Annotated in this window: 39 protein-coding genes; 24 read left to right on the top strand and 15 right to left on the bottom strand. The window is 67.4% G+C overall.

Annotated features, from left to right (window positions below; translation table 11 throughout):
* Positions 1 to 621, top strand: a 621-nt coding sequence (tolA, locus tag ACCC97_RS20650) for a cell envelope integrity protein TolA (protein WP_413334764.1), incomplete at its 5' end; no start/stop codon positions are given.
* Between the two features lie 103 nt (positions 622 to 724).
* A complete protein-coding gene (locus ACCC97_RS20645; RefSeq protein WP_007837966.1) occupies positions 725 to 2455 on the top strand; it encodes a peptidoglycan D,D-transpeptidase FtsI family protein in 1731 nt (576 codons plus the stop codon).
* A gap of 27 nt (positions 2456 to 2482) precedes the next feature.
* Here ACCC97_RS20645 and dnaE read toward each other — a convergent pair whose 3' ends face one another.
* On the bottom strand, positions 2483 to 6001 hold the full coding sequence (dnaE, locus tag ACCC97_RS20640) for a DNA polymerase III subunit alpha (protein ID WP_007837965.1): 3519 nt from the start codon (positions 5999 to 6001) through the stop codon (positions 2483 to 2485).
* A 123-nt stretch (positions 6002 to 6124) separates the two neighbouring features.
* Here dnaE and ACCC97_RS20635 point away from each other — a divergent pair, with 123 nt between their 5' ends.
* The 5 genes from ACCC97_RS20635 (at position 6125) to ACCC97_RS20615 (ending at position 11433) form a co-directional block, all read left to right on the top strand.
* Positions 6125 to 6910, top strand: coding sequence for a sulfurtransferase (locus tag ACCC97_RS20635; protein WP_042674241.1), 786 nt, complete (start codon positions 6125 to 6127; stop codon positions 6908 to 6910).
* A 12-nt stretch (positions 6911 to 6922) separates the two neighbouring features.
* Complete coding sequence (locus tag ACCC97_RS20630; protein WP_007837962.1) at positions 6923 to 7642, top strand: response regulator; 720 nt, start codon at positions 6923 to 6925, stop codon at positions 7640 to 7642.
* The gene (locus ACCC97_RS20625) at positions 7590 to 9185 is read left to right on the top strand and encodes a sensor histidine kinase (protein ID WP_007837960.1); all 1596 of its coding nucleotides are present in this window, start codon (positions 7590 to 7592) and stop codon (positions 9183 to 9185) included. The genes ACCC97_RS20630 and ACCC97_RS20625 overlap by 53 nt, the downstream gene beginning before the upstream one ends.
* Positions 9186 to 9329: 144 nt before the next feature.
* Positions 9330 to 9860, top strand: coding sequence for a tripartite tricarboxylate transporter TctB family protein (locus tag ACCC97_RS20620; protein ID WP_007837950.1), 531 nt, complete (start codon positions 9330 to 9332; stop codon positions 9858 to 9860).
* A gap of 4 nt (positions 9861 to 9864) precedes the next feature.
* Positions 9865 to 11433, top strand: a complete 1569-nt coding sequence (locus ACCC97_RS20615; RefSeq protein WP_007837948.1) for a tripartite tricarboxylate transporter permease — start codon at positions 9865 to 9867, stop codon at positions 11431 to 11433.
* A 112-nt stretch (positions 11434 to 11545) separates the two neighbouring features.
* Here ACCC97_RS20615 and ACCC97_RS20610 read toward each other — a convergent pair whose 3' ends face one another.
* The 4 genes from ACCC97_RS20610 to ACCC97_RS20595 all read right to left on the bottom strand — a co-directional run bounded on the left by ACCC97_RS20610 (position 11546) and on the right by ACCC97_RS20595 (position 14574).
* A complete protein-coding gene (locus tag ACCC97_RS20610) occupies positions 11546 to 12469 on the bottom strand; it encodes a pirin family protein (protein ID WP_413334761.1) in 924 nt (307 codons plus the stop codon).
* Between the two features lie 23 nt (positions 12470 to 12492).
* Positions 12493 to 13044: a flavodoxin family protein gene (locus ACCC97_RS20605; RefSeq protein ID WP_007837945.1), complete on the bottom strand. Its 552-nt coding sequence runs from the start codon at positions 13042 to 13044 to the stop codon at positions 12493 to 12495.
* 331 nt (positions 13045 to 13375) lie between these two features.
* Complete coding sequence (locus ACCC97_RS20600; protein WP_272943565.1) at positions 13376 to 13852, bottom strand: DoxX family protein; 477 nt, start codon at positions 13850 to 13852, stop codon at positions 13376 to 13378.
* Positions 13853 to 13872: 20 nt separating this feature from the next.
* Positions 13873 to 14574 (bottom strand): pirin family protein, encoded by a 702-nt coding sequence (locus ACCC97_RS20595; RefSeq protein WP_007834897.1) that lies wholly within the window; start codon positions 14572 to 14574, stop codon positions 13873 to 13875.
* A 160-nt stretch (positions 14575 to 14734) separates the two neighbouring features.
* Between ACCC97_RS20595 and ACCC97_RS20590 the strand changes: the two genes are divergently transcribed.
* The 7 genes from ACCC97_RS20590 (at position 14735) to ACCC97_RS20560 (ending at position 20854) form a co-directional block, all read left to right on the top strand.
* Positions 14735 to 15688 carry a LysR family transcriptional regulator gene (locus tag ACCC97_RS20590; protein ID WP_413334759.1) on the top strand — a complete coding sequence of 318 codons (954 nt, stop codon included), beginning with the start codon at positions 14735 to 14737 and terminating at the stop codon, positions 15686 to 15688.
* Between the two features lie 119 nt (positions 15689 to 15807).
* Complete coding sequence (locus ACCC97_RS20585) at positions 15808 to 16890, top strand: NAD(P)/FAD-dependent oxidoreductase (RefSeq protein ID WP_007834900.1); 1083 nt, start codon at positions 15808 to 15810, stop codon at positions 16888 to 16890.
* Between the two features lie 10 nt (positions 16891 to 16900).
* On the top strand, positions 16901 to 17866 hold the full coding sequence (gene gluQRS / locus ACCC97_RS20580) for a tRNA glutamyl-Q(34) synthetase GluQRS (RefSeq protein WP_413334766.1): 966 nt from the start codon (positions 16901 to 16903) through the stop codon (positions 17864 to 17866).
* The gene (gene trmB / locus ACCC97_RS20575) at positions 17866 to 18639 is read left to right on the top strand and encodes a tRNA (guanosine(46)-N7)-methyltransferase TrmB (protein ID WP_413334757.1); all 774 of its coding nucleotides are present in this window, start codon (positions 17866 to 17868) and stop codon (positions 18637 to 18639) included. Before gluQRS ends, trmB begins: the two co-directional genes overlap by 1 nt.
* 55 nt (positions 18640 to 18694) lie before the next feature.
* Entirely contained in the window at positions 18695 to 19153 is a 459-nt protein-coding gene (locus tag ACCC97_RS20570; protein WP_007834906.1) for a helix-turn-helix transcriptional regulator, read from the top strand.
* Positions 19154 to 19178: 25 nt separating this feature from the next.
* Positions 19179 to 19589, top strand: a complete 411-nt coding sequence (locus ACCC97_RS20565; protein ID WP_413334756.1) for a VOC family protein — start codon at positions 19179 to 19181, stop codon at positions 19587 to 19589.
* A gap of 95 nt (positions 19590 to 19684) precedes the next feature.
* Positions 19685 to 20854, top strand: coding sequence for an ABC transporter substrate-binding protein (locus tag ACCC97_RS20560; RefSeq protein WP_413334754.1), 1170 nt, complete (start codon positions 19685 to 19687; stop codon positions 20852 to 20854).
* A gap of 15 nt (positions 20855 to 20869) precedes the next feature.
* Here ACCC97_RS20560 and ACCC97_RS20555 read toward each other — a convergent pair whose 3' ends face one another.
* Positions 20870 to 21592 (bottom strand): Crp/Fnr family transcriptional regulator, encoded by a 723-nt coding sequence (locus ACCC97_RS20555; protein ID WP_007834912.1) that lies wholly within the window; start codon positions 21590 to 21592, stop codon positions 20870 to 20872.
* A 103-nt stretch (positions 21593 to 21695) separates the two neighbouring features.
* On the opposite strand from ACCC97_RS20555, the gene ACCC97_RS20550 reads away from it, so the two are divergent.
* The 7 genes from ACCC97_RS20550 to bglX all read left to right on the top strand — a co-directional run bounded on the left by ACCC97_RS20550 (position 21696) and on the right by bglX (position 30200).
* Positions 21696 to 22289 carry an HD domain-containing protein gene (locus ACCC97_RS20550; RefSeq protein ID WP_007834914.1) on the top strand — a complete coding sequence of 198 codons (594 nt, stop codon included), beginning with the start codon at positions 21696 to 21698 and terminating at the stop codon, positions 22287 to 22289.
* 35 nt (positions 22290 to 22324) lie between these two features.
* Entirely contained in the window at positions 22325 to 23092 is a 768-nt protein-coding gene (locus ACCC97_RS20545; protein WP_007834916.1) for a class II aldolase/adducin family protein, read from the top strand.
* A 55-nt stretch (positions 23093 to 23147) separates the two neighbouring features.
* Complete coding sequence (locus tag ACCC97_RS20540) at positions 23148 to 24074, top strand: LysR family transcriptional regulator (protein WP_007834918.1); 927 nt, start codon at positions 23148 to 23150, stop codon at positions 24072 to 24074.
* 77 nt (positions 24075 to 24151) lie between these two features.
* Positions 24152 to 25579 carry an FAD-dependent tricarballylate dehydrogenase TcuA gene (tcuA, locus tag ACCC97_RS20535; protein WP_413334751.1) on the top strand — a complete coding sequence of 476 codons (1428 nt, stop codon included), beginning with the start codon at positions 24152 to 24154 and terminating at the stop codon, positions 25577 to 25579.
* Positions 25563 to 26795: a tricarballylate utilization 4Fe-4S protein TcuB gene (tcuB, locus tag ACCC97_RS20530; RefSeq protein ID WP_413334750.1), complete on the top strand. Its 1233-nt coding sequence runs from the start codon at positions 25563 to 25565 to the stop codon at positions 26793 to 26795. Before tcuA ends, tcuB begins: the two co-directional genes overlap by 17 nt.
* 47 nt (positions 26796 to 26842) lie before the next feature.
* Positions 26843 to 27811: a Bug family tripartite tricarboxylate transporter substrate binding protein gene (locus ACCC97_RS20525; RefSeq protein WP_007834925.1), complete on the top strand. Its 969-nt coding sequence runs from the start codon at positions 26843 to 26845 to the stop codon at positions 27809 to 27811.
* An 85-nt stretch (positions 27812 to 27896) separates the two neighbouring features.
* The gene (gene bglX / locus ACCC97_RS20520) at positions 27897 to 30200 is read left to right on the top strand and encodes a beta-glucosidase BglX (RefSeq protein ID WP_413334748.1); all 2304 of its coding nucleotides are present in this window, start codon (positions 27897 to 27899) and stop codon (positions 30198 to 30200) included.
* Between the two features lie 42 nt (positions 30201 to 30242).
* Here the strand turns inward: bglX and ACCC97_RS20515 are convergent, their stop codons facing one another.
* Together ACCC97_RS20515 and ACCC97_RS20510 are read right to left on the bottom strand one after the other, a co-directional pair.
* On the bottom strand, positions 30243 to 31538 hold the full coding sequence (locus tag ACCC97_RS20515; RefSeq protein ID WP_007834929.1) for an aspartate carbamoyltransferase: 1296 nt from the start codon (positions 31536 to 31538) through the stop codon (positions 30243 to 30245).
* A gap of 63 nt (positions 31539 to 31601) precedes the next feature.
* Complete coding sequence (locus ACCC97_RS20510; RefSeq protein WP_413334745.1) at positions 31602 to 32606, bottom strand: LysR family transcriptional regulator; 1005 nt, start codon at positions 32604 to 32606, stop codon at positions 31602 to 31604.
* A 102-nt stretch (positions 32607 to 32708) separates the two neighbouring features.
* Between ACCC97_RS20510 and ACCC97_RS20505 the strand changes: the two genes are divergently transcribed.
* The 3 genes from ACCC97_RS20505 to ACCC97_RS20495 are packed head-to-tail and all read left to right on the top strand — an operon-like array spanning position 32709 to position 35622.
* Positions 32709 to 33938: a pyridoxal phosphate-dependent aminotransferase gene (locus ACCC97_RS20505; protein WP_413334743.1), complete on the top strand. Its 1230-nt coding sequence runs from the start codon at positions 32709 to 32711 to the stop codon at positions 33936 to 33938.
* The gene (locus ACCC97_RS20500) at positions 33935 to 34921 is read left to right on the top strand and encodes a Bug family tripartite tricarboxylate transporter substrate binding protein (RefSeq protein WP_413334741.1); all 987 of its coding nucleotides are present in this window, start codon (positions 33935 to 33937) and stop codon (positions 34919 to 34921) included. The genes ACCC97_RS20505 and ACCC97_RS20500 overlap by 4 nt, the downstream gene beginning before the upstream one ends.
* Before the next feature lie 14 nt (positions 34922 to 34935).
* Positions 34936 to 35622, top strand: coding sequence for an RraA family protein (locus ACCC97_RS20495; protein WP_413334739.1), 687 nt, complete (start codon positions 34936 to 34938; stop codon positions 35620 to 35622).
* Between the two features lie 88 nt (positions 35623 to 35710).
* On the opposite strand, the gene ACCC97_RS20490 is transcribed toward ACCC97_RS20495, so the two are convergent.
* From ACCC97_RS20490 to urtB, 7 genes are all read right to left on the bottom strand, one after another.
* Positions 35711 to 36061: a hypothetical protein gene (locus ACCC97_RS20490; RefSeq protein WP_007834947.1), complete on the bottom strand. Its 351-nt coding sequence runs from the start codon at positions 36059 to 36061 to the stop codon at positions 35711 to 35713.
* A 128-nt stretch (positions 36062 to 36189) separates the two neighbouring features.
* Complete coding sequence (locus ACCC97_RS20485; RefSeq protein ID WP_007834949.1) at positions 36190 to 36531, bottom strand: zinc ribbon domain-containing protein; 342 nt, start codon at positions 36529 to 36531, stop codon at positions 36190 to 36192.
* Positions 36532 to 36539: 8 nt separating this feature from the next.
* A complete protein-coding gene (fmdA, locus tag ACCC97_RS20480) occupies positions 36540 to 37772 on the bottom strand; it encodes a formamidase (protein WP_413312031.1) in 1233 nt (410 codons plus the stop codon).
* 36 nt (positions 37773 to 37808) lie between these two features.
* Positions 37809 to 38510, bottom strand: a complete 702-nt coding sequence (gene urtE / locus ACCC97_RS20475) for an urea ABC transporter ATP-binding subunit UrtE (protein WP_413334737.1) — start codon at positions 38508 to 38510, stop codon at positions 37809 to 37811.
* 1 nt (position 38511) lies between these two features.
* Entirely contained in the window at positions 38512 to 39255 is a 744-nt protein-coding gene (gene urtD / locus ACCC97_RS20470; RefSeq protein ID WP_007834954.1) for an urea ABC transporter ATP-binding protein UrtD, read from the bottom strand.
* Between the two features lie 18 nt (positions 39256 to 39273).
* Complete coding sequence (urtC, locus tag ACCC97_RS20465; protein ID WP_413334736.1) at positions 39274 to 40464, bottom strand: urea ABC transporter permease subunit UrtC; 1191 nt, start codon at positions 40462 to 40464, stop codon at positions 39274 to 39276.
* A 29-nt stretch (positions 40465 to 40493) separates the two neighbouring features.
* A complete protein-coding gene (urtB, locus tag ACCC97_RS20460) occupies positions 40494 to 41408 on the bottom strand; it encodes an urea ABC transporter permease subunit UrtB (RefSeq protein ID WP_413334734.1) in 915 nt (304 codons plus the stop codon).
* Positions 41409 to 41502: the final 94 nt, after the last annotated feature.

The raw sequence follows: 41502 nt of genomic DNA, 5'->3' as shown, positions 1-41502 counted from the left end.
CCCGCACCCAAGGCCCCCGACATTGCCCTGGAGCGCGAGAAGAAGCTCAAGGAGCAGAAGGAACAAAAAGAGCGCGAGCTGGAGCAACAGCAGCAGAAGAAAAAAGAGCTCGAAGCCAGGCAGCGCGCCGAGGACGAAGCCGAGCGCAAGAAGGAACAGCAGAAGAAGCTGGCCGAGCAGAAGAAGCAGCAGGAAGCCGAGGCCAAGCAGGCCGAAGCCAAGAAGGCCGAGGCCGCCACGAAGCAGGCCGCCGCCGACCGTGCCGCAGCGCTCAAGCGCATGCAGGGCCTGGCCGGTGCGAGCGGCAGCGACGATTCGAAGGGCACGGCCCAACGCTCTTCGGGGCCTTCGAGTGGCTATGCCGGCCGCATCGCCGCTGCCGTGCGCCCGAACATCACCTTCCCTGATGCCGAAACCGTGAACGGCAACCCGGCGGCCGAGTTCGAAGTGAGCCTCGCGCCCGACGGCACCATCGTCGGCGTCAAGCTGAGCAAATCAAGCGGCCTGCCTGGCTGGGACGACGCGGCCGAGCGCGGCCTGCGCAAGACCGACAAGCTGCCGCGCGACACCGACGGGCGCATCTTCCCATCGCTGATCGTGTCACTGCGGCCCAAGCGCTGATTCCTGCCGGTTCCGGGCGATCTTCTCCAAGGCCGCCCGGAACTCCTCGGTTACCGCGCTGTCTACCCGCGCACAACAACAGCCGGGTCCACGCCCGCACAAGATGAACCCCAACGGCCGCATCCGCTACGGCAGCAGTCCACTGCTCGCCAGCCCCACACCCGTGTGGCGCAGCAAGTTCATCGTGGCCAGCATCGCCTTCGGCTTCGTGCTGCTGGCAAGCCGTGCCGCCTACGTCCAGATCTTCAACAACGATTTCTTCCAGCACCAGGGCGAGGTGCGCTACCAGCGCACGCTGGAGCTGCCGGCCAACCGCGGCCGCATCCTCGACCGCAACGGACTGATCCTGGCCTCCGACATTCCGGCGCCCAGCATCTGGGCCATTCCCGAGGACATCGAGCGCGACGACCCCGAGGTGCAGGCCAAGCTCAGGCAGGCCGCCAAGCTGCTCGGCATGCCGCAGAAGGATTTCGACAAGAAGCTCGAGGACGAGGACAAGACCTTCGTCTGGATCAAGCGCCAGGTCGATCAACCGGTCGCCAAGGCGGTCGCCGCGCTCGACATCAAGGGCATCTACCTGCGCCGCGACTATCGCCGCCAGTACCCAGAAGGCGAAGCGGCGGCGCACCTGGCCGGCTTCACCAATGTGGAGGACATCGGGCAGGAAGGCGTGGAACTCGCGTTCAACCAGGAGCTGGCGGGCAAATCGGGCTCGCGCCACGTACTCAAGGACCGGCTGGGCCACATCGTCGAGGACACGGAGGACCAGGTGCCGCCGACCGACGGCCATGACATCCAGCTGAGCATCGACGACCGCGTGCAGTTCGTGGCCTACGAGAAGCTTCGCGACGCGGTCGTCGCCAACAAGGCCAGGGCGGGCAGCGTGGTGGTGGTCGATGCGCGCACGGGCGAGCTGCTGGCCATGGCCAACTACCCGAGCTACGACCCCAACGACCGCCGCAAACTCACGGGCGAACAGCTGCGCAACCGCGCGATGACCGACGTGTTCGAGCCCGGTTCGACGATGAAGCCGATCACCGTCGCCACCGCGCTGCAGTTGGGCCGCGTGACGCCCAAGACCATCATCGACACCAACCCGGGGCGCATCACCGTGTCGGGCGCGACCATCCACGACGACGAGAACTTCGGCGTGCTGACGGTCGAGGGCGTGATCCAGAAATCGAGCAACGTCGGTGCCACCAAGATCTCGCAGCGCATGACGGCGCAGGAGATGTGGAACTCGTTCACCGCCGTGGGCCTGGGCCAGAAGCCGCAGACGCCCTTCCCCGGCGCGGTCAGCGGGCGCCTGCGGCCCTGGAAGTCGTGGCGGCCGATCGAGCAGGCCACCATGTCGTATGGCTACGGCCTTTCGGCGTCGCTCTTCCAGATCGCGCATGCGTACACCGCGTTCGCGCACGGCGGCGAGGTCATTCCCGTGAGCCTCCTGAAAAGCACCGGCACCGAGCCGCCCGGTGTGCAGGTGTTCTCGCCGCAGGTGGCGAGCGAGGTGCGCCAGATGATGCACTTGGCGGCCGCGCCTGGCGGCACCGCCCCGCTGGCGCAGACCGAGGGCTACTCGGTCGGCGGCAAGACCGGCACCGCGCACAAGCAGGTCGGCAAGGGCTACGCGAGCAACAAGTACCGCGCCTGGTACACCGGCATGTCGCCCATCGACAAGCCACGCATCATCGTCGCGGTGATGATCGACGAACCCGGCGCGGGCAAATATTTCGGCGGGTTGGTTGCGGCGCCGGTGTTCAGCCAGATCGTGCAGCAGACGCTGCGCGTCATGAACGTGGTGCCGGACCTCGCGGTGGCGCCGATGGCGCACTGACGACGCGCCCTTCGCCCCCGCTCGGGCTCAGTCGTAAACGATCTGCGCCTTGCCGGCTTCCGCCTGCGCAGTCCAGCTGGCCAGCGCCGCATCGGTCGGGAAGAACTTGGCGCGCTCGCCCAGCTGCAGCTCGACCTGCGCACCGCCACGCGCCATCGAAAGCCGCACCGGCAGGCCCTGGATCAGGTCGCCGACCTCGGACTGCTCGGTGCGCGGCGGAAAGTCTTTCAGCAGGCGCGCGATGTCCGGTGCCTTGCCGTTCACCGCCACGCGCAGGAACTTGCCGAAGCGGCAGCGCGCGGTGGCCAGGTCCCACACCTGCTGCACCTGGAAGCGCGCCTCGAAACCGCCGCGCGCGGGCTGCAACCGGCCGCTGACGATGACCAGCTCGTCGTCCTTCAGCGTGTTGCGGTTGGCGTTGATGAGTGCCTCGTCGGCCGTGGCGTCGATCGAGTCCGACTTGTCGTCGAGCTTGAAGATCGCCAGCCGGCCGCGCTGGCCGTTGATCACGCGGAAGTCGCTCACGATGCCGGCAATGACCTGCTGGTCGCGGCTGTCGAGCAGGTCGCCGATCTCGCGCTTGCAAAAGCGCCGCACCTCGTGCGAGACCTCGTCGAACAGGTGGCCTGACAGGTAGAAGCCCACGGCCGTCTTCTCGAGCGTCAGCCGCTCCTTCACGCCCCAGGGCGTGGCGTCGACGAGGTCGGGCTCGGCGGTGGCCGAGCCGTGCTCCGCGTCGCCGAAGATGTCGACCTGCGCCGCATTGGCCGCCGTGGCGTTGGCGAATTCGAAGGCGCGATCGACCGAGGCGATCAGCGACGCGCGGTTCTGCTGGATCGCGTCGAACGCGCCGGCCTTGATGAGCGCCTCGACCGTGCGCTTGTTGATGCGCTGGCGGTCGATGCGCACGCAGAAGTCGAACAGGCTCTTGAACGGCCCGCCCTCTTCGCGCGCGCGCACCACGGCCTCGACCGCGAGCTGGCCCGTGCCCTTCACCGCGCCCAGGCCGTAGCGGATGATCTTGTTGGTGACCGGCTCGAAGCGGTAGTTGCCGCGGTTCACGTCCGGCGGCTCGAAGGTGATGCCGAAGTTCTTCTGGGCGTCCTCGAACAGCAGCTTGAGTTTGTCCGTGTCGTCCATTTCCACGGTCATATTCGCGCAGAAGAACTCGGCCGTGTAGTGGACCTTGAGCCAGCCCGTGTGGTACGCCAGCAGCGAGTAGGCGGCGGCGTGCGACTTGTTGAAGCCGTAGCCCGCGAACTTCTCCATCAAGTCGAAAATTTCATCGGCCTTGTCCTGGACGATGCCGTGCGTTGCCAGTGCGCCCGCGCGGAATTTCTCGCGGTGCTCGGCCATCTCCTCGAGCTTCTTCTTGCCCATCGCGCGGCGCAGCAGGTCGGCACCGCCGAGCGAGTAGCCGCCCAGGATCTGCGCGGTCTGCATCACCTGCTCCTGGTAGACCATGATCCCATAGGTCTCCGACAGCATCTCGGCCACGGCCGGGTGCGGGTACTCCACCTCTTCGCGGCCGTGCTTGCGCGCCACGAAGCTGGGAATCAGGTCCATCGGGCCCGGACGGTACAGCGCGTTCAGCGCGATCAGGTCTTCGAGCCGTGTCGGCCGCGCGTCCTTCAGCATGCCCTGCATGCCGCGGCTTTCAAACTGGAACACGGCCTCGGTCTTGCCGTCGGAGAAGAGCCGGTAGGTGGCCGCGTCGTTCAGCGGGATGTTCTCGAACGCGAAGTTCTCCTGGCCCTTGTGGCGCTTCATGATGAACTCGCGCGCGATCTCCAGGATGGTGAGCGTCGCCAGTCCCAAGAAGTCGAACTTCACGAGGCCGATCGCTTCGACGTCGTCCTTGTCGTACTGGCTCACGGCCGACTCGCTGCCGGGCTGCTGGTAGAGCGGGCAGAAGTCGGTGAGCTTGCCCGGCGCGATGAGCACGCCGCCCGCGTGCATGCCGATGTTGCGGGTCATGCCTTCGAGCTTCTGCGCGAGCTCGACCAGCATCTTGACTTCTTCTTCCTTCTCGATGCGCTCCGCGAGCTGCGGCTCCATCTCGATGGCGTAGTTGTTCTTGTCGCCTTCGATCTTCTTCTCGGGCGGGTACTGCAGCGTGACCGACATGCCCGGCTTGTTCGGAATCAGCTTGCTGATGCCGTCGCAGAACATGTAGCTCATGTCGAGCACGCGGCCCACGTCGCGGATGGCCGCGCGCGCGGCCATGGTGCCGAAGGTGGCGATCTGGCTCACGGCGTTGCGGCCGTACTTGTCCTTCACGTAGTCGATCACGCGGTCGCGGTTGCCCTGGCAGAAGTCGATGTCGAAGTCGGGCATCGAGACGCGCTCGGGGTTCAGGAAACGTTCGAACAGCAGCTTGTATTCGAGCGGATCGAGGTCGGTGATCTTCAGTGCGTAGGCCACCAGCGAACCCGCACCCGAGCCCCGGCCCGGGCCCACCGGGCAGCCGTTGTTCTTGGCCCACTGGATGAAGTCGCCCACGATCAGGAAGTAGCCCGGGAACCCCATGTTCAGGATCGTGTTGATCTCGAACTCCAGCCGCTCGACGTAGCGCGGGCGTTCGGCCTCGCGCCTGGCCTCGTCGGGAAAGAGATGCTTCAGGCGCTGCTCCAGCCCGTCGAACGATTCCTGGCGGAAGAAGTCGTCGATCGGCATGCGCACGCCTTCGCTGATGAAAGGCGTCGGGAAGTCCGGCAGCTGCGGCTTGCCCAGCACCAGCGTCAGGTTGCAGCGCTTGGCGATCTCGACCGTGTTGGCCAGCGCGCTCGGCACGTCGGCGAACAGTGCCTGCATCTCGGCTGTCGACTTGAAGTACTGCTCTTCGGTGAACCGGCGCACCCGGCGCGGGTTGCCAAGAATTTCGCCTTCGGAAATGCACACGCGCGCCTCGTGCGCCTCGTAGTCTTCGCGGGCAGCGAACTGCACGGGGTGCGTGGCGACCACCGGCAGGTGCAGCCGGGCCGCCAGCTGCACCGCGGCGATCACGTGCGGTTCGTCTTCAGGCCGGCCCGCGCGCTGCAGCTCGATGTAGAAGCGATGCGGGAAGATGCCCGCCAGCCGCAGTGCCAGCTCGGCCGCGCGCTCGCCCTGCCCCTGCAGCAGCGGCTGCCCCAGCGGCCCGGCCTGGGCGCCGGAGAGTGCGATCAGCCCGCCCGCCAGCTCCTCGACCCATTCCATCTTGCAGGCCGCCTGCGACTGGCCCCGGCCCACGTTCTGCGTCCAGGCCCGCGCCAGCAGCTCGGACAGGTTCAGGTAGCCTTCCATGTTCTGCACCAGCAGCACGATGCGGGTGAGCACGCCGGGCTCCTTGCCCAGCCCTTCCACGAACACTTCCGCGCCGATGATGGGCTTGACGCCCTTGCCACGGCCCTGCTTGTAGAACTTGACCGCGCCGAACAGGTTGTTCAGGTCGGTGATGGCCAGCGCGGGCTGCTTGTCGGCAGCGGCGGCCTTGATGACTTCGTCGATTCGGTTGGTGCCGTCGACGACGGAAAACTCGGTGTGCAGGCGCAGGTGAACAAACATCCTTTCATTGTAGAAAGCGCCGCCTCCACGATGTGGGTTGGCAATCCCTGAAATCGCCGCCGGCCTGCCGGACAGAGGCCCCGAGCCCGGCGGGCACCGCGGCGACACCTAGAATCCCGCCCCGTGCAAGAGATTTTGAATATCGCGGCCTACAAGTTCGTGGCCATCGACGACAGCCCCGTGCTGCGCGAAGACCTGCGCGCCCGCGCGCAGGCCCTGGGACTCATGGGCACCATCCTGCTGGCACCCGAGGGCATCAACCTGTTCCTGGCCGGTCCCACCGACGGGGTGCGGGCTTTTCTGGCCCATTTGCGCGCCGATGCGCGCTTTGCCGACCTCGAGGCCAAGGAAAGCTGGTCCGCCGCGCAGCCCTTCCGCCGCATGCTGGTGAAGCTCAAGCGCGAGATCATCCGCATGGACCACCCGGCCATCCAGCCCGCCGCGGGCCGGGCGCCCGGCGTGGACGCCCCTACGCTCAAGCGCTGGCTCGACCAGGGCCATGACGACGAGGGCCGGGAGATCGCCCTGCTCGACACGCGCAATGCCTTCGAAGTCGATTACGGCAGCTTCGAAGGCGCCATCGACTGGCGCATCGGCAAGTTCACCGAGTTCCCGCCCGCCCTCAAGGCGCATCGCGAGGAGTTCAAGGGCAAGACGGTCGTGAGCTTCTGCACCGGCGGCATCCGCTGCGAGAAGGCCGCGATCCTGATGCGCGAGGAAGGCGTGGAACATGTGCTCCAGCTCGAAGGCGGCATCCTCAAGTACTTCGAGGAAGTCGGCAGCGCGCACTACCAGGGCGACTGCTTCGTGTTCGACGGCCGCGAGGCCCTGGCGCCCGACCTGAGCGCGCGCTCGGCCCGCGCCAGTGCCCGCGCATCCGAAGATCCGGACCTCGGCATCAAGAAGTAACAGGGGCGCCGGATGCGGATCCTCCTGGTGGAAGACGAACTGGACATGGCCTCGTGGCTGGTCCGCGCTTTGACCCAGAGCGGCTTCGTGGCCGACCATGCGCCCGATGCGCGCACCGCCGAGGGCTTCATGGCCGGCACCGAATACGACGCCATCGTGCTCGACCTGCGCCTGCCCGACAAGCACGGCCTGAGCGTGCTGGCCGACATGCGCAATGCCGACGACCGCACGCCGGTGCTGATCCTCACCGCGCAGGGTGCCTTGCAGGATCGCGTGCGCGGCCTGAACCTGGGTGCCGACGACTTTCTCACCAAGCCTTTCGAGCTGGCCGAACTCGAAGCGCGCCTGTCGGCCCTGGTGCGCCGCAGCCGCGGCAAGCAGCACCCGCGCCTGCAGTGCGCCTCGCTGTCGTACGACAGCCAGAGCCACGCCTTCACGCTGCGCGGCACGCTGCTGTCGCTCACGCCGCGCGAGCAGGCCGCGCTCACCGCCCTGCTGATGCGCAGCGGCGCGCCGGTCGGCAAGTCGCAGCTCTTTGCCAAGGTGTTCACCAACGACAGCACCGCCGGCCCCGACGCCATCGAGGTGGTGCTGCACCGGCTGCGGCGCAAGCTCGCGGACAGCGACGTGCGCATCGTCACCGTGCGTGGCCTGGGCTACATGCTGGAAAGCATTGCCGATGGATCCTCAGCCCCAGCACTCCACCCCGAACGCCCCGGCGAAGACGACTGAGCCGGCGCCGCAGCAAGTGCGGCGCTTCGGCATCCGCGCGCGGCTGCTCGCGCTGCTGCTGCCCGGCATCGTCGCACTGCTGGCGCTCGACAGCTGGAGCGACTATCAGGCGCTGACCGATTCGCTGGTGGTCGCCTACGACCAGAGCCTGCTCGAACCCGTGCAGGCGCTGGCCAACGGCATCGTGGTGGCCGGCGACGGCAGCGTGCGCGTGCAGGAGCCGTTCTCGATCCAGGCAATGTTCGAGTCCACGCACCTGCGCTACAAGTACCTGCACGTCGGCGTGCAGCGCATTCCCAAAGGCGAGACGCTGGACGTGAACTCGCCCGAGACCACGCTGATGGGCGTGCCTGGCCTGCCCCGCCCGGCGCAGCGTCCGACCGACGGCACGCCGGTCTTCTACGACGCGGTGCACGAGCAGCATCCGGTGCGCGTGGCCGCGCTGCGGCAGACGGTGTACGACGACGCCCACCCCGGCGTTGCCTACAGCGTGCTGATCCAGGCAGCCGAGGGCATCGGCCCGCGCACCGAGGCCCAGGCCGAGACACTGCGCCAGGAACTGCTGCGCGACACGCGCATGGTGCTGGTGATGGCGCTGCTGGTGTGGCTCGGCGTGGCCTGGTCGCTGCGCCCGCTGGAGCGCCTGCGCCGCTCGCTGCGCGAACGCTCGCGCGACGACCTGAAGCCGCTCGACGCCAGCGGCGTGCCGCAGGAAGTCGTGCCGCTGGTCGACGCGGTGAACCACCACATCGCGGGCCATCGGCGCATGGTGGCCGAGCAATCGCAGTTCCTGGCCGATGCCTCGCACCAGTTGCGCACGCCGCTAAGCATCCTGTCGATCCAGGCGGGCTACGCGGTGCGCGAGACCGATCCGGCGCGCATGCGCGAGTCGCTGCACGCCATCGTCGCGCAGCTCGCGCGCACGCGCCGCCTGAGCGAACAGTTGCTGGCACTGGCCCACGCCACCGCCGAAGACGAGACCGCCCCGGCCGAGCCCGCGGTGGCCGACCTCAACGCCATCGCGCGCGCCGTGGTGCTGCAGTACCTGCCGCTGGCGCGCGAGAACGATCAGGACCTGGGCTGGGTCGATGCGCGCGGCGACACTGCGAACGGCGTGGCGGACATCGACGGCACCGACGAGGCCGGCGAGGAAGACGACCCGCCCGTGCTGCCCGTCGCGGCCAATGCCGCCGAGCTGCACGAGGCGCTCGCCAACCTCGTGCACAACGCCATCAAGTACACGCCGCGCGGCGGCAACATCACCGTGACCGTGCGGCGCGAGGCTTCGTACGCCCTGGCCGAGGTGTGCGACAGCGGACCGGGCATTGCGCCCGAACGGCGCGAGCAGGTGTTCGAGCGTTTCCATCGCGACCCTTCCGCAGGCGCCGGTGCGGCGCACGGCGCGGGCCTTGGCCTGACCATTGCGCGCAGCTATGCGCGGCGCAACGGCGGCGAGATCGAACTCGACAATGCCGACATGCCGGAGAGCGCCAACGGCGGCGGACTGCGCGCCATCCTGAGGCTGCCGCTGTGCGCCTTTTGAGGTCCTTTTTGCAAGGGTTTTACCGCATATGCCGGTACGTGAATACACGTATTTTGCGGGCCGCCGGGCCGTTTGGACGTGATCCGAAAGGCGATTGAAAGTCTCGATTCCTAGACTCCGCTCCTTCCAAACGAAGGAGTCTCAATGCATCACCAGCTCGGTGAAGATCCGGCCTCGCACGCGCCCCGGCCCGCTTCAAAATTCAAAAAAGATTACTACGGCGGCGCCCTGCTGATCGTCATCGGACTGGCCGCGGTATACGCCGGCATCGGCTACCGCGTGGGCGAGCTGGCGCACATGGGACCGGGCTTCTTTCCGGTTGCGCTCGGCGGGTTGCTGGCGCTCACTGGCCTGCTCATTGCCATCTCGGCGCGCGCCGAGGAGCCCGCGAGCGTCGCCAGTGAAGAGGCTGCGTCGCACGGCCATCCGGGCGGCATGCCCGACATGCGCGGTTGCATCTGCATCATCCTCGGCATCCTCGCGTTCCTGCTGTTCGGCGAGTACGGCGGCCTCCTGCCAGCCACCTTCGCGATCGTGTTCATCTCGGCGCTCGGCGACCGCGACAACACGCTGACCGAAGCCTTGCTGCTCTCGCTCGCGATGTCGTTCGTCGCGGTGGTCGTCTTCTGGTGGGCGCTGAAGCTGCAGCTGCCCCTGTTCCAATGGGGAGGCTGAGATCATGATCGGTCAATCGCTTCACGACCTCTGGTTCGGCTTCGGCGTTGCGTTCCAGGGCTCCAACCTGCTGTGGTCGTTCTTCGGCGTGCTGGTGGGCAACCTGATCGGTGTGCTGCCGGGCATGGGCGCGCTGCAGGCCATCTCCATCCTGCTGCCACTCACCTACGCGATGCATCCGGTGCCCGCCATCCTGATGCTGGCCGGCATCTTCTACGGCTCGCAGTACGGCGGCGCCATCGGTGCCATCCTGATGAACATGCCGTCGCACCCGCCGCACGCGGTGACCTGTCTGGACGGGTACCCGATGACCAAGCAGGGCAAGGGTGGCGTCGCGCTCGGGGTGACGATGATCGCCTCGTTCTTCGCGGCGTCCGTCGGCATCATCGTGATGATCTTCGCCTCGCCGCTGCTGGTGCAGATCGCGTTCAAGTTCGGCCCGACCGAGATCTTCTCGATCATGCTGCTGGGCCTGCTCGCCGGCTCCACCATGTCGCGCGGCTCACCGCTCAAGGGCGTGGCGATGACGCTGTTCGGCCTGCTGTGCGGCGTGGTCGGCACCGACGTGAACAGCGGCAGCTTCCGCTTCGCGTTCGGCCTGCCCGAACTGAGCGACGGCCTCGAACTCGTGGCGATCTCGATGGGCCTGTTCGGCGTGGCCGACTTCCTGCTCAACGTGAACCGCATGAAGGCCATCGGCGACACCGGTACGCTCAAGCTCAGCGACATGCGCCCGAGCAAGGAAGAGCTCAAGCGCGCCTTCCCCGCCATGCTGCGCGGCACGCTGGTGGGCACGGTGTTCGGCGCAATGCCCGGCACGGGCCCGACCATCACCACCTTCATCGCCTATGCGCTGGAGCGCAAGGTGTCGAAGACGCCGAACAAGTTCGGCACCGGCATGATCGAAGGCGTGGCCGGCCCCGAGGCCTCTGCCCACTCGAAGACGCAGGTCGACTTCATCCCGACGATGAGCCTGGGCATTCCGGGCGACGCGGTGATGGCGCTGATCCTGGGTGCGCTGCTGATCCAGGGCATCCAGCCCGGCCCGCAGCTCATCACCGAGCATCCGGACATCTTCTGGGGCCTGATCGCCTCGTTCTGGATCGGCAACGTGATCCTCGTGATCCTGAACGTGCCGATGATTGGCGTGTGGGTGAAGCTGCTGAAGGTGCCCTACAAGTACCTGTTCCCGGCCGCGATGTTCTTCATTGCGACGGGCGTGTACAGCACGCAGAACAGCCTGTTCCAGATCTGGGAGGTGCTGGTGTTCGGCATCGTCGGCGCCGTGCTGATGACGCTCGAATTCTCGGTCGCGCCGATCCTGCTGGGCTTCGTGCTCGGGCCAATGGTGGAAGAGAACTTCCGCCGCGCACTGCTGCTCTCGCGCGGCGACATGTCGGTGTTCGTGACGCGTCCGATCAGCGGCACTTTCATCGGCCTGTGCGCGCTGCTGCTGGCGGGAGTGGGCTACTCGGCGTGGCGCGCTCGTGGCGGCCGCAAGGCCATGGTCGAGCTGCCGAAGGCGCCGGAAGGCTCGCCACCGGCCGAGGCGGTGTCCCTCAGCGGCGAATGACCCGCGCGCTTCGCCAATGCAGAGGGCCCGTTGAACGGGCCCTTTTTCATGGCACTTGTTGATCGAGCGAAACAACGCCTGCGCACGCGCCCCGGACAACGGGCACTCGAGATCAGACCGGCGTAGTGCCCACATCAGGCTCGCGCACGCCAAAAGGCTTGCCGGGCAGCGGAATGAACTCGGTCTCGCCGGGCACATGGCCCATGCGCTGGGCGGCCCAGTCGGAGCCCGCTTCGAGGATGCGCTCGCGCCGGCTGGAGACGAAGTTCCAGGTGATGTAGCGCGGACCGTCGAGCGGTTCGCCACCGATCACCATCAGGCGCGCGGCGGTGTCGGAAGCCAGCACCACGCCCTGGCCGTCGGGCAGCACGGCCATGGTGTGCACGGAAACAGGCTCGCCGTTCACGCTGACATCGGCATCGACCGCATAGATGGCCAGCTCGGGCGCCAGCGCGGGCAGCACGAAGCGCCCGCCTGCCGGCAGCGCGATGTCGAGGTACACGGTCTGCGAGAGCGTCTTGACCGGCGAGCGCGCACCGAAGGCCTCGCCCACCAGCACGCGCACGCCGGCGTCCTGCTCTTTCAACTCGGGGATCGCGTCGGCCGGCGTGTGCTCGAAGCTGGGCTCGATCTCTTCATGCGCCTGCGGCAATGCGGCCCACAGTTGCAGGCCGTGGTTCACGTAGGTGTCGGCCTTGAGGCGCTCGGGCTTGCGCTCGGAGTGCACGATGCCGCGCCCCGCGGTCATCCAGTTGATGGCGCCGGGCAGGATCTCCTGCACGCTGCCGAGGCTGTCGCGATGCATCATCGCGCCCTTGAAGAGATACGTGACCGTCGAGAGGCCGATGTGCGGATGCGGCCGCACGTCGTGCTCCGTGCCCGGCTGCTCGGTGGCCGGGCCGAAATGGTCGAAGAACACAAACGGGCCGACCGATCGGCGCTGCGCCGCGGGCAGCAGGCGCCGCACCTTGAAGCCACCGCCGAGGTCCTTGTCGTGCGGGTTGAGCAATTGGGTCTCGGGGTTGGTGTCGGCCATCGTGTTCTCCGTGGGGTTGCCGGTTATTCGCGCGATCTTGCCACTGTGCCGATGCGCTCGCCGAACGCGCGGGCGGTGTCGAAGTCGCCTTTCGGCATTTCGGCCGGGCTGGCGTCGGACGGCGACTGCGTCAGCAGGCCGCCGTAGCCGCCCACGTAGTTCATCGAGTCGCGCGTGGCGGCCTTGCTGTTGGCCGGCAGGATGCCCATGCTGACCCAGATGCCGCCGTGCTGCATCGCGAGCGTCCAGAGGTAGGTCATGGTGGTGACCTTGTCGCCGTTCATGGTCGCGCTGTTGGTGAAGCCGGCGAAGAGCTTGTCCTTCCAGCCCTGCGTGTACCAGACCTTCGACGACGCGTCGGCGAATTTCTTGAACTGCCAGCTCACGCCGCCCATGTAGGTTGGCGAGCCGAAGATGATCGCGTCGGCCGCGGCGAGCAGTTCCCAGCCGCCTTCGGGCAGGTTGCCGTCCGCGTCGATGGCGAGCAATTGGGCGTCAGCGCCATCGGCCACGGCTTGCGCCACGCGCTGGGTGTGGCCGTAGCCGGAATGGAAGACGACGACGATGTTTGCCATGGGATGTTTTCTCCAGTGACTGTGGGTTGTTCGGGGTGCTTTTGTTCGGGGTGCGTGCACAGGACACCGGGTACTCCCCTCCGCGAATGTCCCTCGCCTTCGGCTCCTCCTTTATTTCGCTGCGGGGCGCACCCGGTGCCCTGTGCACGAAGGGCGCTCTGCTCATGCCGGCAGTTCAACCGCCCTGCTGAACGATCACGCCGATGGGGTGCCTTGCGCAGCGAAATAAAGGAGGAGGCCGCAGGCCGGGGGACATTCGCGGAGCAAGGCACCCCGTCGGCGTGAGCGCACCCCGAAACGACACGAAGTGCGCGAAGCCTCCAGGAAGAGCTTACTTTCTATCGATGCTGAACCGACCAGCGCCGAAAGCAGCGATCGCAAGCAGGCCACCGGCAATCGCGATGTTCTTGTTGAAGTTGATCTGCTGCATCATTTTCATGGCGTCGGGCGCGGACCAGTACTTGTGGAAGAACAGCGCCGTGACCACAGAGAAGATCGCCATCACGATGGCGGTCCAGCGGGTCTTGAAGCCCAGCAGCAGCGCAATGCCGAGGCCCAGTTCGATGAGGATCGCGATGGCCGCCGCTACTTCGGGTAGCGGCAGGCTGGCCGAGGTGATGTAGCCGACCGTGCCGCCGAAGCCCATGAGCTTGCCGATGCCGGCGGGAATGAACAGGTAGGCGACCAGGATGCGGCCGATCAGAGCGAGCGTGTCTTGTGTGGAATTGGTGGTGGTTGCGGTTGCCATGGTTGAAAACTCCTCGGTTGTTGAAAAAGAAAAAAGAGAAAAGAAAAGAACCGGGCGCACCACGCGCCCGGCAAGGGGGATCAGGCGGCCAGGTCGAACACCAGCACTTCGGCGTCCTTGCCGGCGCCCAGCGTCAGTTGCGATTCGCCTTGCAGCATCGCGGCGTCGCCGCCGACGAGCTTCTGGCCGTTCACTTCGAGCTCGCCGCGCACCAGGTGCACATAGCTCTTGCGCTGCGGGTCGAGCGCCAGGCCGGCCTTTTCCTCGCCGTCGAGCAGGCCGGCGTACAGGCGGGCATCGGCATGCACCGTCACCGAGCCGTCGCTGCCGTCGGGCGAGGCCACGAGGCGCAGCTTGCCGCGCTTCTCGGCGTCGGTGAACTGCTTCTGTTCGTAGCCCGGCGCAATGCCGCGCACATTCGGCTCGATCCAGATCTGCAGGAAGTGCGTGGTCTCGTCGGCCTTGTGGTTGAACTCGCTGTGCATCACGCCGCGGCCCGCGCTCATGCGCTGCACGTCGCCCGGCGGAATGCTTTCCACGTTGCCCATGCTGTCCTTGTGCGCCAGTTCGCCCGAGAGCACGTAGCTGATGATCTCCATGTCCTTGTGGCCGTGGGTGCCGAAACCGGCGCCCGCCGCCACGCGGTCTTCGTTGATCACCCGCAGGTTGCCGAAACCCATGTAGGCAGGGTCGTAGTAACCGGCGAAGGAAAAGCTGTGGAACGAGCGCAGCCAGCCATGGTCGGCATAACCGCGTTCCTGAGATTTACGGACTTGCAACATCGTCGAACTCCTTTGGCCCTGCCCCGTTGGGGTGTGCGGGCCTTTTTCGTATGCCGCGCCGGATGCGCAGCGGATGTGAAGAACTTTAGGTCCGCACCCCATTCGGAAAGACGCCTCGGTTTGATGGCACCATTCAAATAATTTGATCAATGGAGCCCCTATGCCCAGCCCCCGAGACGTGCTGACCCCCGACGCCCTCGCCATGCTCCAGACCGTGGCCGGCACCGGCAGCTTTGCTGCCGCCGCCCGCTCGCTGAACCTCGTGCCGAGCGCGTTGAGCTACCGCGTGCGCCAGATCGAGGACGCGCTCGACGTGCTGCTGTTCGACCGCAGCGCCCGCCAGGCGCGGCTGACCGAGGCCGGCGCCGAACTGCTGCGCGAGGCCGACCGGCTGCTGGCCGAGATCGATGCGGTGGCCAACCGGGTGAAGCGCGTGGCCACGGGCTGGGAGCCGATGCTGACCATCGCGGTCGACAGCGTGATCGCGCGCGACCCGCTGCTCGACCTGGCCACCGCCTTCTTCGCCCTCGAGCCGCCGACGAGGCTCAAGCTGCGCGACGAGACGCTGCTGGGCACCATCGAGGCGCTGACCACCGGCGAGGCCGACCTGGCCATCGGCGCGGTGCTCGATGCGGCGAGCCTGACGTTCACCGCCACCGGCATCCGCAGCCGGCTGATCGGCGAGCTGCGTTTCGTCTACGCCGTGGCGCCGCAACATCCGCTGGCGCGCGTGTCCGAGCCGCTGAGCGACGCGGTGATGCGGCAGCACCGCGCGGTGGCCGCAGCCGATTCGGCGCGGCACGGCCCCAGCATGACGGTGAACCTCGTGAGCGGGCAGGACGTGCTCACCGTGCCGAGCATGCAGGCCAAGATCGCGGCGCAGCTGCACGGGCTGGGCGGCGGCTTCCTGCCGGAGCCGATGGCGCGGCCGTACATCGAGGCCGGGCACCTGGTCGAGCTGAAGACGGAGCGCAAGCCGCCACTTGGAACGATGCATTGCGCATGGCGCATGCGCAGCGCGGGCAAGCCGGGGAAGGCACTCGAATGGTGGCTGGCGCAGTTCGAGCATGAAGGCACGCGGCGCGCGTTGCTCGATCGGCATCGGGGCCGATAAGTATTGCCGAGGATCGCGCGGCTTCGCTAAGGGTGTGCCCTCAGGCGAAGCTCCTCTCGGACCGATGTAGAGTGCAGACACATCCAACCGCATTCCCACCCAGAAGAAAAGAGTCTGCAATGAGCACTCGCGCAACTGCCAAGCCCTCCGTCCGCCACCGAACCCCAGCCACCCCGCGCCATTACGCCGTCGTCGGCGCTGGCATTGCCGGGGTGGCCTGTGCGCGAACGCTGGTGCAAGCCGGCCACAAGGTCACGCTGTTCGAACGCGAGGCCACGGCCGGCGGACGCATGGCGAGCATCGACACCGCCTTCGGCCGCTTCGACAGCGGCGCGCAGTACTTCACCGTGCGCGACCCGCGCTTTGCGCTGGCGCTGGCAAGCACGCCCGGCCTGTGCAAGCGCTGGAGCGCCAACCTCGTGCGCGTGCTCGACGCCCACGGCCGCGTAGCCGAGGCGGCCCTGCCCTCGCTCGAGCCACACTGGGTGGCGCAGCCCGGCATGGATGCGCTGGTGGCCCATTGGGCCAAGCCGCTCGGCGACAGCCTCGTCGCCGGCACGCAGGTCACGCAGATCGAGCCCGATGCACTTGCCCCCCAGCGCTGGCAGCTGCGCACCACGGGCACCGACGACTCCCGGCACGTGTATTCGGGCTTCGACGCCGTGCTGCTCGCCGTGCCGCCTTCGCGCGCCCGCGCGCTGCTGGGCGACGGCAAGCTCTCGGCCACGCTCAGCCGCAAGATCGAACCCGTGCGCATCGCGCCCTGCTGGACGCTGATGATTGCCTACCCCCAGGCCAACCAGCCCACCATGTCGCACCTCGGCCCGCAGTGGAATGCGGCGCGCAGCACCCACCACCGCGTGGCATGGCTGGCGCGCGAATCCTCCAAACCCGGCCGCGAGCCCGTCGAACGCTGGACGCTGCAGGCCAGCGCCGCGTGGTCGCAGGAACACGTGCGCGACACGCCCACGCGCGTCGAGGCTAAGCTGCTGCGCGCCTTCGCCGAGATCACCGGCGTCCATGCCACCCCCGCGCACGCCCAGGCGCTGTGCTGGAGCGAAGCGCAGACGCAGGTGCCGATGGGCACCACCCACCTCTGGGACGCCAAGGCACGCATCGGCGTGGCTGGCGACTGGTGCACCGGCCACCGCGTGGAAGACGCGTTCCTCTCCGGCCTGTCGCTCGCACTCGAAGTCATCTGACCGGGAGATGATGAGGGAGACCGGCCGCTTCGCGCCCTCGCCCACCGGCCCGCTGCATGCGGGCTCTCTGGTGGCAGCGCTGGCAAGCTGGCTCGACGTGCGCGCCCGCGGTCCGCAGGCGCGCTGGCTGGTCCGTATCGAAGACGCCGATACCGAGCGCTGCCTGCCCGGCATGGGCGAGCACATCCTCCAGCAGTTGGCCGATTGCAGCCTTCTGCCCGACGAAGCCCCCGTGTGGCAGACCCAGCGCACCGCGCGCTACGAAGCCGCACTGGCCAGGCTGCAGGCCTGCGACCTGGCCTACCCCTGCGGCTGCTCGCGCAAGGACATCAACCAGGCGCTCGCGCGCCTCGGCCTGCGGCACGAGCGCCACGGCGAGCGGGTCTATCCCGGCACCTGCCGCAACGGACTGCACGGCAAGCCGGCGCGCGCCTGGCGCTTCGCCACCGCGAAGTTCGAAGCCGACCGGCCGCCCACGCCGGGCGTGCCCTGGGAGGAAGAAGACGCCGACGCCCCGGATGCCGGCAGCGAACTCTGCTGGACCGACCGCCGCCTCGGCCGCCAGTGCCAGAACGTGAGCCGCGAAGTCGGCGACTTCGTGCTGCGCCGCGCCGATGGCCCGTGGGCCTATCAGCTCGCCGTGGTGGTCGACGATGCCGAACAGGGCGTGACCGACGTGGTCCGCGGCGAGGACCTCACCGACAACACGGCGCGCCAGATCCTGCTGCAGCGCGCGCTCGGTTTTCCCACACCCAGCTACCTGCACACACCGCTGGTGCGCGGCGCCGATGGCGACAAGTTGTCGAAGCAGAACGGCGCCACCTCGATCGACACGGGCACGCCCGAAGCTGCCTTGGCCGCACTGGACAGCGCCGCGCGCGTGCTCGGCCTGCGACCCGCCACGGCCACCGGCTGTGCGGACGCCCTGGCCGGCTGGGTGCCCGAATGGCGCGCTCTCTACAATTCGCAGCCGTAATGAATTCTCCCGACACCGTGTCCAACGACCTCCCGCGCAGCGACGATGCGCCCTCTTCCGAAGGCAGAGACGATGACGCGGCCAAGCCGCACCCGCTGCATCGCCGCCTCAAGAGCTTCGTGAAGCGCGCCGGCCGCACCACCGACGGCCAGGCACGCGCCTTTTCCGAACTGGGACCGCTGTTCCTGCTGCCCTACAAGCCCGAACCGCTCGACCTGACTGCCGCCTTCGGCGGCCGCGCCGGCCCTACGGTGCTGGAGATCGGCTTCGGCATGGGCGAGGCCACTGCGCACATCGCCACCGTGCTGCCCGAGACCAACTTCCTCTGCTGCGAAGTGCACGAGCCCGGCGTGGGCGCGCTGCTCAAGCGCATCGGCGAGCAGTCGCTGTCGAATATCCGCATCTGCGCCCACGACGCGGTCGACGTGCTCGACCACATGCTGCAGCCCGGCACCCTGGCCGGCGTGCACGTGTTCTTCCCCGACCCGTGGCACAAGAAGCGCCACAACAAGCGCCGCCTGATCCAGCCCGAGTTCGTGACCAAGCTCGCGCGGCACCTGCGCCCTGGCGGCTACATCCATTGCGCCACCGACTGGCAGCCCTATGCCGAGCAGATGCTCGAAGTGCTGTCGGCCGAGCCGCTGCTGCGCAACACGGCCGAAGGCTACGCACCCAAGCCCGGCTACCGCCCTCTCACCAAGTTCGAGAACCGCGGCATCAAGCTGGGGCATGGCGTGTGGGACCTGGTGTTCGAGCGGGTCGCATCGACCTGAGCACGCGCCGTCAGCGGGCTTGAGCGCCCCGGTGCGGCATGGCACGATCCCGCGGATGACCAGCAAACCCGAAGCGGCGCAGCATCTGCGCGACCTCGCACGGCTGCGCCGCGTTCGCGACCGCATCGACCGGGAATACGCACAGCCGCTGGACGTCGAGGCGCTCGCCTATGGCGTGCACATGTCGGCCGGACACCTCAGCCGCCAGTTCCGGCTCGCCTACGGCGAGTCGCCCTATTCCTATCTGATGACCCGGCGCATCGAACGCGCGATGGCACTGCTGCGCCGCGGCGACCTCAACGTCACCGAGGTCTGCTTCGAGGTCGGCTGCTCGTCGCTGGGCACCTTCAGCACGCGCTTCGCCGAACTGGTCGGCGTGCCGCCCAGCACCTACCGGCGCCAAGCCGCGCATGCGGCCGCGGGAATGCCGGCGTGCGTGGCGAAACAGGTCACCAGACCGATCAGGAATCGAGAAGCGCCACTCGAAGGTCCGAATCTAGACTGGCCGGCCTGACAACACCTGGACCTGACCGAGCACCATGAACATCACCATTCACGCGAGTTTTCTCCCCCACAACGACCCCGAGGCTTCCCTGGCCTTCTACCGCGACCTCCTCGGCTTCGAGGTCCGCAACGACGTCGGATATGGCGGCATGCGCTGGATCACGGTCGGCCCCGCCGGCCAGCCCGGCACGTCCATCGTGCTGGCACCCCCGGCCGCCTACCCCGGCATCACCGACGACGAGCGCCGCACCATCGCCGAGATGATGGCCAAGGGCACCTACGCCGCCATCCTGCTGGCCACCCCCGATCTCGAGGGCACCTTCGCACGGCTGCAGGCCAGCGACACCGAGATCGTCCAGGAGCCGACCGACCAACCGTACGGCGTTCGCGACTGCGCCGTCCGCGATCCTGCAGGCAGCCTGATCCGCATCCAGCAGCTGCCCTGAGCCGGCCCCTCGCGACCAGGAGGCCGAGCTAACCCGCCTTCCCCCTTGGCCCCGAAATTGCTACACTTTTTTACTAATGTGAAAGAAGGTGTCCAATGAACGGATCACGCAGAGAGTGGTTGGGCAAGGCATGGGGCGCGGTGATGCTAGGCAGCAGCATCGGCATTGCCCACCCCGCCATGGTGCAGTCCGCGCGCGCGGCGGCCGGCGCACCGCGTGTCGTACTGCTCGGGCAATCGGTGCCGCTCACGGGCAGTGCCAACGAGATCGGCACCGCCTTCGCCGCCGGCAGCCGCCTCGCGGTGAGCGACTTCAACGAACGCAACGCCGCCAGCGGCCTGCAGCTGAAGCTGCTGCAGCTCGACGACGGCTACGACGCGGCCCGCGCCGCCGTCAACGCGCGCACCCTGCTCACCACCCAGAAGGCCGACATGCTCTTCGGCTTCGTCGGCACGGCCAGCAGCGAGGCCGGCGCCAACGTTGCGACGCAGCAGGGCAGCCTGCTGTTCGCGCCCTTCGCGGCCTCCGACACGCTGCGCGGCGCCGACCATCCCAACGTGTTCCACGTGCGGCCCGGCATGATCGACGAGGCCCTGAAGATCGTGAAGCAGTGCGCCACCGTGGGGCAGACCCGCGTGGCGCTGGTGGGCGACGACGACGCGATGGGCCGCGCCGGCCTCGCGGCCGTCGAGCAGGCCATCAGCGAACTCAAGCTCACGCCGCTGGTCGCAACCGCGCTGGTGCCGCCGACCGGCGACAAGCTCGACGCAGCCTTGAAGACGGTGCAGCAGCAGTCGCCCCAGGCCATTGTGCTGGTGTCGCTCTCGGGCACCACGGCCAACGCCATCCGCAAGCTGCGCAAGAGCGGCTATGCGGGCAACTTCATGGCCTTCTCCATCGTCGGCATCGACCCGCTCTACGCCACGCTCGGCAAGGACATCGGCGGCATCGTGATCTCCCAGGTGGTGCCCTCGCCGCGGCCATCGGCCATTCCCATCGTCAAGGAATACCTTGCGGCCGTCGACAACTCCGACCAGACCGCGTCGTACGAAGGCCTCGAAGGCTTCATCGCGGCCAAGGCGGCCGGCGAGGCCGTGCGCCGCGCGGGCCGCGGCTTCAACACGGCGAGCCTGCTGCGTGTGATGTCCGGCATGACCGACTACGACGTAGGCGGCTTCCGCATCAACCTGCGCCCGGGCCTGCGCGACAGCGTGCGCAGCATCGACCTCATCAGCATCTCCGCCGACGGCCGCGTATTGCGCTGACGCCGGCGCGCGGGCTCAACCCGTGCTCACCAGCGCCTGCAGCGCATCGATCGACCGCAGCTCGATGCGCCCGTAGCCCAGTGCGACGACGCCCTCGCCTGCCAGCGCATTGAGCTCCTTCGACAGCGTCTGCCGCGTCACGCCCAGCATCATGGCAAGCGCCTCCTGCGGCAGCTGCAGTTGGTGCCGCAGGTGCACCGATTGCGTGGCATCGCCGCGCGCCAGCACCAGCAGCCGGTGCGCCACGCGGGCGCGAAGGCTGCGCAGCATGGCATCTTCCGTCAGGCCGTAGAGCATGCGCACGCGCGCCGCCAGCATCGCGGCGATGGCGTTGGAGAAGACCACGTCGCGCATCAGCTGCACAAAGGCCGCGGGCGGCACCGCGAGCAGGTCGAGCGCCTCCAGCGCGGTGGCGTCGTGCGTGCGCGGCGAGCCGTCGATCAGCGTGATCTCGCCGAACCAGTTGCCGGGCTCCAGCACGGCGAGGATGGCCTCGCGCCCGTCCTGCCGCAGGGACGAGATCTTGATGGTGCCCGCCACCAACCCATAGAAGCCGCCGCCGGCCGCGTGAATGGGATCGCCCTGGCGAAACACCATCGCGCCGCGCCGTGCATGGATGAGCTCGGCCGCGCCGAGCAGCGCCTCCCGCTGCGCGCGCGGAATGCTGGTGAACCATGGATTGCCCTCGAGGGCGCCGCGATGCGCGGCGGAGAGGCGGGGTTTGGACGAAGCGGCCATGCGGGCGGGGGTTTACCAGAACCCTGCATTGTCAAATTCTTGACAGTTCCAGGTCAAGCGCAGGCATACAGTGACCGGCACCCACAAGAACGGAGACCTCACGATGAGCAACGCACGCGCAAGTTTCAGGAGCATGCAGGAAAGCACGCGCGAAGACTGGCAACTGATCGGCGGCGAGTTCATGCAGTTCGCGGGCGGCCTGCCCGCACGCGTGATCAAGCACCTGCAGATCCTCGAAGGCGACTACGGCGGCTTTCCGGTCGACCGCTACACGCACTCGCTGCAGACCGCCACCCGCGCACTGCGCGATGGCCGCGACGAGGAGTACGTGGTGTGCGCGCTGCTGCACGACATCGGCGACACGCTCGGCAGCTTCAACCACCCCGACATCGCCGCCGCCATCCTCAAGCCCTTCGTGAGCGAAGCCAACCACTGGATGGTGCAGCACCACGGCATCTTCCAGGGCCACTACTTCTTCCATCACATCGGGCTGGACCGCGACATGCGCGACAACTTCAAGGACCATCCGCACTACGAGCGCACGGCCGAGTTCTGCGCGCTCTACGACAACCCCGCTTTCGACCCCAAGGCCGAGACCCTGCCGATCGGGGAATTCGAACCCATGCTGCGCCGCCTGATGGCACAGCCGAAGCAAAGCATCTACAAGGCGGCCTTGCAAGAGCCGGCTGCGGCCTGATGCCGAACTCCATAACCACCAAAGGACACCACGCCATGAACGCCACCACCCAACCCGAAATCCAGAAGCTCGTCTCCGCCGAGGAGTGGCAACTGCGCGTCGACCTTGCCGCCTGCTATCGCCTCGTGGCGCTGTACGGCTGGAGCGACCTGGTGTTCACGCACATCAGCGCACGCATCCCCGGCCCGGAGCACCACTTCCTGATCAACCCCTACGGCCTGATGTTCGACGAGATCACCGCGTCGAGCCTGGTGAAGGTCGACCAGCAGTGCAACAAGATCATCGACTCGCCCTACCCTGTGAACCCGGCCGGCTTCGTGATCCACAGCGCCGTGCATGCCGCGCGCGAAGACATCCAGTGCGTGCTGCACACCCACACCAAGGCCGGCATTGCCGTCAGCGCGCAGAAAAACGGCGTGCTGCCCATCAGCCAGCAGTCGACCTTCGTGCTGGCCTCGCTGGCCTACCACGACTACGAAGGCGTGGCCTTCCGCGACGACGAGAAGCCGCGCCTGCAGGCCGACATGGGGAGCGCCAACTTCCTCATGCTGCGCAACCACGGCCTGCTCACCTGCGGCAAGACCATCGCCGACGCCTTCCTCTCGATGTACACCTTCGAGAACACCTGCCAGATCCAGATTGCGGCGCAGTCGGGCGGCAGTGAACTCACGCAGGTGAACCCCAAGATCGTCGAGGGCGTGGGCCAGGCAATGAAGGTGCAGACCGGCGGCATGGGCGGCCAGTTCGTCTGGCCTTCGCTGATCCGCAAGCTCGACCGCATCGACGACAGCTACAAACAATAAGACACGCGCCGCCCGCTGTTTTCGCGGCCGACGGCGCCTGCGCGATGATCGGGCGATGGAACTCCGGCAACTGCGCTACTTCGTCAAGGTCTGCGAGCTTCGCAGCATGGGCCGCGCGGCCGTGGAGTTGGGGGTGGTCACCTCGGCGCTGAGCCAGCAGATCAGCCGGCTCGAAAGCGAACTCTCGACGCGGCTGCTGCGCCGCCATTCGACCGGCGTCATGCCCACCGACGCGGGCCTGGCCTTCCTGCACCAGGCGCAGCTCACGTTGCGCCACGCCGACGACGCCGTGCGCGCCGCCCAGCAGGCGCGCCTGTCGGGCCATGTGAGCGTGGGCCTGGCTCCCACCACCGCCACCGTGCTGGGTGTGCCGCTGATGCAGGCCATGCAGGCGCGTTACCCCGAAGTGCGCCTGCACATGGTCGAGGCGCTGTCAGGTCACCTCACGACGATGCTGCACGCGCGCCAGCTCGACCTGGCCGTGCTGTTCCAGACCGACACGCCGCGGCGCTGGAGCGTGGCGCCGCTGCTGGCCGAAAAGCTCTTCGTGATCGCCTCGCCCACGCTGTCACCGCGCCCCACCGGTGCGAAGGTGCGGCTGTCGCAGCTGGCCGAAGTGCCGCTGATCCTGCCCAGCGGCAGCCACGGCCTGCGAGCCACGCTGATGGCCGCCTTTGCGCGGGCACGCGTGGCGCCGCGCATCGTGGCCGAGGTCGATGGCCTGGCATTGCTGATGGACGCGGTGCGCGCCGGCCACGGTGCGACCATCCAGCCCGGCGCCGCCACGGCGCGGCACGACCGCGACGACCTCGTGCTCACGCAGATTTCCGACGCGCACGTGGGCCGGCGCAACCTGCTCGTGAGCCTGTCGGACGACGAGCTCTCGCCCGCCGCGCTGGCCGCGCGCGTGGTGGTGGCCGAGACCGCGCGCACGCTGGTGCGCGAAGGCCGCTGGGCCGGCGCAAGTCTTCTCGATCACTGAACACCTGTTGCTTCTTTTGGCCTTTCGCGTGAAGGCTTCACTCCCTAAAGTCTCCTGCATTCCAAGGAGACCCACGAGTGATAGACGTACTGGTTGTCGGTGGCGGCAATGCCGCGCTGTGCGCCGCGCTGATGGCGCGCGAGGCCGGCGCTTCGGTGCTGCTGCTGGAGGCTTCGCCCAAAGAATGGCGTGGCGGCAATTCGCAGCACACCCGCAACCTGCGCTGCATGCACGACGCGCCGCAGGATGTGCTGGTCGATGCCTACCCTGAAGAGGAGTACTGGCACGACCTGCTGAAAGTGACGGGAGGCCTCACCGACGAGCACCTCGCGCGGCTGGTGATCCGCGCCTCGTCGAACTGCCGCGACTGGATGCGCAGCCACGGCGTGCACTTCCAGCCGCCGCTGTCGGGCGCGCTGCACGTGGCGCGCACCAATGCCTTCTTCATGGGCGGCGGCAAGGCGCTCGTCAACGCCTACTACCGCAGCGCCGAAAGGCTGGGCGTGCAGATCCGCTACGACTCGCCCGTGGCCTCGGTCGAACTCGACGGCGACCGCTTCGTTGCCGTGCACACCGAAGCCGGCGGGCGCATCGCGGCAAAAAGCTGCGTGCTGGCCTCGGGCGGTTTCGAGTCGAACCGCGAGTGGCTGCGCGAAGCGTGGGGCCGAAACGAACGCGGCGAATGGCCGGCCGACAACTTCCTGATCCGCGGCACGCGCTTCAACCAGGGCGTGCTGCTCAAGCACATGATCGATGCGGGCGCCGACAGCATCGGCGATCCGTCGCAGGGCCACATGGTGGCCATCGACGCGCGCGCACCGCTGTACGACGGCGGCATCTGCACGCGCATCGACTGCGTGTCGCTCGGCGTGGTAGTCAACCGCGACGCGCAGCGCTTCTACGACGAGGGCGAAGACTTCTGGCCCAAGCGCTACGCGATCTGGGGCCGGCTCGTGGCCCAGCAGCCGGGGCAGATCGCCTGGTCGGTCATCGATCAGCAAGCGGTCGGGCGCTTCATGCCGCCGGTGTTCCCCGGCACGCAAGCCAACACGCTCGGCGAACTCGCGCAGAAGATCGGCCTGGACGAAGCCACCTTCGTGCGCACCGTGCAGGACTACAACGCCGCCTGCCGCGTCGGCCGCTTCGACCACACGGCGCTGGACGACTGCCACACCGAAGGCCTCGCGCCCGCCAAGACGCACTGGGCGCGGCCGATCGACACCGCGCCCTTCTACGGCTACCCCCTGCGCCCCGGCATCACCTTCACGTATCTCGGCCTGAAGGTGGACGAGACCGCCGCCGTGCGCTTCGGCGGCCGGCCGAGCCCCAACCTCTTCGTGGCCGGCGAAATGATGGCCGGCAACGTGCTGGGCAAGGGCTACACGGCCGGCGTGGGCATGAGCATCGGCACGGCCTTCGGGCGCATCGCCGGCACGCAAGCGGCGAACGCAGCAAAGAACGTCTCAAAGCAATCTCCGGAGGCCGCCCTTGCAGCAGCTCACTGACCTCGTCGCGCGCGCCCGTGCCGATGCCGACGGCATCGGCGGCAATCCCACGTCGCGCGTGATCCCGATCCAGCCCGCCCTGCCGCTGACCGCGCCTGAAGGCGAAGTCGCACGCATCCTGCAGATCTGCAACGCCTGCCGCTACTGCGAAGGCTTCTGTGCCGTGTTCCCCGCGATGACGCGACGGCTCGAATTCGGCAAGGCCGATACGCATTACCTCGCAAACCTCTGCCACAACTGCGGTTCGTGCCTGCATGCCTGCCAGTACGCACCGCCGCACGAGTTCGCGGTGAACGTGCCACAAGCGATGGCGCAAGTGCGCCTGCAGACCTACCACGACTACGCATGGCCGCCCGTGATGGGCGCGCTCTACAAAAAGGCCGGGCTCACCGTCGCGCTCGCACTGGCGGGCGGGCTCGCGCTGTTCCTCGTGCTGGCCGTGACGATGTCGGGCGCGCTGCTGCACGAACCGCTTGCGGGCAACTTCTACGCGATCTTTCCGCACAACTTCCTCGCCCTGGTGTTCGGCGCGGTGTTCCTGTTCGTGATGTTCGCGCTGGCGATGGGCACGCGCCGCTTCTGGCGCGAGGTGTCGCCCGCGAACGATCCAGGCAACGCCCCCGACCTGCCGGGCGTGCGCCGCGCGGCCGGCGCCGAAGCCGCGCACGACGCGCTGCGCCTGAAGTACCTCGACGGCGGCCACGGGGAGGGATGCAACAACGACGACGACCGCTTCACCCTCTGGCGTCGGCGCTTCCATCACTTCACCTTCTACGGCTTCATGCTGTGCTTCGCCTCGACCTGCGTGGCGACGCTCTATCACTACCTGTTCGACCTGCACGCGCCCTACGCGCTCACGAGCCTGCCGGTGCTGCTGGGCGCTGCAGGCGGCATCGGCCTCGCGATCGGTCCCGTCGGTCTGCTCTGGCTGAACCTGCGTCGCCACGCCGCGCACGGCGACGCGGCGCAGCGGCCGATGGACCGCGGCTTCATCGCGCTGCTGCTGCTCACCAGCCTCACCGGCCTGGCGCTGCTGGCCTGGCGCGACACCCGCTTCATGGCGCTGCTGCTCGCGGTGCACCTGGGCGTGGTGATGGCGCTCTTTCTCACGCTGCCCTACGGCAAGTTCGCGCACGGCATCTTCCGCTGCGCGGCGCTGCTGAAGTTCGCCATCGAGAAGCGCCTGCCGAGCCGGCTGCGGCTGGGCGCGGACTGAATGCGCGAGACCCTTCACCTCCACAACAACACCGAGACCTCAAGACCATGAACCGACACACCTTCCTTCGCACCACCATCGCCGCACTGATGCTCGCCAGCGGCGCGGCATCCGCCGCCGAATGGCCGACGAAACCCATCACGCTCGTCGTCCCCTTCGTGGCCGGCGGCACCACCGACATCGTCGCGCGCACCATCGGCCAGAAGCTCTCCGAATCGCTCAAACAGCCGGTGATCGTCGACAACCGCGGCGGGGCAGGCGGCACCGTGGGCGCGACCATCGCGTCGAAGGCGCCGGCCGATGGCTACACCCTGTTCCTCGCCACCATCGCACACGCGATCGCGCCGGGCCTCTACAAGAAGCTCGCCTATGACTTCCAGCGCGACTTCGATCCCGTCGCGCTCGCGGCTTCCACGCCCAACGTGCTGATCGTCAACGAGAAGGTGCCTGCACGGACGGTGGCCGAACTCGTCGCGTACATCAAGGCCAACCCCGGCAAGGTCAACTTCGGCTCGGCCGGCAACGGCAGCACCGAGCACATCTCGGGCGAACTGTTCCGCTCGATGACGAAGACCGACATCGTGCACGTGCCCTACAAGGGCGGCGCGCCGATGATGGCCGACCTGATGGGCGGGCAGATCCAGATGGCCATCGAGACCAGCCCCTCGGCCTCGCCGCACATCAAGGCCGGCAAGGTGCATGCGCTGGCCGTGACCACGAAGGCGCGCTCGCCCGCCTATCCTGGTGTGCCGACGCTCGACGAAGCCGGCCTCAAGGGCTACGACATGACGACATGGTTCGCGCTCATGGCGCCGCACGGCACGCCGCCCGAGATCGTGCAGCGCCTGAACACCGAACTCGCCCGCGCGGTACAACAGCCCGATGTGATCAAACGTTTCGAGGAACAGGGTGTAACGGCCGGGAACATGAAACCCACGGAACTGGCCAACTTCATCGGCACCGAGACGACCAAGTGGGTCAAAGTGGCGAAGGAAGCCGGCGCCACCGCCGAATAAGCGGGCCGGCTCGGACAAGCCCCTACGGCCAGGGCGGAAACCCGCTGGCCGGGGCCGGCGTGCATTGTCTGCAGAATAGAGGTCCATGCACGTTCGAAAAGCCGCGGTTCCCGCCCTCGTCCTCCTCCTTTCCGCACTCTCCTTCCCCGCCCTGCTTCCTCCCGCCACCGCGGCGTCCGTTTCCAAGGACCTTCACCCCTCCCGCTCGCCCGACGCCGCCGAGGCCCGCATCGAATCGCTCATCGCCCGCATGACGGTGCAGGAGAAGGCCGGCCAGCTGAGCCTCTACGGCCCGGCCGATATCGACACCCCCAACAACCCGCAGGCCGGCTCGCGCAACGTGCAGCAGGAAACCGCCGACGTGCGCGCCGGCCGCCTCACCGGCCTGTTCAACAACGCGGGCCTCGAAGGCAAGCGGCGGCTGCAGCAGATGGCGGTGAACGAGTCGCGCCTGGGCATTCCGCTGATCTTCGGTGCGGACGTGATCCATGGCTTTCGCACCATGTTCCCGATGCCGCTGGCCGAGGCGTCGAGCTGGGAGCCCGCGCTCGCCGAGCGCACCGCGCGCGCCGCGGCGATCGAAGCCACGGCCGACGGCTTCCGCTGGACCTTCGCGCCGATGGTCGACGTCGCGCGCGACGCGCGCTGGGGCCGCGGCCTCGAAGGCGCGGGCGAAGACGCGTACCTCTCCAGGCAGTTCGCCGCCGCGCGCGTGCGCGGCTTCCAGGGCCCCGACCTCTCGCGGCCCGACGCCATGCTGGCCACGCCCAAGCACTTCGCGGCCTATGGCGCGGCCGAGGGCGGACTCGACTACAGCGTGAGCGACATCTCCGAGCGCACGCTGCGCGAGGTGTACCTGCCGCCCTTCCGCGCGGCACTGGACGCGGGCGCGCTGTCGATCATGAGCGCCTTCAACGAGATCGGCGGCGTGCCCTCCACCGCCAATCCCGCGCTGCTCACGGGCGTGCTGCGCGACGAGTGGAAGTTCAAGGGCTTCGTGGTGTCCGACTACACGGCCGACGAGGAACTGGTGGAGCACGGCTACGCCGCCAACCCGCGCGAAGCGGCCAGGCAGGCCTTCATGGCCGGCACCGACGTGAGCATGCAGAGCGGCCTGTACGCGCGCTACCTGCCCGACCTGGTAGCGTCGGGCGAAGTGCCGATGGCGCGGCTCGACGACGCGGTGCGACGCGTGCTGCGCGTAAAGCAGAAGCTCGGCCTGTTCGACGACCCCATGCGCGGCCTCGACGGCCCGCCTGCCGCGCAACGCACAGAGAACCCCGAGTTCATCGCGCTGGCCCGCGAGAGCGCGCGCCGCTCCATCGTGATGCTGAAGAACGAGCGCGCGCTGCTGCCGCTGTCCAAGGCCGGCACGAAGATCGCGCTGATCGGCCCCTTCGCCGAGGGCACTGTCGACCTGATGGGCGCCTGGAGCCTGTCCCCGGGCCAGTCGGCGCCGGTGGGCGTCGACCAGGGCCTGCACGCGGCACTGGGGGCCGATTCGTCGGTGAACGTCGTGCGCGGCTCGGGCATCGAGTCGGCGTTGCCCGGTGGCATCGACGCCGCGGTGGCCGCCGCGCGCGATGCGGACGTGGTGCTGCTGGCCATCGGCGAGAGCCAGAAGATGTCGGGCGAGGCGCGCTCGCGCACCGACATCGGCCTGCCGCAGGCGCAGCAGGACCTGGCCGAAGCCGTGGCCGCCACCGGCAAGCCGGTGGTCGTGCTGCTGAGCAACGGCCGCGCGATGGCGCTCAAGGGTGCGGTGCGCGACGCGCGCGCCATCCTCGTCACGTGGTTCCTGGGCGTGCAGACCGGCAACGCCATCGCCGACGTGGTGTTCGGCGACTTCAATCCGTCGGGCCGCCTGCCCGTGAGCTTTCCGCAGACGGCAGGACAGGTGCCCTACTACTACGGCCACAAGCGCACCGGCCGCCCCTCGCCCGAGAACGCACCGGGCACGGCCTTCAGGACCCGCTACCTGGACGCGACCAACGAGGCGCTCTACCCCTTCGGCTTCGGCATCGGCTATGCACCGGTGCACTACGACGGCGTGGAGCTGAGTTCGGAGCGCCTGCCGCTGTCGGGCACGCTGCGCGTGCGCGCCACCGTCAGCAACACCGGCCAGCGCGAGGCCGAGGAAGTGGTGCAGCTCTACATCGCCCAGCGCGCCGCCAGCGTGACCCGGCCCGTGCGCGAGCTCAAGGAATTCCGCAAGGTCGACATTGCGCCCGGCGCATCGACGGTCGTCGAGTTCGCGCTCACGGCCAACGACCTGGCGTTCGTCGGCCGCGACATGAAGCCGGCCGTGGAGCCCGGCGATTTCGATCTCTGGGTGGGGCCTTCGGCTGCGGGCGGCATTCGCAAGCAGTTCGCTCTCACGCGGGAATGAAGCCGTCGACGCCCGTCAGGGGTGGTGTGTCGTGCGGCAGTTTCAGTCGAGCCCGTGGAACACGCTGTCGTCCGGCCCGATGTGCGAGGGCGGCGTCCAGGCGGCGTCGCGCATCGAGCGGCTCACGAGCTTTTCCACGCCCAGCAGCGTGGCGAAGATCGCCATGCGCACGGGAATGCCGTTGTCGGTCTGGCGGAAGATGGCCAGGCGCGGGTCGTTGTTCAGGTCGACGCTGAGGTCGTGCGAGCCCGGGCGGCCGTCGCGCGGCAGCGGGTGCATCACGACCACCTCGGGCCTGCAGGCCGATTCGACGAGTGCGCGGTTGATCTCGAAGGCGTTGTCGAAGCCCTCCAGCACTTCGTCGTGCGCGAAGCGCTCTTTCTGGATGCGCGTGGCGTAGATGATGTCGGCGCCGGCCAGCGCCTGCGCCGGCGCGGCCGCGGTCTCGACCACGTGGCCGTTGCGGCTCACGGCGTCCACGATTTCCGCCGGCATGGCGAGCGAGGGCGGCGAGATGAGCGTGAACTTCAGCCCCTTGTACAGCGCGAGCAGCTTGATGAGCGAGTGCACGGTGCGCCCGTATTTCAGGTCGCCGACCATGGCGATGTGCGCACCGTCCACCAGCTTCCCCAGGCGCGAGAACTCGCGCTGGATGGTGTACAGGTCTAGCAGTGCCTGGCTCGGATGCTCGCCCGGTCCGTCGCCACCGTTGATGACCGGCACGTTGGTGGCGCGCGCGAATTCGGCGACCGAGCCCTGCTCCGGATGCCGCACCACGATGGCGTCGACATAGCCGCTGATCACTCGGCTGGTGTCGTAGATCGATTCGCCCTTGGCCATCGACGAGAAGGTGAAGCCGGTGGTGTCGCACACCGAGCCGCCCAGCCGGCAAAACGCCGCGCCGAAGCTCACACGCGTGCGCGTGCTGGCCTCGAAGAAAAGATTGGCCAGCACGGCGCCTTCGAGCACGCGGCTGACCTTGCGCCGCCGCGCGATGGGCTGCATGACGTCGGCCAGCTGGAACAGTTCGTCGATGGCGTCGCGGTTGAACTGGTTGACAGAGAGCAGGTGGTGCGAGCCTTCAATGGCAAGCGACCTTCGCAAGGCGCTTTCATATGCGCTTTGCGTATATTCTGCGCGACGCCCATCCGAAGCCAGGATTTCGCTCACGAAGCGCCGGGCCACTTCGGGCATGGCCCGGAATTCATTGGACTCGTCGGGTAGCAGCCAGGCGTCGAGCGCCCGTCTGCGGCTGCCGATGCGCTCTGCGAAAGCATCGCGCGTCATGTTGAGTTGACGCATCGCGTCGCGGAGGAGCACCTGTTGCGGCATGTTCATGGGCCACAAGCATATACTCAATGCGTATATTTTCAAAGCCCAAAGAAGCGCCTGCCGTTTGGGCTACCTCCGGGTCTTCCTCGCGGGCTTCTTCGCCACCTGGCGCTGCGAGCGCTGCCGCAGCGTCGAACCCGAACCGCGCGGCGGGTTCGCCGGCGCCACGTCGTGCTGGCTCGCCCTCGAAGTGAAATCGCATGTCTTCACCGCCAGCTCGACGATGCGCGCCAGCGCGGGACTGGCGTTGTCGCGCCGGTAGACCGCGCTGTAGACCAGCGGCGGCGGCATCGGGTCGCTCCTGACCACGCGCAGCAGGCCACTCCTGATGTCCGGGCGCACGTAGTCGAGCGCCTGCTGGCTGATGCCGAAGCCGCTGATCGTCAGTTCGCGCAAGACAGTCGTGCTGTTCGTCAGCAGCACCTTGCCGAAGCGGAAGCCATGCTCTGCGCGCCAGGCCTCGTAGAACCTGTTCTTCGAGGCACCGGCTGGCTGCTCGATCACCGGATAGTCGGCGAATTCATGCGGCTTCAGCGCCCGCTGTGGAATGCCCAGCCTCGGGCTCGCGATCCAGGCCTGGTCGACCTGCCCCACCTTGACCGACTCGAAGGCCTGTCCCCAGAAGGTGCCGGGCATGATGGACAGGTCGAGCTTGTTGGCCTCCAGCCGCTCGAAGAGCGTCAGTCCCGCATCGACCACCGGCTCGAGCGTCACCTCGGGATGCAGCTTCTGCAGCAGCTGAATCAGCCGCGTGAGCCAGGTCATCGCGATCAGCTCCGTCACGCCCACCCGGAAGGTGCCGCGCAGTGTCTTGTCGAGGCTGATGTCGTGCTCGATGCGTTGCCACAGGCGCAGGGCCTCTTCCGCGAGCGGCAGCAGTTCGCGGCCGGAGTGAGCCAATTCCAGGCCGTGCGAGGTGCGATGCAGCAAGGGGCCGCCAAGCGAATCCTCGAGTTCCGCCAGGCGCTTCGAGATGGCCGACTGCGTGGTGTGCAGCTTCACCGCCGCGGCACTGAAGCTCTGGAGCTTGGCGCTGAAGAGAAAAGCCTCCAGCTGCTTGAAGGTGAAGTTCATGCCAGCGGAATGTACGCCTACGGTCAGCCAGGAAAAAAAGGAATACCGCGACGGTCCGATTTCTCGTTTGTCCCGCGGCGAGCGGACTTTGATACTGCGCGCATGCTTCACATCGCACCACGCCTGAATCGCATCAAGCCTTCCCCCAGCTCCATGGCCGGCCAGAGGGCGCGCGAGCTGCGCGCGATGGGCCGGGACATCCTCGGCCTCACGGCGGGCGAGCCCGACTTCGAGACGCCCGGCCACGTCAAGGACGCCGCCATCCGCGCCATGTCGGACGGCCAGACGCGCTACACCGACGTGGGCGGCACGCCGGCGCTGAAGGAAGCCATCGCGGGCAAGTTCCTGACCGAGAACGGGCTGGCCTACACGCCGGGCGAGATCATCGTCGGCACCGGCGCCAAGCAGGTGATCTTCAACGCGCTCATGTGCACGGTCGCGGCGGGCGACGAAGTCATCGTGCCGGCGCCCTACTGGGTGTCCTACCCCGACATCGCCCTGCTGGCCGGCGGAGTTCCGGTCTTCGTCGATTGCCCGGCGGCCGCGGGCTTCAAGCTCCAGCCCGCCGACCTCGAGCGCGCCATCACCCCCAGGACGCGCTGGCTGATGCTCAACTCGCCGAACAACCCGAGCGGGGCAACCTACACGCGCGTCGAGCTCCAGGCGCTGGCGGAGGTGCTGCGGCGCCACCCCCATGTCTGGATACTGACGGACGACATCTACGAGCACCTGATCTACGGCGGCGTCGAATTCGCCACCACGGCCGAGGCGGCGCCCGACCTCAAGGACCGCACGCTGACCGTGAACGGCGTGTCCAAGGCCTACGCGATGACGGGCTGGCGCATCGGCTACGGCGCAGGCCCCTCGGCGCTCGTCAAGGCGATGGTCAAGCTCCAGTCGCAAAGCACTTCCGGCCCGAACTCGATCGCGCAGGCGGCAGCCGTCGCGGCGCTCACGGGGCCGCAGGACACCATCGCCAGCAACCGGCACGAATACGAAACGCGGCGCGACATGGTGGTCGCCGCGCTCAATGCCATCGACGGCATCCGCTGCGAGGTGCCCGACGGTGCGTTCTACGTCTTCGCCTCGTGCAGCGCTCTCTTCGGCCTTCGCACCGGCAAGGGCACGGTGATCGACAGCAGCGACGACTGGGTGATGCACCTGCTCGATTCGCAGGACCTTGCCGCCCTGCAAGGCAGCGCCTACGGGGTGCCCACGCATTTCCGCATCTCCTTCGCCGCCAGCACCGAACAACTGCTGGAAGGCTGCCGACGCATCGCGCGGGCACGCGACGAACTCTCGGGCCAAGCCATCAACCAGGAACCGCAATGAAACTCCGCACCCTTCTGAAGCTGCTGCCGGCCCTTGCCATCGGCACCGCCTGGCTCGGCACCACCCAGGCATGGGCCGCCGATGCCTTTCCGTCGAAGCCGATCAAGGTCCTCGTGGGCTTCTCGCCCGGCGGGTCCAACGACATGGTGGCGCGCCTGATCGGACCGAAGCTGGCCGAAGGCCTCGGGCAGCAGGTGCTGATCGACAACCGGCCGGGCGCCGGCGGCAACATCGCCGCGTCGGCGATGCTTGCGGCGCCTGCCGACGGGCACACGCTGCTGATGTGCACCACAGGTACGCTGTCGATCCAGCCGCATGTGCTCAAGAGCATGCCCTTCGACTCCGAGAAGGACATCGTTCCGGTCACGCAGGTGGTCAATGCGCCCTACATGCTGCTGGTCAACTCGAATCTGCCGGTGAAGAGCGTGAAGGAACTCATCGCCTACGCCAGGCAGAAGCCCGGCGAGATCAACTTCGCCTCCTCGGGCACGGCAACGGGCGGACACCTTGCGGGCGAGATGCTGAAGAGCCGCGCGGGCATCGACATCGTCCACGTGGCCTACAAGGGCACCGGCCAGGCGATGACGGACCTCATCGCGGGCCAGGTCTCGATGATCTTCGACCAGCCCGTGAGCTCGATGCAGTACGCCCGCTCGGGCAAGCTGCGCGCGCTGGCGGTGGCCAGCCCGCGCCGGCTACCGGCCTTTCCAGACATCCCGACCGTGGCGGAAGCCGGCGTTCCCGACTTCGACCCCGTGACCTGGGCCGGCATCTGCGCCGCGAAGAACACGCCGCCGGCCGTGGTCGAGCGCATCCAGCGCGAAGTCGCCAAGGTGCTCGCGATGCCCGAGATCGCCAAGCGGCTTATCGCCGACGGGCTGGAGCCCGTGGGAAGCACGCCAGAGCAGTTCCGTGCCTTCCTGGCTGCGGACAAGCGCAAGTGGGGCCGCGTGGTGAAGGACGCCGACGTCAAGGCCGAATGAACGGAATCGAGAACATGAGCCAGCTTCCAGACATCGTCCGCGACTTCGAGCGCGTCTCTTCCGACCTGATTCGCCAGGCCTCGGCCTTCCAGCCCGCCATCCTCGCCGACGTGGCCGGCCGCCGGGGCGCCCTGCACGGCCGCATCCAGGCCTTGCGCCATCGGATGAAACTGGCGGGCAGCGCGCTCACGGTGGAAGTGCGGCCCGGCGACAACCTGATGATCCATGCCGCCATCGCGCTCGCGAAGCCCGGTGACGTGCTGGTGATCGACGGCAAGGGCGACCAGAGCGCCGCCCTCATGGGCACGATCATGATGAACGCCTGCCGCCAGGTCGGCATCGCCGGCGTGGTGATCGACGGCGCGGTGCGCGACAGCGTGGAAATCGACGAAATGGGCTTTCCGGTGTTCTCGGTCGGCACCAATCCCAACGGGCCGACCAAGCTGGCCTCGGGGCGCATCGGGCATCCGGTGTCGGTGGGCGGCGTGGCGGTACGCCCCGGTGACCTCGTCATCGGCGATGCGGATGGCGTGGTCGTCGTCGAGCGGGAGAAGGTGGAGACGCTTCTTCAGGCGGCGGCGAAGAAGGTCGAGGACGAGGCTGCGCGCATCGAGGCCATCAAGAATGGCAACACGGCTGCCAAATGGCTGAACTCCGCGCTGCGCAACGCGGGCGTTCTCAAGGAAAACGAGACCCTCTAGGGTCGGGCGTCATCAGCTGGCGACGCGGACACGAAGCGAACACGAAGAAAAGGCCCGAAGGCCCGTTCTTCATGCTTGCCGGTTCGGCTTAAAGGCCTGCCTGGCGCGTGAACGACACGCTGGGCTTCTTGTAGGCTTGCGGCACTTCGTCGCGGTAGAACGCGCGGCGATCGAGGCTGGCGAGCGGGTCGTGAGCCTTGGCAACGGCTTCGGCTTGCACGGTCGCACGGTCGGCGGTCGACGTGAAGGCCTGTGCGCCAGCGCTGGAGGCATCGGCGTACTCGTTGCCGGCGCGTGCGGCGGCAGCGGCCTGCGGTGCGACTTCGGCGCGGGTGACAGAAGAGTTCACGACGTGCACGCCGTCGTAGGTTTCTGCATGGGCTCCGGCAGCGGCCAGGAGCGAGAGAGCAGCAGCAGCGAGGATCTTCGAGGCATTCATTTCAATCTCCTTCAGGTGGTTGGTTGGTGAGGAGAAGTTTGATCCTGAAAAGCCTTGAAAAACACCGGCAAAAGGAACCACGGCGTTCACAGGATTGAAACAATCGAACCCTTGAAAACAGCCGGTCGTCAATGGCTGATCATCCACGGTCGCCGCGACGGCGCAGACTTGGCCCCGCTCGGCGCCGTCACCGTCGCACTTCGTTTGCCCGAGCCGCAGCAGCCGCACCCCGCCGGATGCTTGAAGCGCGCGTAGTCGCGCGAGTTGCCCGGCTCGTGCCGCGCGCGCTCGTTGGTTTCCATGGCGCGGCGCGTGCCCGAGGCCATCAGTGCGAGCCGCGGCGCGGCCGACAGCACGCGCGGCGAAGCGCATCCGCAATCGGGACACGCAGCCGCCTCGTCGCGCAGGCCTGAGGGCCGCAACGCCTCGAAGCCGCCGCACTGCCCGCAGGCGTAGTCGTAGGTCGGCATGGCTTGCTTCAGCGCAGGTCGTGCGACAGCGGCATGTCGATGCTGCCGTCGATGAACTTCACCGGGCCCGAGGCGTTCGGGTTGATGTCGAAGTCGAAGATGCCCGTGGGCAGCCACAGCGTGGCGCACGAGTTGGGCACGTCGACCACCCCGCTGATGTGGCCCTGCACCGGCGCCGTGCCCAGGATCGAATAGGCCTGCGCGCCCGAGTAGCCGAACTTCTTCAGGTACTCGATGGCGTTCAGGCAGGCCTGGCGGTAGGCCACGTTCACGTCGAGGTAGTGCTGCTTGCCGCTCTCGTCGACCGAGATGCCTTCGAAGATCAGGTAGTCGTTGTACTGCGGCGTGATCGGGCTGGGCTTGAAGATCGGGTTCTTGATGCCGTACTTGGCCATGCCGCCCTTGATGAGCGTGACCTTCATGTGGACCCAGCCAGCCATCTCGATGGCGCCGCAGAAGGTGATCTCGCCGTCGCCCTGGCTGAAGTGCAGGTCGCCCACGCTCAGGCCCGCGCCATCGACGTACACGGGGAAGAACACCTTCGAACCGCGCGACAAATCCTTGATGTCGCAGTTGCCGCCGTGCTCGCGCGGCGGCACGGTGCGCGCGCCTTCGGCGGCTGCCTTGGCGCGGGCTTCACCGGTCATCTTTCCCATGTGGGCAGTGCCCGCAAACGGCGGGTTCGCGAGGCCGGGCACACGTTCCGGATCGGTGGCGATAAGGGCCTTCTCGCGCTCGTTCCACATGTCGAGCATGGGCTTGTCGGGCAGGCAGCCGATCAGGCCGGGGTGGATCAGCCCCGCGAAGTTCACGCCCGGAACGTGGCGTGAACTGGTGAACATGCCCTTGAAGTCCCAGATCGATTTCTGCGCCTCGGGGAAGTGGTCGGTCAGGAAGCCGCCGCCGTTCTTCTTCGAGAAGAAACCGTTGAAGCCCCAGAGGCTGTCCTGCTTGGCGCCGATGTCGAGCAGATCGACCACCAGCAGGTCGCCGGGCTCCGCGCCCTTCACGCCCACGGGGCCCGAGAGGTAGTGGACGGTGCTCAGGTCGATGTCGCGCACGTCGTCGGCGCTGTCGTTGTTCTTGATGAAGCCGCCGGTCCAGTCGAAAGTCTCGAGGATGAAGTCGTCGCCCGGGTTGACCCAGCAGGCCATCGGAATGTCCGGATGCCAGCGATTGTGGATGTTCTCGTTCTCGACGGGCGACTTGGTCAGGTCGACCTTGATCAGCGTGTCAGTCATGTGCAGTGGCTCCTGGTTGGGTTGGTTGTGGTCAGATCAAACGGAGAGATAGGCCTTGATGTGGTCGACATCGGTCTTGTCGCGCGCGGTCTCATGCACGAGCCGGCCGCCTTCGATGACGAAGAGCCTGTCGGCCACGTCCATCGCGAAACTGAGCACTTGCTCGGACACGACGATGGTGATGCCGCGCAGCTTGCGGATCTCGTTGAGCGCCTTGGCGATGTCCTTGATGATCGAAGGCTGGATACCTTCGGTGGGCTCGTCGAGCAGCAGCACCTTGGGGTCGGTGACGAGGGCGCGCGCAATCGCAAGTTGCTGCTGCTGGCCGCCGGAGAGGTTGCCGCCCTTGCGGGTCTTCATGTCCCACAGCACGGGGAACAGCGCGTAGATTTCCTCGGGGATTCGGCGGGTCTTCGAGTTTTCCAGGCCGGTCTGGATGTTCTCTTCCACCGTCAGCGTCGGGAAGATCATGCGGCCTTGCGGCACGTAGGCGATGCCCTTGGCGACGCGGCGAAAGCTCTCGTCGCGCGACACGTCCTGGCCTGCCACCTCGATGCGCCCGCTCTTCAACGGCAACACGCCCATCAGGCCCTTGAACAGCGTGGTCTTGCCCATGCCGTTGCGGCCCATGATGGCGATGGTTTCGTTGGCATGGCCCTCGAACGAGATGCCGTGCAGCGCCTCGCTCTGGCCGTAGGCGACGTGCAGGTCTTCGACCTTCAGGTTGATGTTGCTCATGTCAGTGGCCCAGGTAGACGTCGATGACCTTCGGATCGGCCTGCACCTTCTCCATCGGCCCCTCGGCAAGGATCTTTCCCTGGTGCATCACGGTAACCTTGTGCGCGATCTGCTTCACGAAGGCCATGTCATGCTCGATGACGATCACTGCGCGGTTCTGGCAGATGCGCTTGAGCAGCTCGGCCGTGAGTTCGCGTTCGCGCGCGCTCATGCCGGCGATGGGCTCGTCGAGCATCAACAGCTCCGGCTCCTGCATCAGCAGCATGCCGATCTCGAGCCACTGCTTTTGGCCGTGGCTCAGCAAGCCGGCCTCGGTGTCGAGCTTGTCGGCAAGGCCGATGTCCTCGGCAATGGCCTGCACCTTGTTCTTGACCTCGTCGTCGCACCTGAAAGCCAGCGCACCGAACACCGAGCGGCCCTTCGGGAATGAGACCTCCAGGTTCTGGAACACCGAGAGGTTCTCGTAGATCGACGGCGTCTGGAACTTGCGCCCGATACCCAGCCGCACGCGCTTGTGTTCGGCCATCTTCGTGAGCTCGGTGTTGTTGAACTTGATGCTGCCGGCGCTCGCGCGCGTCTTGCCGCAGATCAGGTCGAGCAGCGTGGTCTTGCCGGCTCCGTTGGGGCCGATGATCACGCGCAGCTCGTTGCGGTCGATGTACAGCGTGAGGTCGTCAATGGCCTTGAAGCCATCGAAGGACACGGTGAGGTCTTCCACGGCGAGCGCGAAGTCGGTGTTGCTCATGAGGGTGTGGCTCCGGGTTCAGGCGTGCTGGCTGCCGACGCCGTCGGGCAGCGTGGGTTCGGATGGTGTGGCTGTGGGCACCACGGGTGCTGCGGCCGCCGGTCGCTTGACTGCCGCATCGCGCAAGGCTTGGCGGCGCGATTTCCACCATGGCCGGATCTTTTCTTCCCACAAACCCGCGAGCCCCATCGGGAAGGCCATGGTCACGCCGATGAAGAGGCCCGCCATCAGGAACAGCCACAGGTCCGGAAAGCTCTCCGAGAACAGCGTCTTGCCCGCATTCACCAGCAGCGCGCCATACACCGCGCCCACCAGGCTCATGCGCCCGCCCACCGCACAGAAGATCACCATCTCGATCGAAGGCACGATGCCCACGAAACTCGGCGACATGAAACCCACCTGCAGCGCGAACATCGCGCCACCGATGCCCGAAAGCGCGGCCGCCAGGCAGAAGATGAAGACCTTGAAGTTCGACACGTCGTAGCCCGAGAAGCGCACCCGGTCTTCCTTGTCGCGCATGGCCAGCAGCAGCGTGCCGAGCTTGCTGGTCTGCACCCAGCGGCAGAGCATGATGCTCGCCACCAGGAGGCCGACGCAGACGTAATACAGCACGTACTTGGCGCCGTCTGTGCGCGTGTCCCAACCCAGCATCGTCTTCAGGTCGGTCATGCCGTTCACGCCGCCCGTATAGCCCTGCTGGCCGATGATGAGCACGGTGCAGATGAGCGCCACCGCCTGCGTGATGATCGCGAAGTACACGCCGCCCACGCGCCGCTTGAACATCGCGAAGCTCACGAGCCAGGCCAGCGCCATCGGCGCCAGCACCACCAGCGCGAGGCTCAGCGGCAGGCTCTTGAACGGCAGCCACAGCGCGGGCAGTTCGGTGATCTGGTTCCAGTCCATGAAATCCGGAATGCCGGGCGTGGTCTGGATCTTGGTGGAAACGGGGTCGGAGGCTTCAAGCTTGAGGAACATCGCCATCGCATAGCCGCCGATGCCGAAGAACACGCCCTGCCCCAGGCTCAGCACGCCGCCGTAGCCCCACACCATCACGAGGCCCACGGCCACGAAGGCGTAGGTGAGGTATTTGCCCACGAGGTTGAGGCGGAAGATGTCGAGCGACAGCGGCAGCACCACCGCGAGCAGCAGCACCAGCAGCAACAGGCTGCCGAGCTGGTAGCGCTGGATCGAGGCCTTGATGAAATTCATCGGAACGTTCTCCAAAACAGGAATCGGGTTCAGCGGCGGACCTTGACTGCGAATAGGCCCTGCGGTCGCATCATCAGGATCAGCACGATCAGCGACAGCGTCAGCACCTTGGCCATCGAGCCGGTCATGAAGAACTCGGAGATCGACTGCGTCTGCGCAATGCCGAAGGCCGATACCACCGTGCCGAACAGGCTGGCCGCGCCGCCGAAGGTGACGACCAGGAAGGCGTCGACGATGTAGAGCGAGCCCGAGGTCGGCCCTGTCGAGCCGATGGTGGTGAAGGCCGCGCCCGCCATGCCCGCGATGCCGCAGCCGATGGCGAAGGTCAGGCGGTCGGTCCTCTTCGTGTCGATGCCGGTGGCGTTGGCCATCACGCGATTGGCCACCGTGGCACGCACCCGCAGGCCCCAGCGGCTCTTGTGCAGCGCAATCAGCACGCCGCCGGTGACCAGTGCTGTGAGCGCCAGCACGAACAGCCCGTTGATGGGAATGTCGAGGCCTTCATGCGGCGTCCACGAGCCCATGAGCCATTCGGGCAGCGTCGGGCTTACTTCCTTCGGGCCGATGAAGGTGCGGAAAATCTGCTGCAGGCCCAGGCTCACGCCCCAGGTGGCGAGCAGCGTGTCGAGCGGTCGCTTGTAGAGGTGGCGGATGAGCACCCACTCCACGATCCAGCCGACGATGAAGGCGAAGACGAAGGCCAGCCCGATGGCGATCGGGAAGTAGTACGGCATGAACTCGGGCGCCAGGCTTTCGGTGACGCGCGCGGCCAGGTAGATCGAGTAGGCGCCGATGGTCATGAACTCGCCATGCGCCATGTTGATCACGCCCATCTGGCCGAAGATGATCGCCAGGCCCAGCCCCATCAGCAGCAGCACCGCGAAGAGGCTCAGCCCCGCGAAGCCCTGCATGAGGCCGATGTTCATCATGTCCGACAGAGTCATGGCAACGAATTCCGGTGATTGGGGTATTGGCTCCTTCCCCCTCTGGGGGAAGGCTGGGATGGGGGCAGGCGGAGCGTGCCCAGTAGTAACGCCG

The organism is Variovorax sp. Varisp85, from assembly GCF_047304045.1.
Taxonomy (GTDB): Bacteria; Pseudomonadota; Gammaproteobacteria; order Burkholderiales; family Burkholderiaceae_C; genus Variovorax.
The sequence above is the reverse complement of the archived record's forward strand: the minus strand, read 5'-3'. Positions and strand labels throughout refer to the sequence as shown.

What these genes read in the sequence shown, in the direction of transcription:
- gluQRS (WP_413334766.1), top strand. Translation starts at nt 16,901, where the DNA reads ATGAGGGAGACCGGCCGCTTCGCGCCCTCGCCCACCGGCCCGCTGCAT.
- ACCC97_RS20485 (WP_007834949.1), bottom strand. Translation starts at nt 36,531, where the DNA reads ATGCCGACCTACGACTACGCCTGCGGGCAGTGCGGCGGCTTCGAGGCG.
- urtB (WP_413334734.1), bottom strand. Translation starts at nt 41,408, where the DNA reads ATGACTCTGTCGGACATGATGAACATCGGCCTCATGCAGGGCTTCGCG.
- urtC (WP_413334736.1), bottom strand. Translation starts at nt 40,464, where the DNA reads ATGAATTTCATCAAGGCCTCGATCCAGCGCTACCAGCTCGGCAGCCTG.
- ACCC97_RS20505 (WP_413334743.1), top strand. Translation starts at nt 32,709, where the DNA reads ATGCTTCACATCGCACCACGCCTGAATCGCATCAAGCCTTCCCCCAGC.
- ACCC97_RS20490 (WP_007834947.1), bottom strand. Translation starts at nt 36,061, where the DNA reads ATGAATGCCTCGAAGATCCTCGCTGCTGCTGCTCTCTCGCTCCTGGCC.
- ACCC97_RS20495 (WP_413334739.1), top strand. Translation starts at nt 34,936, where the DNA reads ATGAGCCAGCTTCCAGACATCGTCCGCGACTTCGAGCGCGTCTCTTCC.
- ACCC97_RS20630 (WP_007837962.1), top strand. Translation starts at nt 6,923, where the DNA reads ATGCGGATCCTCCTGGTGGAAGACGAACTGGACATGGCCTCGTGGCTG.
- ACCC97_RS20595 (WP_007834897.1), bottom strand. Translation starts at nt 14,574, where the DNA reads ATGTTGCAAGTCCGTAAATCTCAGGAACGCGGTTATGCCGACCATGGC.
- ACCC97_RS20645 (WP_007837966.1), top strand. Translation starts at nt 725, where the DNA reads ATGAACCCCAACGGCCGCATCCGCTACGGCAGCAGTCCACTGCTCGCC.
- ACCC97_RS20500 (WP_413334741.1), top strand. Translation starts at nt 33,935, where the DNA reads ATGAAACTCCGCACCCTTCTGAAGCTGCTGCCGGCCCTTGCCATCGGC.
- ACCC97_RS20570 (WP_007834906.1), top strand. Translation starts at nt 18,695, where the DNA reads ATGACCAGCAAACCCGAAGCGGCGCAGCATCTGCGCGACCTCGCACGG.
- ACCC97_RS20525 (WP_007834925.1), top strand. Translation starts at nt 26,843, where the DNA reads ATGAACCGACACACCTTCCTTCGCACCACCATCGCCGCACTGATGCTC.
- ACCC97_RS20565 (WP_413334756.1), top strand. Translation starts at nt 19,179, where the DNA reads ATGAACATCACCATTCACGCGAGTTTTCTCCCCCACAACGACCCCGAG.
- fmdA (WP_413312031.1), bottom strand. Translation starts at nt 37,772, where the DNA reads ATGACTGACACGCTGATCAAGGTCGACCTGACCAAGTCGCCCGTCGAG.
- ACCC97_RS20540 (WP_007834918.1), top strand. Translation starts at nt 23,148, where the DNA reads ATGGAACTCCGGCAACTGCGCTACTTCGTCAAGGTCTGCGAGCTTCGC.
- ACCC97_RS20585 (WP_007834900.1), top strand. Translation starts at nt 15,808, where the DNA reads ATGAGCACTCGCGCAACTGCCAAGCCCTCCGTCCGCCACCGAACCCCA.
- ACCC97_RS20605 (WP_007837945.1), bottom strand. Translation starts at nt 13,044, where the DNA reads ATGGCAAACATCGTCGTCGTCTTCCATTCCGGCTACGGCCACACCCAG.
- urtE (WP_413334737.1), bottom strand. Translation starts at nt 38,510, where the DNA reads ATGAGCAACATCAACCTGAAGGTCGAAGACCTGCACGTCGCCTACGGC.
- dnaE (WP_007837965.1), bottom strand. Translation starts at nt 6,001, where the DNA reads ATGTTTGTTCACCTGCGCCTGCACACCGAGTTTTCCGTCGTCGACGGC.
- ACCC97_RS20620 (WP_007837950.1), top strand. Translation starts at nt 9,330, where the DNA reads ATGCATCACCAGCTCGGTGAAGATCCGGCCTCGCACGCGCCCCGGCCC.
- ACCC97_RS20515 (WP_007834929.1), bottom strand. Translation starts at nt 31,538, where the DNA reads ATGAACATGCCGCAACAGGTGCTCCTCCGCGACGCGATGCGTCAACTC.
- ACCC97_RS20610 (WP_413334761.1), bottom strand. Translation starts at nt 12,469, where the DNA reads ATGGCCGACACCAACCCCGAGACCCAATTGCTCAACCCGCACGACAAG.
- ACCC97_RS20625 (WP_007837960.1), top strand. Translation starts at nt 7,590, where the DNA reads ATGGATCCTCAGCCCCAGCACTCCACCCCGAACGCCCCGGCGAAGACG.
- ACCC97_RS20550 (WP_007834914.1), top strand. Translation starts at nt 21,696, where the DNA reads ATGAGCAACGCACGCGCAAGTTTCAGGAGCATGCAGGAAAGCACGCGC.
- ACCC97_RS20615 (WP_007837948.1), top strand. Translation starts at nt 9,865, where the DNA reads ATGATCGGTCAATCGCTTCACGACCTCTGGTTCGGCTTCGGCGTTGCG.
- ACCC97_RS20545 (WP_007834916.1), top strand. Translation starts at nt 22,325, where the DNA reads ATGAACGCCACCACCCAACCCGAAATCCAGAAGCTCGTCTCCGCCGAG.
- ACCC97_RS20560 (WP_413334754.1), top strand. Translation starts at nt 19,685, where the DNA reads ATGAACGGATCACGCAGAGAGTGGTTGGGCAAGGCATGGGGCGCGGTG.
- ACCC97_RS20510 (WP_413334745.1), bottom strand. Translation starts at nt 32,606, where the DNA reads ATGAACTTCACCTTCAAGCAGCTGGAGGCTTTTCTCTTCAGCGCCAAG.
- ACCC97_RS20555 (WP_007834912.1), bottom strand. Translation starts at nt 21,592, where the DNA reads ATGGCCGCTTCGTCCAAACCCCGCCTCTCCGCCGCGCATCGCGGCGCC.
- ACCC97_RS20590 (WP_413334759.1), top strand. Translation starts at nt 14,735, where the DNA reads ATGCCCAGCCCCCGAGACGTGCTGACCCCCGACGCCCTCGCCATGCTC.
- bglX (WP_413334748.1), top strand. Translation starts at nt 27,897, where the DNA reads ATGCACGTTCGAAAAGCCGCGGTTCCCGCCCTCGTCCTCCTCCTTTCC.
- urtD (WP_007834954.1), bottom strand. Translation starts at nt 39,255, where the DNA reads ATGAGCAACACCGACTTCGCGCTCGCCGTGGAAGACCTCACCGTGTCC.
- trmB (WP_413334757.1), top strand. Translation starts at nt 17,866, where the DNA reads ATGAATTCTCCCGACACCGTGTCCAACGACCTCCCGCGCAGCGACGAT.